This window comes from Mesorhizobium sp. M0030, from assembly GCF_040323695.1.
Taxonomy (GTDB): Bacteria; Pseudomonadota; Alphaproteobacteria; order Rhizobiales; family Rhizobiaceae; genus Mesorhizobium.
Genome location: NZ_JAMYVE010000001.1, coordinates 735,201 through 790,297, shown reverse-complemented (window position 1 = coordinate 790,297; position 55,097 = coordinate 735,201). Strand labels below are relative to the sequence as shown.

The window sequence follows — 55,097 nt, the reverse complement described above, 5'->3', positions numbered from 1 at the left end:
GCCGCACCAGCGCGTCGCCGGCGACCGCACCGCTGCCGGTCACCAGATTGACGACACCAGCCGGGAAGCCCGCCTCTTCGATCAATTCGACCAGCCGGATGGTGCTCAGCGAAGCATCCTCGGCCGGCTTGATGACCACGGTATTGCCGGCGGCGAGCGCCGGCCCCAGCTTCCACGACGCGATCATCGTCGGCGCATTCCAGGGCGTGATCGCGCCGACCACGCCGATCGGCTGGCGCAGCGTGTAGGAATGGCGTTGCCGGCCATCGAAGTCAGGCAGGTCGAAGGTGCTGCCGCCGATCTTGTCGGCCCAGCCGGCGAAATGACGGAAGGTGTCGGCGGCGAGTGGGATCTCGAACATGAACGGCTCGAAATAGGGACGCCCGATGTCGATGGCTTCCAGATAAGCGAGGTTCTCGCGGTTGGCCTCGACAAGGTCGGCCAGCCGCCACAGCAATCTGCCGCGATCGGCTCCCGACAGCCGAGACCACGCGCCGGTCTCGAACTGCGTGCGCGCCGCGACCACGGCGGCGGATACGTCAACCGACGTGGCCATGCTCAGGGCTCCGAGCGGCTGGCCGTTGCCGGGATTGATGATGGGGTGAACCGCGCCATCCGCCGCCGCCCGCCACCGTCCACCGATATGGAGTTCGGTACACGGCAACCGCCTCGCCGTTTCACTTAGTCCGCTCATGCGCTTCCTCCCGGCAACGGCGACGTCAATACATGGTCTCGTTGACCAAGACGCCGGTGGCGCCGACGATGACCTGGCTGATGAGACGTGTGTCAGCATCCCAGCCGACCAGCCGGCCGGCCGATTTCGGTGCCGCGTTGAGGTCGATCACCAGGGCGCCGTTGAAAGGCGTGGCGCGGTCGGACCAGGTGAACAGATAGAGTTTTTCGGCGATCTTGCGCACGGAAGTCGGTTCCACCGCGCCCATTCCGGCCTCCGGCCCGATGATGCCGTGCCAGACATAGAGTTCCGGTTCAATATAGATGTGCTCGAAGAAATGGGTCGGGCCGTAGGTCCAGTGGATGCGCTTGCCGACCAACTCCTTGGTCGGCTCGAAGCGCTCGCCGATCTCGCCGTCGATGCCGGCCTCGATGATGAGGCTGCGTTCGGCCACCGTTGAGGTGCCTGCCATCATCACCGAGTGAACGATCACCGCGCGTTTGCCGGCAAGATCGAAAACCACCATGTCGTTGGAGTTGCTCTGCGGATGATTGATCGTCGCAGCCAGCAACCCTTGCCGCACTTCGATCGCTTCGTAGCTCGCCTCGCCGACCGGATAGGCGACGTTGGCGGCCGGCTCTGACGTCCAGCGCACGGTCTTCTCGTCGAAGCTCATCGAGAGCGGCGGCCGGTCGGCGAAATGCAGAACCTGCGTCGTTCCGACGAGCGACTGCGTCGCGTCGAGCCGCAGTGCATCATGGCCCGGAAACAGCTTATCCGGTGTGACGGTGTCGAGGCGTTTGTAGTTCTCGGCGATCTGGCTCATGGCTTTTGACCTTTCGAAGGTGCGTTGGGGTGGGTTTCAGGGCTCTCCAGGACCTCCTGCGCGATGCGGAAGGATTCCACGCCGGCAGGAACGCCGGCGTAGATCGCGAGCTGGAACAGGGCGTCGCGGATCTCGTCTGGGGTGACGCCGTTACGCAGAGCGCCACGCAGGTGCAGCGCAAGCTCGGCGTTGCGGCCGAGCGTGCCGAGCATAACGATGTTGAGCAGGCTGCGGTCGCGCCGGCTGAGCGCCTCTCGCCCCCAGGATGCGCCCCAGCAATATTCGGTGACCAGTTCCTGGAACTCGCGGCCGAATTCGCCCGCTTTGTCGAAGGCGCGCTGCACATAGTCCGCGCCGACAACTTCCTTGCGGATCTTCAGCCCCTTGTCGAACAGCGCCGATTTGCTCATGCCGGCGTCCTTTCATCGACGACCGGGTTGCTGAGCGTGCCGAGGCCCTCGATCTCGACGGAGATGACATCTCCATGGGTGAGAAAACGCGGCGGCTTGCGGGTGAACCCCACGCCGGCCGGCGTTCCCATTGGGATGACGTCGCCGGGCTCCAGGTCGATGAATTCGGAAAGGTGTTCGATGATCGCAGGGATATCGAACAGCATTTCACTGGTATTGCCCGACTGCACCACCTCACCGTTGAGCGTCGTGGTGATCTGCAGCGCATGCGGGTCGGTGATCTCGTCGCGCAAGGCGAGATAGGGACCAAACGGTCCGCTATGGGCGAAGTTCTTGCCCGCCGTGTATTGCGAGATGCGGAACTGGTAGTCGCGCACGGTCACATCGTTGAAGATCGAATAGCCGGCGACGTGGTCGAGCGCGTCCTGTCGCGAAATATAGCGGCCGCTCTTGCCGATGATGACGGCGAGCTCGCCCTCCCAATCGAGTTGATGGGAGACACGCGGCACCACCACCTTGCCGCCGGGGGCAACGAGTGTCTTGGCGAAACGGGCGAAGATGATCGGGATTTCGGAGATGGGGCGCCCGGCCTCCTCGGCATGCTTGCCGTAGTTGCGGCCGACGCAGATGATCTTGGGCGGGAAGGGGATCGGCGGCAGCAGGCTGACGTAAGCCGCCTGAACCAGGATCGCGTTTCGGCGCGCATCCGTTTCGGCCAATCCCGACACGGTCTCGACGAGACGGCCCAGGGCCGTCAACGCCGCGTCGCCGGCCTCCAGAAAGCCGATGCTGTCCAGCGCCCAGCGCTCACCCGAAGGCACGTCCTGGGGAAAGGCGCTATTTGCCTGGGCGAGATCGATGATCAGGTCGCCATGGACCGCGCCGAGGTGTGGCCGGTCGCCTGATGTGTATGTGACGAGCTTTGTCATTGCGCTCCCTGTGGTTTGCCGGAATGACGAAAGTATTCCGAATATCGGACATTTAGGGTTCGATATTCGGTACCATAGGGAGCTTTGTGGAAGCGGTCAAGGTGCGGCGCAAGCTTGGCCGTGAACATGCCTCACCCCTGCTGACAGCAGGCCGACAGACCTCTGAGGCCTTGTTTTCCTCGGCTTTCAGGGCTTTTCCGCCTCTCCGGTCGTTCGGCGAGCAAGCCCCCTTGACGTCAGGCTGAAGCTAATCTAGTTTTCGAATAACGAACACAAATCGTCCGATTATCGGAACACATATAGGAGAGGAAGCACAATGACTTTGCGCGTTGGTCGGCTCGGACATGTGGGGATCGCTGTCCGGGATATGGAGCGGTCGGTGAGCTTCTATACGGAGGTTCTGGGAATGCAGCTGACCGAGCAGTTCAACTACGGAATGGATGAGGTCGGGCACGGCGTGGCGGTGTTGTCGGGATCTTTCGTCAGAAACGACTCCACGCATCACTGCCTTTCGATCTTCACGCTCAGGAATGCAGTCGAGCCACCCGCCCAGCATGCTTTCGGCCTGCACCACATTGCCTTTGAGATGAATAGCTCGGACGATCTGCTGGCGCTGTACCGCCGTTTCGAGGAACGCGGGATCGCCATCGTCAATGCGCGCAAGGGTGGCCCCGGCAATCAGCCGCGCTTCTACGGACGCGATCCCGATGGCAACCTGCTAGAATTCTACTGGAGCATCGACCAGATCGGCTGGGACGGGATTCCTCGTCCGTATCCGCCTATCGAGGAGATCGAACTGGAGAGCTTCGATTTCGAGGCTTTCGAGCGCGATCGCGAGCGTATGGCCGCAGCCGCCAGGGCCGCAAATAAAGCCTGAAAAAAGGACAGCGCGAGCCGGCCGAGAGGCGGCGCCGTGCATTGAGAATGGGGAAGACCGATGGTCACCAGTGCCGTTTCATCCGCCGCCGCCCATTGGCCGCAGATCGGAGACATCCTGCAGAACCATTCCGGCGGCAGGCCGGACCCGACATCCGATCTCGCCGGCAAATCCTTTGGGATTTCCCTCAATGATGGCGGTAGGCTCGACCTTGCTTTCAGCACGGCGGAATTCCTGTCCTGGAGCGCCGCGGGCGCTGGCGGGCATGAGCGGCAGCCCTATCAGGCCTTCCGTGTCCGCGATGGCATGTATTTCGTCGACTTCATCGATGCCAACGACGAGATGAGATCGATCAGCCTCTGGCTGGACCTGGCGCGCAATGCCGCCCTCCTGATCGAAGGCTCGGTATCCGATCGCACGGCCGAAGACATGAATCTTCTCACCCGCGTCGAGAAGACCGGCGCGCAGAGCGTGCCGACGCTGACCTATCGTTCAGGCGGAATAGGGCGGTCCCTTCCGGATTTCCCGCGCACCGAGAAGCTGTTCGGAAAGTTCTTTCGGTACGAGTACAGTGATACGCACGTCTACGACCACTACTACGTGAACCCAAAATACTATTTCTGGTACTGCTGGCATGGTCCGGATGCCGGTATCGGCGAATTCGACGAGGCCGATTACTTCGAGCTGGCCGACGATGTCTATCTGATCTGCTGGCGCGAGAAATTCCTGCCCTGCCTTGCCGTCACTATCGAGGACCTCAGCACGATGCGGTCCATCGGCAAGGTCTTCGGCGCCGATTCTCATACATGGCGGACCGGGAACAGCACCGTGGGCGCGACGATGAGCATCATCGCGGCCATCCCGCCCGGTGCTGCGGGGTCTCCTGCCTAGCACGCCGGCCTTGAGGCGCGCTGCAGGAGAGGCGGAGCGAGCAACGAGAAACGGCAAGGCCGTTTTCGCGTTATGAACCTTGGAAAGAATCGCCGGAGATGACTCAGTCCGACACGACAACAACAGGGCCGTCGCCGCCGCCGATCGTGCGCTTCAGCGGCGTCTCGAAACACTACGGCGCATTCCGGGCTCTGCATGACATCGACCTGGAGATCCAGCGCGGCGAGTTTTTGACCCTGCTTGGACCATCGGGTTCGGGTAAGACGACCTCGCTGATGCTGTTGGCGGGCTTCGACACCCCGACATCAGGCACAATCGCGATGGACGGCACGCGCATCGAAGGCTTGCCGGCGCACAGGCGCGACATTGGCGTGGTGTTCCAGAACTACGCGCTGTTCCCGCATCTCACAGTGGCCGAGAACCTGGCGTTTCCGCTCTCCGTGCGCCGCGTGCCGAAGGCGGAAATCGGCGAGCGGGTCGAGAAGGCGCTGAGCCTTGTCCATCTCGACGGCATGGGCGGGCGCAAGCCGTCGCAATTGTCGGGCGGACAGCAGCAGCGCGTCGCGCTCGCCCGCGCCATCATTTTCAAGCCCCGGCTTATCCTGCTGGACGAGCCGCTCGGCGCCCTGGACAAGAACCTTCGCGAGCATATGCAGGCGGAGCTGAAGCACCTGCACCGGCAACTCGGCATCACCATGGTGTTCGTCACCCACGATCAATCCGAGGCCCTCAACCTCTCGGACCGGGTCGCGGTCTTCAACAAGGGCCGGCTCGAACAGATCGACGCTCCGGAGCTGCTGTACGAACGGCCGTGCACGCCCTTCGTCGCTTCCTTCATTGGCGAGAACAACCTGCTCGACGGGCGGATCGAGGCGCTTGCCGCCGGCCAGGCCGCGATTCGGCTGGATCGAGGGACCGTCCTCACCATGAAAGTCGCGGGACAGTCGGCCATCGGCGATCGCGTCAAGGTCGGCATCCGGCCCGAGCATGTGAAGGTCGGCGGCGGCGAAGGCGCGTTCGCCGCGACGGTTGCCGAGATCTCCTACCTCGGCGACGCACGCCGCGTCGCCGTCGAATGCGACGGCATAGGGCGCATGGCGCTGAAACTTCCAACAGGGGCCGAAGCCGGCCAAATCGGCATCGGCGACGAAATCCGGGTCGTCATACCGGAGACGCTTTGCAGGGCACTGCCCGTTACAGGCGGCGAATGACGCTCGCGATGCATTTGAAAACCACCAACCAAGAAAGGGGACTGATCATGAAAACAAGAACCAAAATCCTTCATGCGGCACTTCTGGCATCATTCATTGCGCTGCCCGGCATCGCCGTAGCACGCGATCTTACCGTCGTGTCGGCGGGCGGCATCTTCCAGGATGCGCAACGCGAGGTGTATTTCGATCCCTTCCGCAAGGAGACCAGCATTCCGCTCGCGGAAGACAGCTGGGATGGCGGCATCGGCGTTCTGCGCACCAAGGTCGGCGCCGGCGAAGCCAACAACTGGGACGTGGTTGAGGTGGAAGCCGAGGAGGAAGCACTCGGCTGTGAGGAAGGTCTCTTCGAGACCATCGATCCAGCCACGGTTGGCGGCGTCGATCGCTACATCGCCGGAAGCGTCACCGAATGCGGCGTTCCCGCCAACGTCTTCAGTATCGTGCTCGCCTATGATGGCGCGGTGTTCAAGGATGGCCCGAAAACATGGGCTGACGTATGGGACACCAAGAAGTATCCAGGCAAGCGCGCCTTCCGCAACGGACCGAAGTTCACCCTCGAGGCCGCGCTGATGGCCGATAGCGTCGCACCGACCGATGTTTACAAGACGCTGCGCACCAAGGAAGGCGTGGACAAGGCTTTCAAGAAGCTCGACGAACTCAAGCCCAATATCGTCTGGTGGTCGTCGGGCAACCAGCCGATGCAGTTGCTGGGCTCGGGCGAGGTGGCGATGACCACCTCGTACAATGGCCGCATCCGGGGCGCCAACGCCGAGAACAAGCGCGACTTCAAGATCATGTGGAGTGGCAACGTCCTCAACATGGATTCCTGGGTCATCCTCAAGGGCTCGCCCAACAAGGACAACGCCGTCAAGCTGCTGGAGTATCTCGGCCGCACCGACCGCCAGGTCGAATGGCCAGCCAAGCTAGGCTACGGCGTCGGCTCCGTCGCGGCGCAGGCCGCCCTGCCGGCCGATGTGGCGACGACGCTGCCGACATCGCCGGAGCACATTGCCGCCGGCCTCACCGTCGACGCCAATTTCTGGGTGCAGAACATCGACGCCCTGAATGAACGGTTCACCGCCTGGGCGGCGAAGTAACGGCAAGCATGGCGGCGGACTCCCTGTCCGCCGCCGGCCCCGCGGAGGTAAAGATCATGGCCATCGAGAAAACAAGGCGGCGACGGGCGCTCGGTGCGAATGCCGTGGGCATTGCCCTGGTTGCCCCGCTGGCGCTGTTTCTCCTTGCCGCGTTCTTCATCCCGCTCGCCGGTATGCTGTTTCTGTCGGTTGACGACCGCGAACTTGCCGCGGTGATGCCCAGAACGGTCGCGGTATTGGCAGATTGGGACGGCGCCGACCTTCCGCAGGCGGCCGTGTTCGAGGCGGCGGGCAGGGATCTGGTCGATGCGCGCACCGCAAAGGTCGCCGGAACCGCCGCTCGCCGGCTCGGCTACGAGTCAGGCGAGTGGCGAACGATCGTCCAATCGACCGCGCGTGCCCTGCCGCGCGACAGCACTGCCGTTTCCGATTGGAAATCCGCATTGACTACAGCCGATGCCGCATGGGGCAAGCCAGATATCTGGCATGCGCTTGCGCGGGCCAAGGGGCCGCTCACCGGTCTCTACCTCAAATCTGCCCTGGGCCTGCAGGGCGGGCCGGACAGCGCAATCTATGTCAATGTGCTGGCGCGGACCTTCGGGATCGCCCTGTCGGCAACGGCGATCTGCATCGTCCTCGCGCTGCCTGCCGCCTACCTCTTGGCCAGTGTCGGTCAGGTGACGGCCAATTTCCTGATGCTGGCGCTGCTGTTGCCATTGTGGACGTCGGTTCTGGTGCGCTCGACGTCCTGGCTGGTCATCCTGCAGAAGAACGGCATCTTCAACCAGGTGCTGATGGGGCTCGGGATCATCGATGCCCCGCTCGAGCTCGTCTACAACCGCGTCGGCGTGCTGATCGCGCTGACCCATATCCTGCTGCCATACGCGGTGCTGCCGCTCTACGCCTCGATGAAGGCGCTGCCGCGCTCGCAGATGCAGGCGGCGCGATCTCTAGGCGCCGGTCCGCTCAACTCGTTCTTCCGGATCTACCTGCCGCAGATCCTCCCGGGCATATCAGCCGGCGGGCTGCTCGTCTTCATCCTGGCGTTGGGATACTACGTCACGCCGCTGCTGCTTGGCGGTCAGGGCGACCAGATGCTGCCCTTCTACATCGCCTACAACACGCTGCAGGCGCTCAACTGGGGGCTGGCGGCCGCACTCGCCAGCATTCTGCTGTTCGCGACGGTGGTCCTGTATTCGTTCTACGTGCGGCTTGTCGGCGTGCAGCGGGTGGGGATCTGACATGCTCGACAGTACGCGCATCTGGCTGTGGGGTGCCCGGCTCGCCGGCGTGCTGGTGCTGGGATTCCTGCTTTTGCCGATTTTCGCCATCGTGCCGCTCTCCTTCAATGGCGGCTCGATTCTGGCCTATCCGCTCCAGGGCCTGTCGCTGAAATGGTACGCAGCCGTCATCTCGACGCCACGCTGGGTCCATGCGGTGGGTAATTCCCTGATCGTGGCAGTGTCGACGGTCGCCATCGCAACGCCGCTCGGCACCCTTGCCGCGCTTGGTCTCGACCGGATCAACCTGCCTGGCAAATCCCTGCTGATGGCGCTGTTGATCTCGCCTATGATCGTGCCGGTCATCATCACCGCCGTGGGGGTCTATTTCTTCTTCGCGCCGCTCGGACTTGCCAACAGCCTGACCGGCCTGGTGCTGGCCCATTCCGTCATCGCTGTCCCGCTTGTGCTGGTTACCGTCAACGCTTCGGTGAGCCAGTTGGACAAAGGCTTGCTGCGGGCCGCGCAAAGTCTTGGGGCGCCGCCCATAACGACCTTCCGCCGGATCACCATTCCGCTCATCCTGCCCGGCATCGTCTCGGGTACCATCTTTGCCTTTGCCGCCTCCTTCGACGAGGTGGTGATTGCCCTCATGATCACCGGGCCTGGCCAGAAGACCCTGCCGCGAGAGCTGCTGAGCGGCACGCGCGAAAACCTCGATCCGACCGTGCTCGCGGTCGCCACCATATTGATCGCCATATCGGCGGGCCTGCTTCTGCTGCTGAACTTCGTTCAACACCGGTCGGCCAAGCATTGACCCTGAGTTAAACCTGGAAGGAAGATTGCATGAACATGAACCGAAGAACGGCCCTGGGCCTGGCGGCGAGCGCGAGTCTGCTGGCAACTGCCGGCAACGCACTGGCCGCCGGCGTCTATCCCGAGAGCCGCAGCCTGGATCAGCTCTACAAGGCAGCGCTTGCCGAGGGCGGACGCGTCATCGTCTATGCCGGAGGCGACACGCCCGGCCAGCAGGACGGCACCAAAAAGGCGTTTGAGCAGAAGTTCCCGGGTGTGACGCTCGACGTCATCGTGGACTATTCCAAGTTTCACGAAGCCCGCATCGACAACCAGATCGCCACCAAGACACTGGTCCCCGACATCGTTCAGATCCAGACGCTGCAGAACTTTCCGCGTTGGAAGAAGGAGGGCGTTCTCCAGCCCTACAAGCCGATAGGCTGGGACAAGGTCTTCCGCGCCTTCAAGGATGCGGACGGCGCCTATACAGGCGTCTTCGTCGACGCGTTCTCCAACCTCGTCAACTCGAAGCTGCTCCCGGATCAGGCGACATGGCCGCGAGAGGCGAAAGACTATCTGCGCCCTGAATTCAAGGGCAAGATCGTGCTGACCTATCCGACCGACGACGATGCCGTGCTGTTCTGGTTCAAGCAGGTCGTCGACAAATACGGCTGGGACTACGTGGCGCAACTCGCCAAGCAGGAGCCGATCTATGTGCGCGGCACGCAAGCGCCGACGGACATGGTGGAAGGCGGCCAGGCCACCGTCACCTTCTCGACCGATGGCGGGCTGGTGCCGTTCCCCGGCACGGTCTCCCGCTTCGTCCTGCCAAAGGAGGATCCTTTCGTCGCCTGGCCGCAGCAGGCCGCCATCCTCAAGGGGGCAAAACATCCCGAGGCCGCCAGGCTCTATCTGAGCTGGTTGCTCGACAAGGAGACGCAGAAGAACGTCTGGTACATGTGGTCGGTGCGCACCGACGTTGCGCCGCCGGACGGCTACAAGCCGATCTGGGAGTACAAGAACGGCGATCCGACGGCTTTCGGAAAATTTCTTGCCGACCGTGCCGCCGTCGAAAGCTTCCGGTCCCAGATAGCACTCTACCTCGGCGAGCCAAAAGGCGAACCCTCGCCAGGGCACCCCGGACTGCATCCCGACAAGGCGCTGCCGCACTAGAGGCCGTCAGGGTATCGGGTCGACGGGCCGGTGGCGGACCTTCGCCCCGGCCCCAAGTTTGCAACAGGTGAGCCATGAATATCGTCGTCATCTGCGGGAGCCTGCGTAAGGCCTCGTTCAATATGATGCTTGCGAGGAACCTCGCTGCACTGGCGCCAGGCGACGTGCGGCTCACGCTGCTCGATGGCCTGGAACACTTTCCGCCCTACTGCGCCGATATCGCGCAAACCCCTGAGATCGTCACGAGATGGGCTGACGCCATCGCAGCCGCTGATGGCGTCATCGTGGTGTCGCCCGAATACAACCACTCCGTCCCGGGCACGCTCAAGAATGCGCTCGACTGGCTTTCCCGAGATACTAACAACCCTTTCGCCAGGAAGCCCGTTGCCCTCCAATCGGCTTCAACGGGGATGCTCGGCGGCGCGCGCATGCAGTACCACCTCCGTCAGATCATGGTCTTCTTCGATGCGCGCTTGCTGAACAAACCTGAATTTTTCGTCAGCCACGCCGCCTCCAGGTTCGCCGCCGACGGAACCCTTCGCGACGAAAACACCGCTGAAGCAATAGCCGGGCATTTGGCCGCTTTTCGGCTGTTCGTGCGCGACCATCAATCTGAAAGACCGTGGGGCTCCAATGACGTTCACCAGGCCGGCGCCGGCTAACCGAACGTCTGCAAGGCTGGAGGACTGACACATCGAAACGTCTCCAGCAGATACGCTGCAGACGACGTTGGGAACAGGAGGACACGATCCATGCAACTCAAGGACAAGACGCTATTCAGGCAAGCAGCCCTGATCGGAGGATCGTGGGTTGAAGCCGATGCCGCAAATGCCATTGAGGTCAATGACCCTGCTTCAGGCGAGGTGATTGGCATCGTTCCCAAGCTTGGGGCCGCGGAGACGAAAGCCGCCATTGTGGCGGCCGAGAGGGCTCAGAAGGAATGGGCGGTGCGCACCGCGAAGGAGCGAGCCGGTGTCCTGCGTCGTTGGTTCGAACTGATGATGGAGAACCAGGGTGATCTTGGACGTATCCTCACACATGAGCAAGGCAAGCCGCTGGATGAGGCGAAGGGGGAGATCGCGTACGGCGCCAGTTTTGTGGAATGGTTCGCGGAAGAAGCACGCAGGATCTACGGCGATATTGTTCCCGGGCATCAGCGAGACAAGCGTATCCTGGTGATGAAGCAGCCGATCGGCGTGGTGGCGGCGATTACACCTTGGAATTTTCCCAACGCCATGGTCACACGAAAAGCCGGCCCTGCGCTGGCCGCCGGCTGCGCCATGGTGCTTAAACCTGCCTCGCAAACCCCGTTCTCCGCAATCGCTCTTGGCGTCCTTGCGGAGCGGGCCGGCCTTCCAGCCGGGCTGCTTAGCGTCATTACCGGTTCGGCTCGCGAAATTGGCGGGGAGATGACCAGCAACCCTATGGTACGGAAACTCACCTTCACCGGTTCTACCGAGATCGGCGCTGAGCTGTATCGCCAATGTGCTCCGACCATCAAGAAACTCGGGCTGGAACTCGGCGGGAACGCCCCATTCATCGTGTTCGACGACGCCGATCTCGATGCGGCGGTCGAAGGAGCGTTGATAGCAAAATTCCGCAACAACGGTCAGACCTGCATCTGCGCCAATCGCTTCTACGTGCAGGATGCTGTCTATGATGCTTTCGCCAACAAACTTGCCGCCGCTGTCGGCAAACTGAAGATCGGGAACGGGTTCGAGGAAGGGGTTGCGCTCGGGCCACTTATTGATGCACCCGCACTTGCCACGATCGAAGCGCATGTCTCGGACGCCGTTGCGAAAGGAGCACGCATCGTCCATGGCGGGCGGCGCCATGGGCTGGGCGGCACTTTCTATGAGCCTACCGTCCTTGCGGACGTCACCCCGCGAATGTCCGTCGCCAAGGAGGAAACCTTCGGTCCGCTTGCCCCGCTTTTCCGCTTTGCGGACGAGCCGGACGTAATCTCGCAAGCCAATGACACTGAATTCGGCCTCGCCTCTTACTTCTACGCCAAAGATCTGTCGCGAGTGTTTCGCGTCGCTGAGGCACTTGAATACGGAATGGTCGGCGTCAACACCGGGCTGATCTCCACAGCCGAGGCGCCCTTCGGCGGCATCAAGGCCTCCGGTCTGGGCAGGGAGGGGTCGCGCTACGGCATCGAGGAGTTCACTGAAATCAAATACGTGTGTCTCGGTGGCATCACCTAAGAAGGCGTGGCGAGTTCCTCGCGATTTATTGCTGCAGCGGCTTCCGACCCCCTGAAGCAACAGCAAACGCTCGGGGCCACGTTTCCGAAAGCGAAGCTTCATTCGCCGCGCTGCCCGAGACCAAGGGCGCGGGAAAAGGAGTAATAGAAACCTTTCGTTGACTGCAACAGGCTCGATCACTCGAGCACGGGTATCGCTGCAGTCGTGTCCAATGCCTGCTTCGGGCTGCGTGTGCGAGTTGAGCCGGATGGCTTTCGGAAAAAGCAACAACCAGCCGCATCTCTGTCGGGGAGTGCGCGTCTGCTTGGTCGAACTCAATCGTCTAAATGGCTGGCTGCCTGCTATTCGTTTTGCGACCTCCGAAGCGGACAGTCCGCTTGCGGCCCCGAAGCTGCCGGACCGCTTTGCGGCTCAATCTCAGTCGTAAGGTTGCATTTTGTTGCCGGGAAGCAGACATTTTCTGCAAGGCGCTTCGAAGGGTTGGATAGGCTAGGCTCACGCGTTCCTAGACCAGGCGAAGTTTATCTCGAGCGATCTGCCACGCCGATTCGACATGTCGCCGTGCCGCCGCTTCCGCTTCATCGGGCTTGCGCGCCCTTATCGCATCCATGATCTCATTCATCTCGGTGATCGCCGCTTCGCGCCGGTTGGTCGAGACGATTGTCATCGAACGAAGCTGGTTGATGCGGACATTCAGCCCGGAGACGATTTCCCAGGCGACACGCTTGTCGGCGGCCTCGAACAGTGCCTCGTAGAATTTGGTCGTCGCCCGCATCACCGCAGGCGGCGTCGCCGACGCCCACGCATCGAACAAATCCGCCAGCGCCCCTTCGAGCGTTGCCAACTGCTCGCCGGTGGCCGACAGGGCACAGGCTCGGGCCGCGATGCCTTCAAGCAGAGCCCGAAGCTCGTAGATCTCGTCGGTACGGCCGAGGTCCGGCCTGGCGACGGCCGGCCCGTGCCCAGGGATCATCTGCACGAGCCCCTCTGCCTCCAGCTGCCGCAGAACCTCACGCACGACGGAACGGCTGACGCCGAGCTGGTCGCAAAGCGGCCGTTCGACGAGCCTTTCGCCAGGCTGGAAATGGAAATCCATGATCGCTTCGCGCATGCGCTCCAGCGCCAGCGTCCTCAAGGTCTTGGCGCTGCGGTCGATGCGAAGTGTGTCGTCTGGCATGTATGCCTCCTGCGCCCCTACCAAAACAGATTCGACGCCTGGTTGACAAGGTACTTGGCGCTCCATATTATGGTATACCATAAGATGACGGCGGGATTGGACCTCCCGAGGCATCACCTACCCGAGGGATCCAATGCAGACCGCCATTCGTAAGATCGTGACATATACCGAGAACACGCTGATCGAAGGCGGCAAGGCCGCCCCCCGGCCGCTGCGCCTTATCGGCGTCGCCGCGGTGCTGACCAATCCCTGGGCCGGTCGCGGCTTCACCGACGATCTGTCGCCCCAAATCCGAGCCTGTGCGCCGGTGCTGGGGGAGATCCTGACCCGCGAGATCATTGCCGTCGCCGGTTCCGGCGAGGCTATCGAGGGCTATGGCAAGGCCGCCATCTGCGGTACGTCGGGCGAGATCGAGCATGCGTCGGCGCTGATCCACACACTCCATTTCGGCAATCATTATCGGCGTGCCGTCGGCGCCAAGACCTATCTTGCCTTCACCAATCTGCGCGGCGGGCCAAACACGCCGATCATGATCCCGCTAATGGATAAGAATGACGAGGGACGGCGCTCGCATTACCTGACCGTGCATTTCCAGATCGGCGATGCGCCAGCGCCGGACGAACTGGTGGTCGCGCTTGGCGCTTCGATCGGCGGTCGCCCGCATCACCGCATCGGCGACCGCTATCAGGACCTCAAGGAGCTTGGGAACGTGCATGGCTGATGCTTCCGCATGGGCTCGACAGGGCACGGCGCCCGACGGCACCGGCTTCATCCGGGCCGGTGTCGGTACCCCAGTGCTGTTCATCCATGGTGTCGGCATGAACGCTGCGATCTGGCAGCCGCAGCTCGAGCGCATGGCTGGCCGCTTCGACGCGATCGCCATCGACATGCTCGGCCATGGTCAGTCGCCGCTGCCACCGCAAGATCCGGAACTGGCCGATTATGCCGACCAAGCCATTCGCCTCCTCGACCATCTCGGCCTCGACAAGGTATCCGTCGTCGGCCACTCGATGGGTGCACTCGTTGCTCAGGAACTGGCGCTGCGCGCACCGGAGCGCGTCCGCCGCATCGTTTCACTGAATGCCGTGTTCCGGCGTCCACCTGAACTGGCCGAAGCCGTTCGCCAGCGCGCGGTGGCGCTCAACGGCCGCAGCGATACGGCCGGCACGGCACGGACCATCGCCCGCTGGTTCGGCGATCCGGTGCCGGTCGAGTTGGAAGCGGCAGCGCAGAAGACGGCATCCGCACTGAGCGCGGTCGACCCGGAAGGCTATGCCCGCACCTATCGCCTGTTCACTCGTGCCGACGGCGATCATGCTCATCGCCTGCCGACGCTGGCCGTGCCGGCCCTGTTCATGACCGGCTCCGAGGACAGGAACTCTTCACCGGCAATGTCAGCCGCGATGGCACGCCTGGCGCCGCATGGCCGCTGCACGGTACTGCCGGGTGAGAAGCACATGATGGCGGTCGCGGCACCGGACCTCACCACGCGCTGCATCGTTGACTTCCTCACCGAGGACGAAGCGACCGAACAAGACGGCCCTGCGGAAGCGAATACCGGGTTCGACAGCGGCGAATTCCGCCGTGCGCTTGGCTCCTTCCTCACCGGCGTCACCATCGTAACCACGATCGGCCCCGAAGGCGAGCCGCGCGGCTTCACCGCCAACTCCTTCACCTCGGTGTCGCTCGATCCGCCGCTGGTGCTGGTCTGCATCGCACACAAGGCGCTTGGCCATCCCGTCTTCGCGACATCGAAGAGCTTCGCCATCAACGTTCTCAACGAGGGTCAAAAGGCAGCGTCCGGCATCTTCGCCTCGAAAGTGGCCGACAAGTTCGCCGCCGTTGCCTGGCGGCCGGGACGGACCGGCAGCCCTGTGCTGGACGGCTCCGTCGCGTCCTTCGACTGTGACATGGAGCGACTGGTCGAGGCCGGCGATCATTCGATCCTCATTGGGCGCGTCCGCGATTTCGAGCACAATTCCTCGCAGCCGCTCGGCTATTGCCGCGGCGCCTATGTCGCACCCGGCCTCAGCCAGGACGCGCTCGCCGCAACCCAACCCGGCACCGATGTTGGCGCCATCCTCGAAAATGGCGGCCGGATCCTGTTCGTGGAAACCGCGGACGGTTTTGAACTGCCGCGTGGTCGGGGATTGGGCTCGGCCAGCGACGGCAAAAGCCTGCGAGGGCTGCTTGCGGCGAAAGCCATCGAGGCTCAGCTCGGCTTCCTTTTCGCCGTCTGGGACGATGCCGGACCTGTTTCACGCACGCATGTCTACTATCGCGGCACGTTCGACGTGCCCGCTTCCAGCGATCGCGGCATCCGGCTGATCGAGATCGACGCGATCGAAGGATTGAAGATCGCCGATCCGGCGATCCGCTCGATGCTCGCGCGCTATGTCAGGGAATGCTCGGTGGATGCATTCGGTGTCTATGTCGGTAACAATGTCGAAGGCGAGGTCCGGCCGCTCGCCAGCGCCGGCGCTTCCGCCGTCAGTACAGGTGACCAGCGATGAAATTCTCGCTCTTCGTGCACATGGAACGATCGGACCTGGCCAAGCCGCATTCCGAGCTTGTGACCGAGCTAGAAGAACTGGTCCTGCTGGCCGAGCAGGCAGGGTTCGAGACCGCCTGGATCGGCGAGCATCACGGCATGGAATTCACCATCTCGCCGAACCCCTTCATCAACATCGCCTATCTCGCCGCCAAGACCAGCCGCATCCGCCTCGGTACCGGAACCGTGATCGCGCCGTTCTGGCACCCGATCAAGCTTGCCGGCGAAGCCGCGATGGCAGACGTAATCAGCGGCGGCCGGCTCGACATCGGCATCGCGCGCGGCGCCTACAGCTATGAATATCAGCGCATCTTTCCAGGCCTCGACGCCTGGGGGGCCGGCCAGCGCATGCGCGAGATCATACCGGCGATCCGCGGCCTCTGGGACGGCGACTTCGAACTCTCCGGCGAGTTCTGGCAATTCCCGGCCACCACCTCCTCGCCCAAGCCGCTGCAGAAACCGTACCCGCCGATCTGGGTGGCGGCCCGCGACCCGAATTCTCATGATTTCGCCGTCGCCAATGGCTGCAAGGTCCAGGTGACGCCGCTGGCTTCCGGCGATCACGAGGTGACCAGTCTGATGCAGCGCTTCAACGGCGCCTGCACCGCGCATCCCGAGATCGAACGACCGGAAATCATGCTTTTGATGCACACCTTCGTCGCCGAAGACGCGACCGATGCCGATCGCCTCACCCAGGACCTGTCGACTTTCTACTGCCAGTTCGGCGCCTGGTTCCAGAACAAGAAGCCGGTGCATCAAGGCATATTGGAGCCGCTGACGGCGGATGAGATCGCGGCAATGCCGCAATACGCGCCGGACAAGATCAGGCAGAACCTGGTGATTGGCGAGGCTGATGAGGTCATCGCCCGTCTGAAGGCTTATGAGGCGCTCGGCTACGACCAGTATTCGATCTGGATCGACAGCGGCCTTTCGCACCAGCGCAAGATGAAATCGCTGCAATTGTTCATCGACCGGGTGATGCCGGCCTTCCTCTGATCGCGAGCCCATGACCGACGCTGTCTTCAGGAACTTCATCGACGGCCGCTTCGACGAGCCGTCCGCCACGTTCGACAGCGTCGACCCATCGGCCGGGACGGCCTGGGCCAGGATGCCGGCGGCGAGCGAAGCCGATGTCGACCGTGCCGTCGAGGCGGCGCACCGCGCGCTGCGCTCAGACCTGTGGCGAAGGATGACTGCGACAGCGCGTGGAAAACTGCTGGTCAAGCTCGGCGACCTCGTCGCCGCGAATGCCGGGCGCCTTGCAGAACTCGAGACGCGCGACACCGGCAAGATCATCCGCGAAACCCGCGCCCAGATCGCCTATGTCGGCGATTACTACCGCTATTATGGCGGGCTTGCCGACAAGCACGAAGGCGCGCATGTGCCTGTTGACAAGGCGGATCTCGACGTCATCATACGCCGCGAACCGATCGGCGTCGTTGCCGCGGTGGTGCCGTGGAATTCGCAGCTCTTCCTCTCGGCCGTCAAGCTCGGCCCGGCGCTCGCCGCCGGCTGCACCATCGTGCTCAAGGCCTCCGAAGATGGGCCGGCGCCGCTGCTTGCCTTTGCCGAATTGGTTCATGAGGCCGGCTTTCCAGCCGGTGTCGTCAACATCCTCACCGGCTTTGGCCATGATTGCGGCCGGCGCCTGACCAGCCATCCGCTGGTTTCGCGCGTCGCCTTCACCGGTGGTCCGTCGACGGCGCGCGCCGTCGTCAGGAACACGGCGGAAAACCTTGCCTACACCACGCTCGAACTCGGTGGCAAAAGCCCGGTCGTCGTCTTTGCCGACGCCGACCTCGACAGTGCCGCCAATGCGGTGGTCGCCGGCATTTTCGCGGCGACCGGCCAGAGCTGCGTGGCCGGCTCGCGGCTGCTGGTTGAACGTTCGGTGAAGGATGAATTCCTCGCTCGCCTGAAGCGCAAGGCCGAGGCGATTCGCATCGGCGATCCGCAGGATCCGGCGACCGAAATGGGTCCGCTCGCCACGCTGCGGCAGCGCGACTGGATCGAGAAGGTTGTCGCGGAAAGCCTCACCGCGGGCGGCATGCTGGTCACCGGTGGAACACGGCCAGTCGGCAGCGGCTTCTACTACGCACCGACCATCATCGATGCCAACGGCAGCGACCTGCCCTGCGTGCGGGAGGAACTGTTCGGACCGGTGCTCAGCGTGCTTGCCTTCGACAGCGAAGCGCAGGCGCTGGCACTCGCCAATGACACGCCGTTCGGCCTGGCTTCCGGCGTGTTCACCAGCAATCTCGGCAAGGCGCATCGCATGGCGCGCGACATCCATGCCGGCGTTGTCTGGGTCAACACCTATCGCGCCGTATCGCCGCTCGTTCCCTTCGGCGGCTACGGCCTGTCGGGCCTCGGCCGCGAAGGCGGTCTCGACGCCATCAGAGACTACACGCGCTCGAAATCCGTATGGATCAACACCTCGGACGAGCCGATCCCCGATCCCTTCGTCATGCGCTGAGTTGCGCAGGACGCAGGTGCACTGAGAAAAACAAGAACAGACCAACAGAGGAGAATGAGAATGAAATTGATTTTGACCGGCCTGCTGGCCGGACTGCTCGCGGCGACAGCCGCCAAGGCCGATGAGATGGCGTTCACCAGCTGGGGCGGCACCACGCAGGAGGCGCAGACCAAGTCCTGGGCCGCCCCCTTCGAGGCCAGCTCCGGCATTAAGGTTTTGCAGGATGGACCGACCGACTACGGCAAGCTCAAGGCCATGGTCGACGCCGGCAACGTCACCTGGGATGTCGTCGACGTGGAGATGGATTTCGCCATCAAGGCCGCCAAGGACGGACTGCTCGAGCCGATCGACTATGCGGTCGTGCCCAAGACCGATCTCGACCCGCGCTTCAGCAATGAGCATGCCGTCGGCAGCTTCTACTATTCCTTCGTGCTCGCCTGGAACAAGGGCGCCGTCCCGGGCGAACCGGCCGGCTGGGCCGACATGTTCGACACCAAGAAGTTTCCCGGCAAGCGGACCTTCTACAAATGGTCGGCGCCGGGCGTGATCGAGATCGCTCTGCTGGCCGACGGCGTCCCGGCGGACAAGCTCTATCCGCTCGACCTCGACCGTGCCTTCAAGAAGCTCGACACCATCAAGTCCGACATCGTCTGGTGGGGCGGCGGCGCCGAGTCGCAGCAGTTGATCGCCTCCGGCGAGGCCGCCTTCGGGCAATTGTGGAACGGGCGCGTCTTCGCCCTTCAGCAGGACGGCACCGATGTCGGCGTCTCCTGGAACCAGAACCTCACCGCCGCCGACGTGCTCGTCGTGCCGAAGGGTACCAAGAACAAGGCCAGCGCGATGAAGTTCCTTGCCGCCGCCACCAGCCCGACCGGCCAAGCGAAATTCGCCGAAGCAAGCGGCTATGCGCCCATCAACACCAAGGCCAAGGCGGAGATGCCGGCCGATGCCGTCAAGGCCCTGCCAGATGCCCATGTCGAGGGCCAGATCAACCTGGACATGAACTACTGGGCCGAGCATCGCGACGAGATCGCGACGCGCTGGTATGCCTGGCAGACCAAGTAACGCCGTTGCAGACCGACGGGGCGCGGCTTGCGCGCCCCGTTTCGAGACAGGACCGCTCGATGCAAGGAAATTCTTCTAGACGCGGCTCGATCGTCGGCCTGCCGGCCGGCAGTGGCAGCGCCTTGCCGGCCCTGCTCCTGGTCGGGCTGTTCTTTATCGTGCCGGTGGTCGCCCTGCTGCTGCGCAGCGTCACCGATCCCGAACCGGGCTTACAGAACTACGCGGCGCTGTTCGGCAGCGGCACCTATGTGCGGGTGTTCCTCAACACCTTCCTGGTTGCATCGGTCGTCACCGCCGTCACCATCCTGGTGGCGTTCCCCGTCGCCTGGATGCTGGCGATCATGCCGCCTGCCCTGGGCTCGATCGTCTTCGGCATCATCATCCTGTCTATGTGGACGAACCTTCTTACCCGCACCTATGCGTGGATGGTGCTGCTGCAGCGCACCGGTGTGATCAACCGGGCACTGATGGGCCTGGGCATCATTCACGAGCCGCTGCCGCTCATCAACAATCTGGCCGGCGTCACCATCGGCATGGTCTACATCATGCTGCCCTTCATGATCCTGCCGCTGGTCGGCACACTGAGGTCGATAGACCCGATGACGCTGCGCGCGGCAGCCCTTTGCGGCGCAAGCGCGTTCGAGGCCTTCCGCCGCATCCTCTTGCCGCTGTCGCTTCCCGGCGTCGCTGCTGGCGGCCTGATGGTCTTCGTCATGTCGCTTGGCTACTTCGTCACCCCGGCCCTGCTCGGCGGCACATCGAACATGATGCTGGCCGAGATGATCGCCCAGACGGTGCAGTCGCTGCTCAACTGGGGGCTCGGCAGTGCGGCCGCCTTTGTCCTGCTTGCCGTCACCATGGCGCTCTACGCGATCCAGCTTCGCCTGGTTGGAGCCAGGCGCGCCGGGGGAGGGACCTGACATGCTGCTCGACTATGAACGGCTCGGATGGCTGCGCATGGTGCTTGGCGGCTTCACGGCGGCCGTCGCGGCTTTCCTGCTGCTGCCGGTGGTCTTCATCGTGCTCCTGTCATTCGGCTCGTCGCGCTGGCTGGCCTTTCCGCCACCCGGCTGGACGCTGAAATGGTATCAGCAATTACTGGGCGACCCGACCTGGATCGATGCCGCGCTGACCAGTGCCCGAATTGCCGCCATGGCCGCTATCCTCGCCGTCATCATCGGCCTGTTCGCCTCCTTCAGCCTGGTCAGGGGTGAGTTTCGCGGACGCCAGGTCCTGCGCGGCTTGCTGTTGACGCCGATGGTGCTGCCGGTGGTCGTTTTCGCCATCGCCATCTACGCCTTCTTCCTGCGCATCGGCGTTGCCGGCACCACGGTCGGCTTCGTCATCGCCCACACCATCCTGGCGCTGCCTTTCGCCATCATTCCGATCACGGCCGCGCTCGAGGGTTTTGACAAATCCATCGAGGACGCGGCCATCGTCTGCGGCGCCAGCCCGCTGCAGGCGAGGCTTAGGATCACCTTGCCGTCGATCAGGATCGGCATCTTCTCGGCGGCGATCTTCTCTTTCCTGGCCTCATGGGACGAGGTCGTGGTGGCGATCTTCATGGCGAGCCCGAGCTTGCAAACTTTGCCGGTGAAAATCTGGGGCAGCCTGCGCGCCGACCTCAGCCCGGTCGTCGCCGCCGCCTCCAGCCTGCTTGTCGGCTTGACCTTGTGCCTGATGATCGTGACCGCACTCCTTCGCAGAAAATTGTCCAGATGATCCCTCCCTTCCTGTCCATACGCGCAGTAAGAAAGACGTTCGGTGCCTTCGTCGCCGTCCACGACGTCACCATCGATGTGCCCAAGGGCGAGTTCCTGACGTTCCTCGGCCCGTCGGGCTCCGGCAAGTCGACCACGCTGTACGCCATCGCCGGTTTCCAGGATCCGAGCTCGGGCGATGTGCTCCTGGAGGACAGGTCACTGCTTTCGGTGCCGTCGCACAAGCGCAACATCGGCATGGTGTTCCAGCGCTACACCCTTTTTCCGCATCTGAGCGTCGCCGAGAACGTCGCCTTTCCGCTGCGCGTGCGCCGCCGGCCCGACGGCGAGGTCAAGCGCAAGGTTGCCGACATGCTGGCGCTGGTGCGCCTCGAAAACTTCGCCGACCGCCATCCGGGCGCGCTGTCTGGCGGCCAGCAGCAGCGCGTGGCGCTTGCACGCGCGCTGGCCTACGACCCACCGATCCTCTTGATGGACGAACCGCTGTCGGCACTCGACAAGAAGTTGCGCCAGGAGATCCAGGCCGAGATCCGCCGCATCCACCGCGAGACAGGCGTCACGATCCTCTATGTCACGCATGACCAGGAGGAGGCGCTGCATCTTTCGGATCGCATCGCTCTGTTCAGGGAAGGCCGTATCGAACAGATCGGCACCGGTGAGGATCTTTACCTCCGGCCGGCGAGCGAGTTTGTCGCCGGCTTCATCGGCAACTCGAATTTCCTGCCGGCCGAGCATCTGCTAACCGCAGGTGGCGCGTCGACGGTCCGCCTGGCCGACGGCTCGATCGTGACCGGCGTAAAGACGACAACATCCTTTGGTCAAGGCCAAAAGGTGCGCCTGATGGTACGCCCCGAAGCCTTCCGCCTGACGCCCGGGCCAGCGAGCGCAGCACTCGGCGTCGAGATCGTCGATACCGCCTTCTTCGGCGACCGCCGGCGCATCGTGGCGCGCACGGCGGCCGGAGAAGATATCGACGTCAGGCCAACCTCCGATGCAGAGGAAGCGGACAGCGCCATCGCACCGGGTCAACGCATTTTCTTCGATCCTGCGTCGGCATTCCTGTTCCCTGGTTAGGGCTTGGATTGCGCCCTGTCAGGTCGATTCCATTGCGGCATGAAAGTCGGCTTGTGAAAATTCGTGCTTAGAAGCTGACAGTCCCTTTCGGCCCCAGAGCTGACGACGAGATGAGAGTATGCCTGGCGGCGCGATCAGTCTCTAAATTCGCGATCTCTTGCCCATCGTTGCATCTCTCGTACTGTAAGCCTTCGGGTGAAGTGGCATCGGGCCGTTGGTTGGGGCCCGCGTTGACAAGTCGGTCCGTGTTGCCAACTGCCGAAACGCTGACCTACGTAGAAATTGCTGCACAGTACTCTCAAATTCGCAAGCCGCAGCGCAGAACGAAACGCCACTGGTTGCGCCTACCTTATCTCCCTGCCGCTCGGATGATTGCGCCCTAGTTCAATCACTATCTTCGATCGCAAGCCCGAGCATGTGAAAGGGGCGCCTTCAGTGCCCCTTTCCGTTTCGGAAATCGTCGGAAGCTTGCGCTCGGCTCAGAGTAGCCAGTATCAGTTTTTTAATTCACCGGTTAGCCTCTCTGGGGAGCCGTTATTCGGTTTTGCGGCGAAATTTCTCCATTCATATATTCAGTCAAATTTACATCTATATTTGACGTTGTCGTGTGTTCATGCTATGTTCTATTGTGACTAAATAAACAGATGGAGATTGAGATGGAGAAATTTGCCGTTATTCTTGACGGTAGCGTTGAAGGCAGACCGCGTGCGTGCACGTTCGCGGGGGATGCGATTGGCGCAGCTCTTACGGTCGCACATGCGCAGCGTGTCGCCGTAGTAGTCCCGTCGACCGACGAGCTTGCCGTCCTGGCAAAAGAGATACCGGCCGGTCGAGTGTCACCGGCCGGCAAGGTCGTCTGTGCGTTTGTAAAACACGATGTCTACGAAAAGTTCGCGGCTTTGATCGGCACCGAGCACGAGCTGCGACCAGCCGATGCCGGCAGCGTCGCCGACCAGCCTCCCGTCACGGCACCGGCGCAACAGCTGGATCTTTGGTCTAGTATTGTCGTCGGCTCGACTGTGCTTGCCACGGTCGGCCGCGAGGACGGCTGGTGGGAGGCCGTTGTCCTTGCTGCCGATCCCTCCAGCGACCGCTTGACGTTGTCGTGGCGTGATTGGCCGAACCTGCCGTCGTTTAGTACATCGCGGCGCCGCGTAGCGCTTGCTGCACCGAGCGCTTGAACCTCGGTTGCCTTCGGCGGGAACGTCGCCCGCCGAAGGCACATTAATTCCGCCAAAAGGTGATTGTGCAATCTTAAGTTGCGTTTAACTCGTAAATGTGTTATCATGGTTGTGTCAACTGGTTGAGCTTTGTCGAAGATAGCCGGCCGTTTCAACCGCCACCAAACACACAAGGAATTCAACATGCGAGGTCAGCCAGCAAAGTTGCTGCGGCCGTCGGAACTGCGCGCGCTTCTGACTTGGAGCAAGCGAAGCCGACTGCCGCTGAGAAATCGTGTAATCGTACTTTTGAGTTTTCGTGCTGGCCTTCGAGCCTGCGAAATCGCTGCCCTCGATTGGTCGATGGTATCGACAGCGAATGGCAAAATCGCGCTATTGATCGAGTTGCCTGGGTGGGCGGCGAAGAAAGGAAGCGGTCGACGCATTCCGATGCATCCTGAGATCAGCCAGGCGCTCAAGCAACTCGTTCGCGGTGCCGACCTGACCGGGCCAGTCATCGTATCCGAACGCAGAGACCGAATGAGTGCTAAAACCATCGTCAATTGGTTTGCTCGTGTCTATGGCGATCTAAGCCTCGACGGCTGCTCATCACATTCGGGCCGCCGGACATTTATCACCCATGCTGCTCGAATGATCCATAAGGCCGGCGGCTCGTTGCGCGACGTTCAGCAGCTGGCCGGCCACAAGTCGCTGAATACCACCCAATCCTACATCGACGGCGACGCTACCGCCCAACGCAAGCTGATGCGTCTCCTCTAACCCCCACTGACCATCCAATCACCTTCGCCTCGGCAGCAATCGCTGCCGTGCCGCCTTCGCTCGTGCTCAAGAAAGGAAAAGCTCATGACCGAGAAAGACAAGGGAATGTTGCCGGCTGATATCGAAATGATCCGGGGAATGCTCGATGAAAACCTAGTCAAAATCCGTCAACTCAACGACGACCTTAGGATCCGACGTCTCGGCGGAACAATTGTCATTACCGCTGGCATCGCCGGCCTTGGCGCATCGGCCGTAACGAGGATCATTGTCGCAATCGCCGCCTTCGATGCTTTCACGCCTGAGAACGATCCCAACGGTGAGCATGACTGTGCCGTCATGACCGTCGATGGCGTCAAAATCATTTGGAAAATCGACTATTACGACCTGAAACGGCAGTTTCTTTCACCCGATGCCGCCGACCGAAACGTCACCTCTCGCGTCATGACCGTCATGCGCGCCGATGAATATTGAGAGCGCATGACGATGGTGAAAACAATTGACGACGCCCGAGCGATGATGGCAGCGCTGGTCTCCCTGCCGGCCCAGTCAAAACATCATGGCATTGATCCATTGGCGCTCGACCAATCCTCAGATGCGTCAGAGGCAATTGCCAATTCCGATACGTCATGGCTGTACCGATCACTGATTGACGGTTTTAGCTACCAGGGGATCCGTGACTCACACGCCCGCGCTTATATCGAAAAGCACGGCAACGCCGAATGGTACGGCGTCACCGATGCGCTCAGCAGGGAGGGACGTTCCAGCGAGCAGGAGCTCTGCCCGAAGCTGGTCGACTTTGATAGCTATCGCGGTTGCCGTTATCGCAAGGTCGCTCAGACCTGCGCAAATCCCGACAGCCTGGCCACGTGCCCTGTGCCCAAGCTGGCATTGAGGAAGGGTGTTCTTAACGAGCAAGCTTTCTCGCTTTATCTGTTCATCCGCGACGAATGCAGTGGCGATCTAGTTGCCTTCATCGACCGATTGCTCGATGTGACCAACACCGGCGAAGACCCGGTCTCCGCCGGGCGCGAAGAGCTTCTGGCGGCTTTCACGCAAGTCGTTGGCGTCTCACGCAAGCTTGCCGGCATGATGCTCTCACAAATCCTCCTCAACGCTGGTCCCGATCGCGAACGATGGCACGCCGTCGGCGCATCAGTCGTCGTCGTCGACTCGCTGGTGCATAACTTTCTGCACCGGACTGGCATTTTGTCAGCCTATGAAGGCGATCACCTCTATGGTGAACGATGTTACGGCCCGGCGAGCTGCGAGACGATCCTGCGCGACCTGGCAGCCCGGCTATCTACTCCCGCCGGTTCAAGCTCACCTCGATCGCTTCAGCACGCTGTCTGGCGATTTTGTGCTGCCGACCAGCTGGCCGTCTGCAATGGTAACAACATACGCGACACCCTTCCCTGTCAGCTCGAGTGGTGCGGGTTGAAGACCCATTGCAGTCGACTGTCCCTCCGGCCCGCGAAACCCACGACGGAGGAGGTGTGATGGCTCATCTCACTCCTCTTCCCTTTCGACAGGGCGAGCTCGATGGCCTCTGTGGAGTTTATGCTGTCGTAAACGCGATCCGGTTGGTGCTTGGCGTTCAAGCAACTCTTTTACGCCAACGCGATTGGCAAGATCTTTTTGTGGCACTGGTGGAGGCCGTTGATCGGTCAGTAGGGGCGGCCCACGCCGCGTCGAACGGTATTGATACACAGCCTCTAAGGTATTTGTTAAAGGCCGCAATTCTGCATCTGGCGACTGAACACGATCTGACCATCCGAGCCAAATCTATGCTCGGCCGAGACGAACAACCATGTTTTGAAGAGCTCTTGCGTCGGCTCGGCGATTGGGTTGGACAACCAGGTCAGGCCGTAGTGTTGTCAGTCTTCGGCTCGCTCAACCATTGGACGGTGGTCCGCCGTATCAGCCGCAGCTCCCTCGTCCTCTTTGACAGTAGCGGCTATGCGCGGATCTCGCTCGATACGTGCCGCATGGCCCACGAGCGACCGAGGCCCAAAGGACGACAGCACATTATCCCGCACGACGCCATTTTTTGCGTGGGCCGCCATGAATTAAAACGACGCGCAGCACTCAGTGGCTAGGACATCATTTCTTTGTCTTCGGTCGTTTCAAAAGGTCCGAAGCGCCCACGTTTAACGCATTGGCCAGTCGCTCAACTACATCGATTGAAGCGCTGTAGACGTTCCGCTCCAACGAGCTCACATAGGTTCTGTCGAGTTCCGCCCTATGAGCAAGCTCCTCCTGCGAAAGCCCTTGCTCGTGTCTCAGTGCCTTCAAGTTGAAGGCCAGCACCTCTCGTATTGTCATGAACGAGAGAGCAGCGCCTTGTCGAGTATTTCACCACGGAGTATACTCTACATTCCCGCTCTACAGCACCGACCGTCTGCGGCAATTCCAAGTCTCGGCGCGCTCCATCACGGCAAAGCTGCGCAACCTCCTTGATTTCACGGAGAACTAACATGTCGCTTTGGTTTTACGAGCGGGACGGAAAATCCATCGGGCCGGTAGACGAGTCCGAGTTGGCAAGCATCATCGCTGCTGGCGAAGTGGATCCGGAAACTCGCGTCTGGACGGCGGAGTTTGGTACGGAATGGAAAGTCGCCAATCAAACGCGCCTTTTCAGGGATGATCTGTCGGCGCCACCTCTGCCGCAGCTTGTAGAACCTCCGCAGCTAGCTCCGATGATCGGGCGCCAGACTGCTAAGTTTGTGCATCCGGAGCCTTCGGAAATTTACGCATATCTGCTTGCTGGCTCCCCTCTGCTCATCACGGTGCTCGTACTAGCGGCTTGGTTCGCAACCCGCAATCTCGCTGATGGGGCCTTGGCAGCCGTCTATGTCGGAGCGACTCTGGCCACTCTCGTCCTTGCCCTTCGCGACCGTGGTGAACTGGTCAAGACCGGGTTGGCTAAGTCTGACACAATGATGGTTGGCTTCGTTCTCCTGACGCCTCTCATCTACTTCCTCAGGCGCGCAGCGGTGACAAACAGGTCGGCGCAAAAATACATCTGGATCTGGCTTATCTCGCTAGGCGTCTCCTTCATGGCTTCGCCAGAAACCATCCCTCCTCAGCTTGCCTTTCTAACAAGTGCGCAGCCCCCGTCTGCGTCTGCGGCAAGGGTTGGTAACCAGCCATCCAAACCCAAAGCCGAGATCGATAGACAGGTCTTGGACGACCTCGGTTCCAGCATCGTTGATTGCTGGGCTTTTCCGGCGGATGCGAAACGACAGGCATCCGTCCGCATGCGCTTGCTGCCGACGGGAGAGCTTGATGGAAAGCCATCTGAAATTACCGCGGGATCGGCGTCAACAAGGGCGGACGAGGCTTTGCCTGCCTCAGCCGTACGTGCGGTATTAAATTGCGCGCCGTATGCCAATTTCGTCGCAAAGTCGCCAGAGCTTGCGGGCAATGATTTGATTGTCACGCTCGATCCGGTGAGCATTTCATCTCGCGTGCAAGTGGCAGAAGCCGAAAAAAGCGAAGCCATAGGCGCCGTATCACAAGCCGACGCAAGTTCGTCGAACGCGGACGGAGGGTCGGCTGCTCAAAAGTTGCCGCCGTATAACGATATGCGGGAGCTCTTTGCAGAACACCTATTGCTCCTATCCAACCCATTGAATGCTGGAGAAGCCGAAGCGAAGCTGCGGCAGCGAGGGGTCGCTCAAATGACGGCCTTTGTTGCTGATTACACGGAGGAGCCATCATCTTGGCTCATCCAACTCGCTGCCGAGGTTGGACCTGCTCTTACGCCAGGAAAAGGATTCTTCTGTCGTGTGTCCAAAGATGACGCAGAGAGCATCGCGCGGCTGCGGCTGGTCTCGGCTATTCGACCGGGAATTGTCATCTCTGGTGAGCTGGGAGAATATAACTTGGATCTCCCGAATCGCGTGATGTCTATCGTGCTCGACCCGTGCCAGATTGTTGATATCCCTCCCCAGTAAACCAGGTGGGCGCTGTACCTCTAATAAACAGCGCCAATGAACGCATCACTTCCGTGACTATGTAAGTTTTGATCGAAATGGCCAGCTGCATGGTAGTTGGTAGCAAAAGTCGCGAGACGGAGCCGATCGATTGACGGCATTTGTGTAGATTGACCACGAGCACTCATTCCAAGTTCGAGCCATGCAACATCGGGAGGCGGTCAGCCGGAAGAAGCTCGATTGCCACGTCTGGAACGACCCTAATGAGATCCGTGGGCGGTTGAATGCCGCCGCGTCTTCAGCGTTGTTGAAGGGCCTTGCCGTGGCCGTACCGGCTGGAGCCAAGACTACATCTAAATAAGGCAGCTCCGATATCGGCGGACTGTACACTGCGTAAATTGGCGCGGGGCTCACGCGCTCCTCCCAGGGGACGTTGAATGCGAGCGGGAAAGCCACTGACCTCACTTTCGTTCCCACTGCGCTGGACCGGCGCTGTTTCACTGGATGAACGAGGCCGGCTTTCCGGTTGCGTCCGATTTGCGCCTCATCTCGGCCGTCCAGGTTCCCTTAGCCACCGCCTGAAAGCGGACGTCACCGACAGCGAAGTTGAGTTCGAGGTTGCGCCAGGAGCGGACGGTCCTTTTCAGCTATTCGACGCCTGCAAACCAACAGACCAACCGCATCGCTTGTGTCGCGCTTTGACACGTATCACCGGTAGGTGCTGCGGCGATAATCCGCCCTTGGACTTGTCATTCCCAGGAGAATTATTTTCCAAGTACGGTTCGATATCCGAAGCCTGCCAATGAGGTTCCACATCGATAATCTCCGTCGACCGGTCAAATGGGAGCGTTGCAGTGCCGCTCTCAAAGCTTGTGCCGGTTAATATTGTCAACAATGTAGTCTGTTGAGTCGCGATTTATCGATATTAGGTAATTCTTTTTATAAAGATCATCGGCGAATTGATCGTTGTCGACGCTGCCCGACATCAGAAAATTTATCACATCTATATCACGCAAGGCGCGCGGAATAGACGTTGGGGGACTGACCTTTTCCCAAGCTGAAAGATATAGACTAGGGGGCGCAGGGCTGGATAAATCTATGCCATTGATCAATTCCATTAAACCATCAACGCCGATCGGCAGAATGCTGCCGAATTGGGATAGTTTGCGCTCTAAAGAGCGAGACACAGTCTCACCGACGATGAAAAAAATCCGCTCTTTCATCCCTTCGAACGAGTTAAGGACCCTGGCAACATCTAAATCATAGAGGGAATACCCGGCGAACACTATGCAAGGAGATGTGATAATATCATTTCGAAAGCGTTCTCCCCACGCAGATCGAGAGAAGTCGTCGGAGAAATACTGCGCGTCCGTCAGTTTTATTTCTTCTCGGAAATCTTTGAAATCGGCCGATTCGATATAGCCGTTGATATGGACGATCGGTAGAGTCCGGTAGTCGACATCTGAAGGACGTTTATTTGGGTTGTATATCCCAAATGACTTGTTTTTTGCAGAAAGAGAGAGTTCAATAACATTGTCGTAGTTGGTGGTATAAATTTCTTTCCATGGATAATTGCTTATGGATATCTGAGCCGGGGTCTTGAGAAGCTGGAATAGGCCATATTCTCCGTGCTCATCTTGATACAAATCAGACAGTGCGGATAGATCATCCGTGTCTTCGGCCAACGTGTCCTTAAAGAATTTTACCAAACGTCGACCGGTTGGGACGTTCTGTTGGGATCCATCGAGGTTATGGCTGGTTGCGCCCGCCGAAAAGCCTGCGCCAGCGAACAAGAGACACTGTCTTGCGCTGTATGTGCGCATTAAAATGGTTAGTCGATCAATCGCTTCCATCCCGGTCTCCACCCAAGTTTGTTAGCTATCTACTTTGAATCTGGTTGCACGTCATCAGTCTATGAATGCAAAAGAGAGAGTTAGGCCACTTATTGGCATTGGGGTCACCATTTTGGCAACGCGCGCCTTCGACGCGAACCCTCGGTCAGCCTGCCGAACAGCTTTTTCGACACGCTCCAATTGCGGCTTCGCCAGCCTTGAGCCTGCGGAACTCCGCAAGATCTTTCAATCCATTGGAACAGATGCAGTCGGCTGCCGTTTGCTTTCTTTCGCCCGTCTGAAAGGAAGTCCAAATGCCTACCCCTGCCGAGCTCGAAGCCAAGTTCTGGAAGTCGTTGAAATCCGACATGACGATGATGATCGGCCTCGATGGATCGAAGGCTATCCCGCGTCCAATGACCGCTCAGATCGAGGATCAAAACGGACCAATCTGGTTTTTCACAGCCACAGACACTGAACTGGTTGAGGCCTGAAAGCTGGCAGCGGCGCCACGGCCACCTTCACATCAAAGGGCCACGATCTGTTCGCCACCGTGCAAGGGAAGCTTTCGTTGGACAACAACCGCGCGGTCATCGATCGGCTTTGGAATCGTTTCGTCGCTGCCTGGTTCGAAGGCGGGAAAGATGATCCGAAGCTGGCACTGCTCAGGTTCGACCCACAGGAGCCGAGATCTGGCTCGACGGCTCAAGCCTCACGGCAGGCATCAAAATGCTGCTCGGGTTCGATCCGAAAGAGGAATACAAGGACAAAGTCGCCAAAGTGTCCCTCTGAGGAGAGGCAGCTTTTCAGCACCGCGGAGCGGGGGGCCGTTGAGCGATGGGCACCAAGTCCTCGTTAATCGATACCGAAGCGGCCAGTCGTGCCCTGGCAACCTCGGAAGCCAGCAAGGCCGCCATAAGGGCTGAGGACGGGGACCGTGGACGCGATGCGGCCTGGCCGTCACAAATCCCTGCACTCGGCTGGAAGGATATCTTCTGGCGGCTCTGGGAAGAGTTCAACAAGGACCGGGTCTTGCTGGTTGCCGCCGGCGCCACCTTCTATCTGCTGCTGGCGCTGTTTCCGGCGCTGGCGGCATTTATCTCAATCTACGGCTTTGTCGCTGATCCAGTCACAGTCGCGGACCATGTCGCCTATCTCGGCGGATTGCTGCCATCGGGAGGATTGGATCTGATACGCGGGCAGCTGCAGGCCCTGGCCAGTCAGAAACCGGGGGCTCTCGGAACGGGTTTCTTCATCGGCCTTGGGATCGCTCTGTGGAGCGCCAACAGCGGCATGAAGGCGCTCTTCGATGCGATGAACATCGCCTATGAGGAAAGCGAGAAGCGAAGCTTCATCACGCTCAACCTGATGTCGATACTGTTTACGATGGGAGCCCTGGTGATCGGCATTGCGCTGTTGCTGACAGTCGGCGTTGTTCCGGCATTGTTGCGCTTTTTGTACCTCGACGCCTGGACAGAGACCCTTGTTGCCGTATCTCGGTGGCCGATCCTGGTGGGAATAATGCTGACAGGCATTTCCCTGCTCTACCGCTTCGGGCCAAGTCGCGAGCGCGCAAAGTGGCGATGGCTGAGCTGGGGAGCCCTGATTGCGACCGCCGTCTGGATCGGCGCATCGTGGCTGTTCTCGTTCTACCTGCAACATTTTGCCAACTACAACGCCACCTACGGATCGCTGGGCGCGGTCGTTGGCTTGATGATGTGGACATGGATTTCCGTCATCATTCTCATCGCCGGCGCCGCAATCAATGCCGAGATGGAACACCAGACGGCAATCGACTCGACCACGGGTCCCGCTCTGCCGATGGGAGAGCGCGGCGCGGTGGTTGCCGACACTCTGGGCAAGACATCTGACTAAGCGACTGGATTGCTAGCAGCCGACTCGGTGCGCCAGAGCAGGTCGAGTTCGATGCGGCCCGTCAGGAACTACCGGCCTACTCGATCGGCCTCGCACCAGCCAGATACCGCTCATTGTCGAACGGCTCGGCGTGGGTGCTGTCCGGGCTCCACATGTGGCGGTGGGTCTCGGTAAGATTGCCGAGATAGACATGCAGGGCGCCTGAGCGGGCGCTGCCGGTGTTGGCGACCGCGTGCACAGTATTAGAGGCCATGTGCACCACCGCGGGCGCCGCGATGTCGTGGCGTTCCGGCGCATCGATCTCGCTGCCGTCGACGGGATAGATGAAGTTGGTCTCGCTACCCTTGTAGATGCCGATCAGCGCATCCATCAGATGGTTGTGCGGCGGGTACTGCAGGCCGGGCGACAGCGTGATGTGGTAGATGGTCAAGTCAGGGCTGGCATGCAGCAGCACCTCATCGTCGTCTTCCTCATGCGCGAGCACGCCTGATGCATGGAAGCGGTCGGTGTGTTCGCGCAGCACCGCCTTGACCCGTTCGAAGGCATGAGCACCTTTGGCTGCGTTGACGATATCGGCGGTTACGGCGTAGAGAGGCGAGTTGGCGGCAAGAGACATTTGTCGTCATCTCCATTGGGAAGCTCAACCAATACAACTGAGATGCTCAGGCTAGCGAATGCCGACAGACCCGTCAACCGGATGGTCGAAACGGGCAAGCAGACTACGCGGGCAGACTACGCGGGCAGACCACGCGGGCAGACCACGCGGGCAGACCAAACGGGCAGGCAGATATGGCTCTTCCGAAATCAGTGACACCGTCCGCCGTCAAGGCGCCGTCGACCGCCGACATATTGCGCAGCGAGGAAGCTTATGAGCAGCTGAAGAGCGACATCGTCGCCTGCGTCCTGCAACCCGGCGAAAGCCTGACCGAAAAGCAGATCGGCGACCGCTACCAGATCAGAAAGGCGACGATCCGCTCGGCTTTGGCCCGCCTGACGCAGGAAGGGCTGATCAAGAGCGAGCCGCGCCGCGGCTATGTCATCGCACCGCTTAGCCTGCGCGACGTCAACGAGATCTTCGACGTCCGCAGCCTAATCGAACCGGAAGTGTTCCGGGTGGCCGCGGCAAACCTCACCGAACGCGGGCTCGACGACATCAGGCTGGCGGCGCAGAAGGTGCTGAAGCCGGAGACGCTGCGCAGCCATGTCGCCTTTCTGGCGGCCGACCGCGCCTTTCGCCTGGCCCTGGCCGAACTCTCCGGCAATCTGCGCCTAGTTCGCCTGCTCGACCAAACGCTCGACCAGTCGGAGCGTGTCCTCCATCTCGGCTTCAAATCGCGCGACTTCACGCAAGCGATCATCGGCCAGCAGAAGGAGTTGGTGCTTGCCTGCGAGCTGGCCGAGGTCTCGGCCATCGCAAAGCTTGCCCGCTCGCAGTGCCTGTCGCTCAAGAAGCAGGTGCTCGAGACCTTGCTCGCCGGCTCCAAGCTGCAGGACGCCAATTTGCAAAGCTTCGCCTGAGGCGCGAAGCCCGCGCTCTCTGGCCGATGCTTACCCGTCGATGAAGCGGATGTCCGCATCGGCAAGGCAATAGGGCGCGTAGCGGAAATCGCGGATATGGCTGACCTTTCCATCCTGCCAGTCGACCAGCATGAAGCCGCGCACGGCGTCATCTCCCGCTTGCGGGTTGCGGATCAGGATGGCCGGCCTGCCGTCGACGAAGCCGAGCGACAGCGCCCAGTCCTGGACACGGTCGTAATTGCCGAAATAGTTGCAAACCTGCGCCTTACCGCGCATGCGGGTGCGGTTGACGACTTCAAGCTGGATATCCTCGGCGATCAACGCGCGCACGGCGTCGAAGTCGCGCGCGTTGAACAGGTCGACATAGCGGCGCAGGCGCCGCTCGTCGTCGGCGTCGAGCTTTGGGGCAGGCGCCTGCTCGTCCTGTGACGCCAGCAGGCGCAGCTGCGACCGCCCGCGATGCAGCGCTGCCTTGGTCGCAGCCAGGGTCGCGCCGGACACTTCGCAGGTTTCGTGCAGGCTGAGGCCAAGCACGTCGACAAGGATCACGGCGCTGCGCTGCACTGTTGCCAGCTGCATGAAGCTTCGCAGGCTGGCGGCGGTGGCGAGCCTCGCATCGGCGCTGGCGGAGGGGTCTTCGATCGTCGTCATGTCGGTCTCGCTCATGCGCGCCTGCTCCCGCTGGCGCCGGCGCAGATGATCTTGCGCGGCATTGTGGGCTATGCGGAACAGCCATTGCTCCGGATGCTCGACGGCGGCGTCGCCGTCGATGGCCTGCAGTGCCTTGATCAGTGTCTCCTGGACGATGTCCTCGCCATCGATCACCGAGCCGGCCATGCGGGCGCAGTAGCGGTGCAGCTTCGGTCGCAAGGAGCCGAGCATCGCCTCCAGGGCAACGCGGTCGAGTTTTGCTGTGTTCATCCTGTCCGTTCCCAAAATGCCGGTCTTTGCATTCAAGCCGGCACGACCTCGCCGGCCAGCATACGATAATTGCCGACGATCTTTGCCGGCGATCTGGCAAGCGGCGTCGAGCGGCGCCCGGCATGATCGGCGCTGAAGGCCTTGAAGGCTGCGAGCCCGGTCAGGCCGTCGCCATCCTGGCTGACAAGATGGATGAACTCGCCATTCTCCAGTTCCAGGACGAGGTAGCGCACGGATTGCGGCTTCGTGTCGTCGAGTGCCTCGAACACCTGTGCAACCAGCATACGGTTCTCGGCGATGCTTTCGTCCTTCACGCCGTAGCGGATGAGATTGTAGCCCATTGTCGTCTCCTATTTTCAACTCTGCACGGAGAAGACGTTTCGCGACCTCGAAAAGATTCGTCGCCCGGCGAATCTTTTCGATCGTCCGGATCGTCTTTCCCGTGGACGGTTGCGCGGCAGCCATCGAGGACCAGGAGAGATCCCCGAGCCGCAGGAAGCGCCTTGGCAGCGGGGCCGCACGGTCGCCGAATTCCGCGACAGCGAGGGCAACCGCATGGTTGTCACCGGCAAATGATCGGACCCGGCGCAAAGCCGAACTTTGACATGAGAACAACAGGAGAGATGGACATGACCCCCCAAACGTCGACGCTGAAAGTACCGGGCGCCAGCCTCTATTATGAGATGCGCGGTTCCGGCCCCGTACTGTTGATAATCCCCGGCGGACCGCAGGACGCCGGCGTCTTCGCCGATGTCGCGGGCCACCTCGCCGACCGCTACACGGTGGTCGCCTATGATCCGCGCGGCAATTCGCGCAGCACCTTTGACGGAGAGCCGCAAGAGCAGGACCTCGATGTCCATGGCGACGATGCCGCGAGATTGATCGAGGCGCTTGGCGCCGGACCGGCCTATGTGTTCGGCACCAGCGGCGGCGCCCAGATCGGGCTCAACCTCGCCGCCCGCCATCCCGGCCGGGTTCGTGCGCTGGTGGCGCATGAGCCGCCCAGCATGATGCTGCTCGACGACCCGTCGCCGTCACTGGCCGGCATGCGCGACCTGCACGACACCTATCGCAGCCAGGGCGTCGAGGCGGCGATGCAGAAATTCTTCAGTGAGAACGGCCTGTCGGAAGGGCCGGACCAGGGTGAAGCCGGACCGCACGAGCCGCAAGACGGACCGCCTTCGTTCGAACCGTCGCCCGAAGAGGCCGAGACCTTTGCCAGGGTCAGCGGCAATTTCGAATACTGGCTGGCGCATGGCGTCATGCCGCTGTCGCTCTACCGTCCTGATATCGAGGCGTTGCGCGGCCGCCCGGTCGTGGTCGGCATCGGCGAAGAGTCCATCGGCCAGCCGATCGACGGCATGGGCAAAGCGCTGGCCGACAGGCTCGGCAGCAAGCGCGCCGCCTTCCCCGGCGACCATATGGGCTTTGCGCCCTATCCCGACCGCTTCGCCGAGACCTTACACCTGACGCTCAGAGGCGCGTGAGATCGTCAGTCCAATAGGAAAGGGGCTTCCGCATGCACAATGCGGACGCCCTTCTCCCATGAAATTACCGGCTAAGATTGCTGTATCAGACGGCCTCCCAGCCTTCCTTGCCACCGGCGCGGAAGATGGCGTCGATGACATTCTGGTTGAGCACGGACTCCTCCAGCGTGAAGACACGCTCCTTGCCGCCCTGTGCCGCCCTGGCAAACGTCTCTACCTCGCGCCGGTATTGCTGGGTGCCGGGAAAGCGGAACACCTGCGCCTCCGTATGGTTCTGGTTGTGCAGTTCGATGCGGTGATGGTCGTAGAGCCCGGCATTGAACGGCGAGAACACCTCGATGAAACCCTTCTCGCCGTGGAACACCATCACCTGCCGCGCCGCCATCTGCGTCGACAGATAGAAGGACAGTTCGAAATCGCCGAAATCGGCGCGGATCGAGGAATAGATGTCGGTGCCGAATTTCTTGTCGCGCTCGATCGTCGCCTGCACGCGCAGTGGCTCCTTGCCGCTTGAAAACCGCGTCGACACCGTCGGATAGACGCCGATATCAGGCAGCGCGCCGCCGCCGAGATCGAGCTGGTTGCGCATGTTGGTGGGATCGACATTGTAATAGGAGAAGGCGCCCTGCACATGGCGCAGCCGGCCGATGGCGCCATCGGCGATGAGATCGCGCACCTTGATCCATTGCGGGTGGTAGATGACCATGAAGGCCTCGCAGACCAGCACCTTCTTGCTGTCGCGCAGCTTGATCAGCGGTGCGATATTCTTGGCGTCGAGCGCCAGCGGCTTTTCCACCAGCACATGCTTGCCCGCTTCGATGGCCTTGGCCGTCCACTCGACATGCTGCGAGGTCGGCAGCGGGATGTAGACGCCGTCGACGTCTTTCGAAGCGAGCAGCTCCTCATACGAACCAAAGGCATGCCTGGCGCCGAACCGCTCGCCCAGGGCCTCGGCCTTCGACAGGTCGCGGCTGGCGATCGCGGACAAAACGCCATTCTCGGCCTCGACGATTGCCGGCAACAATTGCTCGCGGCCGATCTTGGCCGTCGACAAAACACCCCATCGGAACATCAGGCTTCTCCTATCGATTTACAGGCGAGGAGGTTTGCCCGAAATTGCGGGAAAAGCCAATGCGGATCGCTGGTCCTGCTAGCCTCGCTTGCCCGTCAGCGTCATGTCGAAATTGACGATATTCGAATAGATCGGCGTGCCGACATCCATGCCGTACCGGGAGCGCAGCACCTTGCCGGTGACGTGGAATTTAATGACGCCGCCCTTCAGCCCGCCGAGCTCGGCAGTGAACTTTTCCGCAAACGTCTTGCCGCGCGCCGTCAGCCGGCCGCTGACCAGCGCCGTGGTGTCGCTGGTTCGGGTTACGCTGGTCGAGCGGAACTGGATTTCGGGGCTGTTGGCCACGTCGAACACCGCATCGGAGCGCAGGAAGGCGTCGATGCGGCCCTGGCCGGTGCCGACGCTTTCGGGATAGATGGTGAAGTTGACCGCGGAACGGCCGAGATCGCTGTTGTCGATGCGGATAGAGCCCTTGAAGCGGCCAAAGGCGCCGTCGAGGCCGCCGCCACCGACCTTGCCGATGGAGAAGCGAATGCTGGAGCTGGCCGGGTTGACCGTGTAGCTGCCGGCGGCGTCGCCGAGGTCCACAGCGGCGGAGACAGGCATGGCAAGGCAAGCGGCAACAGCCGCCAATCCGAAGATGCGCGCATACATGGGTTTTGTCCTTCTGGGGCAAGCGAAGTGTTGCGCCCTCACCCCAATGAACGAATGCGCGGCGCGCCCTATTCCATGTCCTGATCTGACGAAGGCGTGATCATGCGCGTGAGCACGCTGTCGCGCAGCCAGAAATGATGCCGCAGCGCCGCCAGTGCATGCAGCGCGACCAAGGCAATGCCGGCATAGGCGAGATACCAGTGTGCTACCGCCCAGAAGTTTTCCGCCGCATCGGACACGCCGAGCGGCAGGTTCGGCATCACGAAAAGGTTGAACGGCATGCTGGGGATCTCCAGCATCGACACCGAAACCAGTGCCCAGCCGGACAGCGGCACCGCGAGCTGGAAGCCATAAAGTGCCAGATGCGCCAGCGGCGCCGTCCGACGCTCCAGCCCTCCGACCGAGGCCGGCAAGGCCGGGGCCGCATTGCCGAGCCGCCAGGTAATGCGCAGGATGAGGAGGCCGAGCAGCAGGAAGCCGAAGGATTTGTGCAGCTGGATCAGCTCGAAGGCGGCGCGCTGGCTGGTCAACCGCACCATGATGAAGCCGAGCATGAACTGGCCAATGAAGATGATGCCGATCAGCCAGTGGAGGACGATCGTTGCCCAGCCGTAGCGGATTGAGTTGTTGGTGATGAATGCCGGCATGGTTGGTGAACGAATGGCAGCTGGGCTTTCTTCCACCCTCCCCCTTGTGGGGAGGGTCGGCGCGAAGCGACGGGGTGGGGGTGTCGCCCTACGAAGACCCCCACCCCGATCCGCTACGCGGATCGGCCCTCCCCACAAGGGGGAGGTGGCTAAGCACCGACCTTGAAGAAATCCACAAACGCCCGCAGCGCCGGGCGCATCTGGCGGCGGCTGGGGTAGTAGACGAAGAAACCGTCGAAGGGCGGACACCAGTCTTCCAGCACGCGGATCAAGCGACCGTCGGCGAGCGGCGCGCGCACATAATCGTCGAAGACGAAGGCGAGCCCAGCGCCGTCGACCGCCGCCTGGGCGATCAGATGGTCTTCGTCGAGGATCAGCGGCCCTTGCGCCGCGATCTCGATCTCTTCGCCATCCTTCTCGAATTCCCAGCGGTAAAGAATGCCGCTGGAAAAACGGAAGCGGATGCAGCGGTGGTCGGCAAGATCGCGCGGATGGCGGGGTCTTGGCATGGTTGCGAAATAGGATGGCGCGCCGACCACGGCGCCGCGAAGGTCCGATCCGATGCGCACCGCGATCATGTCGCGCTGCAGGCTCTCACCGAGCCGCACGCCGGCATCGAAGCCGCCTTCGACGACGTCGGTGAAGCGATCCTCGATGACGATTTCCAGCACGATGTCGGGATAGGCCGCGGCAAAGCCGCCGAGCCTGGGCGTCAATGCCAGGTGGGCCGCGGTGCGCGGCACGGTCAGCCGCAGGTTCCCGGCCGGCCGGTCGCGCGCCTCGATCGCCGTTTCCAGCGCCAGATCGATCTCGGACAGCGCCGGCCGCAGCCGTTCGAGCAGCTGCGCGCCCTCCTCCGTTGGCGCTACGCTGCGGGTGCTGCGCGCCAAAAGCCGCACGCCGAGCCGCGCCTCCAGGCTGGACACGGCATGGCTCACTGCCGAAGGCGCGATGGCCAGTTCGCGCGCCGCGCCACGAAAACTGCCGCATTGGGCGACTGTTGCCAGTACAGCCAGTTGAGAAAGATGCGCTCGGTTCATTGCTCTATTTTATAGAACAGCCCGTGCGAATGACAGCCAATTATCGAACGTAAAGCCAGGCGCTATCTCTCTTTCATCGCAACAAGGAGACGCGCCATGAAAACCCGCAAACTTGGTACTGAACTCGAAGTCTTCCCCGTCGGCCTCGGCTGCATGGGCATGAGCTTCGCCTATGGCGGTCAGGCAGAGGTTGACGCAATCGCCACGCTGCGCCGCGCTGTCGAGATCGGCGTGACGTTTTTCGACACCGCCGAAGTCTATGGTCCCTTTGAGAACGAGATCCTTCTCGGTAAGGCGTTGAAGCCGGTGCGCGACAGGGTGACGATCGCCACCAAATTCGGCTTCAAGATTTCCGAGGAAGGCTCAGGCCTCGAACGCATGGTCGGCGTCGACAGCCGCCCGGAGCACGTCAAGGCGGTGGCGGAAGCCTCGCTGAAGCGGCTCGATACCGATGTCATCGACCTCTACTACCAGCACCGCGTCGATCCCGACGTGCCGATAGAGGACACGGTCGGTGCCATGGCCGAGCTGGTGCGCGATGGCAAGGTGCGGGCGCTGGGCCTGTCGGAGGTCAGTGCCGCCACCATCCGCCGGGCGCACGCCGTGCATCCGATCGCTGCCGTGCAGAGTGAGTACTCGCTTTGGAGCCGCGACCCCGAAGACGAAGTGTTCGATGTCTGCCGCGAACTCGGCATCGGCTTCGTCCCCTACAGCCCGCTCGGTCGCGGCCTGCTCACCGGCACCATCGCCAAGCCCGAGGCCCTCAGCGACGACGATTGGCGCCGCACCTTGCCGCGTTTCCAGGCCGACGCCATGGCGGCAAACGCCAAGGTCATTGCGACGCTGGAAAAGCTGGCGGTGGAAAAAGGCGTCACCTCGGCGCAGCTGGCGCTGGCTTGGGTGCTGCACCAGGGCGACTTCATCGTGCCGATCCCCGGCGCAAGAAAGATACGCCATCTCGAGCAGAACACGGCGGCGGTCGGGATCGAGCTGAGCGCGGCTGAGGTCGCGGCGATTGGAGATGCGCTGTCGCCGGACAAGGTGGTTGGCAAGCGCTATACGGAGGAACTGTTGGCGCTGGTGAATGGGTGAACAAGCGGGGGAGCTTGGCGCCCTGAGAAGTCAGCGCGCGGCACCCCCCTCTGTCCTGCCGGACATCTCCCCCGCAAGGGGGGAGATCGGCTGTCGTCGCTGTTTTCGCCAATCACCAACGTTGCAGAAAGTGCGCCAACGATGAAGCTGCCAATCTCCCTCCTTGCGGGGGAGATGGCCGGCAGGCCAGAGGGGGGTGCCTCGCGCCGCCATTTCGTATTACCAGGGCACCACCGTAATCTCCGGCCAGCACGCCTTCGCCCTCGCCCCCTTGGCCTCATGCGTGCGCCTGTTATCCATCAGCCGGTTGGGCGTGATGCGAAACGCGAAGAGGTCATCCAGCCCGAACGGCGCCACGACCTCAAGCTGCCCGTCGGCATCGTATCGCACCCCGACCGCATGCGTCTTCGAAGCAAAATAGCTCACCGACTCGCTGGAACTCGTATAGCGCGGGCAGGGCTGGCCGAATTTCTGCGGATACCACAGATGCACCCGTGCCTGGTTGCGCACCTCGGCCGGCAGAGCCAGCCCCTCGAAATGCTGCGCGGCCCGGCGGATGACCGCGTCCTCGGCCTCGTAGGACAGGTCGCTGTCATCGAAGTAGAAGAGATCGACATCCTTGATGCCGTAGCCCGGCGCCTTGCCGGTCAGGTGGTTCCAGATGCTGTTGTAGAGCGCGCCGGACACCACCAGCCAGTCCGGCAACGCCAGCGTGCGGGCCCGCTCCAGCGCGTCGCTGACGAGCGCATCCGCCAACACCATGGCGAGAAACGCTTCGCGCTGGGCTTCGAACGGCAGACCGGAATAGCGCAGATGGTCCATCGCCCTTTGGAGAGCGATTCGCAACTGCCGGCAATCCTCAGAAGCAATTCCAGGAAAAGTGTGTAGCGGTTTTACTGGGAAAGCGCGCCGCGCTTTCCCTAAGACGCGCTTTCCCTGAGAATTGCGTGAAGTCGAAATACGTAGGGCGGCGTTAGCCGCTCTACGTTCTCAGCATGCCGCCCGTTTGCTTGCCGACATTGTCGACGATGCGCTTGGCCAGCGCCTCGAAATCCTCGTCGGTGAGCGTCTTTTCAACCGGCTGGATAGATACTTCGATGGCAATCGACTTCTTGGCGGTCCCGAGAGATGCCCCCTCGAACACATCGAACACCGAAACGCCGGTGACCAGCTTCTTGTCGGCGGCGAGCGCCGCGCGCACCAGCGCGCCGGCCTCCACCGTCTTGTCGACGACGAAAGCAAAGTCGCGCTTCACCGCCTGGAAGGCGGACAGCTCCAGCTTTGGCTTGGTTTTCGTCGGCTTGGCCTTCGGCTCGGGCACGGCGTCGATATAGACCTCGAAACCGCAGATCGGTCCGGAAACGTCCAACCCCTCCAGCGTCTTCGGGTGGAACTCGCCGAAGGTGCCGAGCACTGTCTTCGGGCCGAGCTTGATCGTGCCGGAGCGGCCGGGATGATACCAGGCCGGACCGCCTGGCTCGATCTGCAGCCTGTCGACCGGCGCGCCGCAGGCTTCCAGCGCTGCAATCGCGTCGGCTTTGGCGTCGAACACGCCGACCGGACCGGAATTGCCGGCCCAACTGCGGCCGGAACCGTCGAGCTTGGCGGTGCCGCGGCGCACACCGGCGGCAACGCGCCGCTGCTGGTCGGGGCCGTCGCCCTCATAGGTACCGGAGACCTCGAACAGCGCGACATCGCCGATGCCCTTGTCGGCATTGCGCTGCGCGGCGACGATCAGGCCGGGCAACAGCGAGGGCCGCATATCGGACATGTCGGCTGCAATCGGATTAGCGAGCTTCAGCGCCGTCTGGCCGCCGCCGAACAGTTCGGCGTGTTTGGCCGGGATGAACGACCAGGTGAGAACCTCCAGCATGCCCCGCACGGCGAGCGAGCGCTTGGCAATGCGGGTGCGCACCTGCAGCGTCGTCAGGATCTTGGAATTGACCGCGTCATGAGCGCCGAGCGGCTGCGGCGCGATGTTGTCGACGCCGTGAATGCGCATGACTTCCTCGACCAGGTCGGCTTTGCCATCGACATCGGGCCGCCAGGACGGCACCGCCACATCGACGATGTCGTCCGAGCCCTGCGGCTCGAAGCCGAGGCGCGAAAGGATGTCGAGGCTTTCCGCCTTCGGCACTTCGGTGCCGGTCAGCCGCTTTACTTCCGAGATAGGGAAGGAAACGATCTTAGGCTTGTAGCCGGCATAGCCAATGACCTCGGTTTCCGTCGGCTCGCCGCCGCAGAACTCCAGCACAAGCTTTGTCGCCAGCTCGACGCCGGGCACCATGAATTCTGGGTCGACGCCACGCTCGAAACGGTAACGGGCATCGGTGATGATGCCGAGCGTACGGCCAGTGCGGGCCGTGGTGATCGGATCCCAAAGAGCGGATTCGATCAGCACGTCCGTGGTGCTCTCGTCGCAGCCGGAATGCTCGCCGCCCATGACACCGGCGATCGATTCGACGCCATTATCATCGGCGATCACGCACATCTGCGGCGTCAGCGTGTATTCGCGCCCGTCGAGCGCCAGCACCTTCTCGCCGTCGCGTGCGCGGCGCACGACGAGATTGCCGGCGACCTTCTTGGCATCGAACACATGCAGCGGCCGGCCACGGTCGAAGGTGACGTAGTTGGTGATGTCGACCAGCGCGCTGATCGGGCGCAAGCCGATGGCGATCAGCCTTTGCTGCAGCCATTTCGGCGACGGCCCGTTCTTCACGCCTTTCACCAGGCGCAGCGCGAAACCGGGGCAGAGCTCCGGCGCCTCGATGGTCACCTTGACCGGCGTTTCACCTTTGCCAGGGACCGCTTCGACCGGCGCGGTCTTGAGCCGGCCAAGCCCGCTTGCCGCCAGGTCCCGGGCGACGCCGTAAATGCTGGTCGCATCCGGCCGGTTCGGCGTCAGATTGATCTCGATCACCGGATCGTCGAGATGCGCGTAAGCCGCGAAGCTGGTGCCGACAGGCGCATCGGCCGGCAGGTCGATAATGCCATTGTGCTCATCCGACAGCTCCAGCTCGCGCTCGGAACACATCATGCCATGGCTCTCGACGCCGCGGATCTTGCCGACGGTCAGCGTCACGTCGATACCGGGCACATAGGCGCCGGGCGCGGCGAAGGCGCCGATCAGGCCGGCGCGGGCATTCGGCGCACCGCACACCACCTGGACAGGGGCTGCGCCATTGCCGGTGTCGACGGTCAGCACCCGCAGCCGGTCGGCGTCGGGATGCTGCACCGCCGTCAGCACCTTGGCGATGACGAACGGCTTCAGGCCGGCCTTGTCGTCGACATGCTCGACTTCGAGGCCGATCGAGGTCAGCCTCTCGACGATCTCGTCGAGCGTGGCGTCGGTGTCGAGATGATCCTTGAGCCAGGAAAGGGTGAGTTTCATCACTATGTTCCGTTTTGTCTGTACCCGACCGGACCTTGTCCATCGGGTCTGGGCACGCTTGTCTTCAAATGGCGCGGCAAGTCGTCGGGCATATGCACGAAGGGCAGCTGCTCGCGCACATAGGCATGGTGCGTCGGCCGGAAATAGGCCGGCATGTCCATGGCGCCCAGCATGAAATAGATGTGGTCTTCCAGCCGCTCGTCGACATAGGCGATAGGCGAGCCGCAAATGCCGCAGAATGAGCGCGTCACCGGCCCGTTCTCGTACATCTTCAGCGCCTTGCCGGTGAAAGCCACCTGCTCGGTCAGGAAGCCGACAAAGGCCGACACCGGCGCGCCGCTGGCGCGCCGGCAATCGCCGCAATGGCAATAGCTGATATGGTGCGGTTCGACTGATGCCTCGAACCGTACCGCGCCGCAGCGGCAGCCACCCGTGTGCGGCGCCGTCATGCGGAAAGACCTCCGAACAGCGTCGGCATGTCGAGCGGCCTGAAACCGTAATGCGACAGCCAGCGGACATCGGCGTCGAAGAAGGCGCGCAGGTCCGGCATGCCGTATTTCAGCATGGCGATGCGGTCGATGCCCATGCCCCAGGCAAAGCCCTGATATTCGTCGGGATCGAGCCCGCCGGCGCGCAGCACATTGGGGTGGACCATGCCGCAGCCGAGGATCTCCATCCAGTCGGAGCCTTCGCCGAATCGCACTTCGCCGGGCCGCGAGCGGTCGCACTGGATGTCGACCTCGAGGCTGGGCTCGGTGAACGGGAAGAAGGACGGCCGGAAGCGCATCTTGACCTGCGGCACCTCGAAGAAAGCCTTGCAGAATTCTTCCAGCACCCACTTCATGTTGGCGACATTGGCCGATTTGTCGATCACCAGCCCCTCGACCTGATGGAACATCGGCGAGTGGGTAGCGTCGGAATCCTGGCGGTAGGTCTTGCCGGGAATGACGATGCGGATCGGCGGCTTCTGCTTCTCCATGGTGCGGATCTGGACCGGCGAGGTGTGGGTGCGCAACAGCTTGCGCTCGCCCTTTTCGTCCGGCTGGAAAAAGAAGGTATCGTGCATCTCGCGCGCCGGATGCCCTTCGGGGAAATTCAGCGCGGTGAAATTGTAATAGTCGCTCTCGACATCGGGACCTTCTGCGATGGCAAAGCCGAGATCGCCGAAGATCGCCGCGATCTCGTCGATGACCTGGCTGATCGGATGGATGCGGCCGCGCTCGGCCGGCGATTGCCGCACCGGCAGCGTCACGTCGACCGTCTCGGCGGCGAGGCGCGCAGTGACAGCAACATCCTTCAGCTCGGCCTTGCGTGTCGTCAGCGCTTCGGTGACGCGGTTCTTCAGGCCGTTGATCGCGGGGCCCTTGACCTGGCGCTCCTCGGCGCTCATCGCGCCCAGTGTCTTCAGCAATTCCGAGATCGACCCCTTCTTGCCGAGAGCCGCGACGCGCACGGCTTCGATAGCAGCCTCATCGGCGGCCGACGCGACGTCGGCAAGCAGGGAGTTTTCGAGAGTATCCAAGCCGGTAGCTATGTCGTTCACGGTCAAACTCGCTGTGTTGGGAGTCAACTTTGAGGTGAAAGTCACTTTCAAGTTGAAAGTTCAGCCATAAGAAAAACCCGCGCCAGCCGTGCCAGCGCGGGTTCCCCAATCAGAATTGCGAATGCTGGGAAGCGCTGGGCTCGGAGCCCGATCCCGAAAAGTTGCAGACTTTTCGGAAAGATCGCGCTCCTCGCTAAATTTCCCTGAGCATGATGTTGTCCAAAAAGTCAGCAACTTTTTGGCATCATGCTCTAGGCGACAGCGCTTTCAAAAGCATTCGGGGTGGTGTTCTTCAGATATTCGAGCGCGACCTTGGCCTTGGCCACGAGTGCGGCGAACGCCTGCGGTTCATGGATGGCCATGTCGGACAGGATCTTGCGATCGATCTCGATACCGGACTTGTTGAGGCCGTCGATGAAGCGGCCATAGGTCAGGCCATGCTCGTGCGTCGCGGCGTTGATGCGCTGGATCCACAGCGCGCGGAACGAGCGCTTGCGGTTCTTGCGGTCGCGATACGCATACTGCATCGACTTTTCGACCGCCTGCTTGGCGATGCGAATGGTGTTCTTGCGGCGGCCGTAGAAGCCTTTCGCGGCTTTCAGGACCTTCTTGTGCTTGGCGTGCGAGGTGACGCCTCTTTTTACGCGTGCCATGTCATGATCTCCTTAAACGCTGTTCCTGAAACCGAATGCTCAGAGGCCGTTCGGCAGAAAATTCTTGATGACCTTCTTGCCATCCGGTTCAGCCAGAACCATCGTGCCGCGGGCATTTCGAATGAACTTGTTGGAACGCTTGATCATGCCGTGACGCTTGCCGGCCGCAGCCGACAGGACTTTACCCGTACCTGTGATCTTGAACCGCTTCTTGGCGGCCGATTTGGTCTTCATCTTGGGCATTTTGCTACTCCGTATTGGTGGCGCACAATCGCGCTTCTTGTTCGCTTCGGGCGGACCAAAAGCCCGAAAAGCAAATGAAACCGCCACGGCATGCCCTGCCGGGCGGTTTTCTTGGAACGGCGGTCCTATACGTCAAAGCGGGCTGGCGCGCAACACCCGAGCGGCTGCGACGCTCTGTCTTAATTCACGGTGCAAGCCTGGGCTCCGATAGGTGGGTCGAGATTCAGGTCAGGCCGAGCCGAAAACGGCTGATGCCGAGAACCGGAGCGGAGCGTACTTAAGTACGTGAACACCGGAAGCGCAGGGATCGGCCGTTTGCAGGTCGGCCTCACCTGAATATCAGCCTACCTAGGGGAGCCTGAACAGCACCGGGAGTATACCCGATTGCTGGGCGCCATCGATGGTCTCGAACACCGGCAACGCCACCAGAAACACCAGCCCGTCGAGCAAGGTGGTCAGCAAGAGGCGCGGCTTGAAGCTGCCGGTGTCGCCTTCCTGGTAGAGCGACAGCTTGGGGAAGAAACGCGGCACCCGCGCCAGATAGGCTGTGTAGGGCGCGCCGAGAACCTCCTTGAGATACCGTTCCTCGCGCAGGATGACGATGTGGAAGGCGCCGGCGCACAAAAGCGCAAACAGGACGATGCCGGAGAACGAGCCGATCTGCGCCCCGACGCCGGCGGCGGCAACGGTCGAGAACACGTAGAGCGGATTGCGGGTGATCGAATAGGGTCCGCCGGTGACCACTTCGGAGGATTTGCGCCCGCCGATATAGAGTGTCGACCACAAGCGGCCTACGACGCCAAGGAAGATCAGCAGCACGCCGACCATCTCGATCGTTTCATGCACCGGGGTATCGGGCGGGAAGGTCGACTGGCCGAACAGCAGTGCCGCAAACAGCACCACCACCAGCACCGCAAGGACCATGCGGCGCATGTGCTGGTAGCCGCCCAGCTCCTTGATGGGCGCAGGGTTGATTTCATTGGCCATGTCGGGAATCCGATCGTCGAGAAGCTTTGCCGGCGATCGCGGCGTCTGGACAGGAGAATCGGCGTCCCGCCGATCGCCGGGACGCCATGAGACAGGATTCAGGCGGATTTAGAGCGCAACGCCCGAACTGATCTAGCGCGGCGCCAGCACCATCATCATCTGGCGGCCTTCCAGCTTCGGCTCGGCTTCGACCTTGGCGATGGTAGCCGTCTCCTCGCGCACCTTGTTCAGGAGCTGCATGCCGAGTTCCATATGCGCCATCTCGCGGCCGCGGAAGCGCAGCGTCAGCTTGACCTTGTCGCCTTCCTCGAAAAAGCGCCGCACGGCCTTCATCTTGGTTTCGTAGTCATGGCTGTCGATGTTCGGGCGCATCTTGATCTCCTTGATCTCGATGACCTTCTGGTTCTTGCGCGCCTCGGCCGCCTTCTTCTGGTTGGCGTATTTCAATTTGCCGAGATCGAGAATTTTGACGACAGGCGGCACCGCATTGGGCGAGATCTCGACCAGATCGAGCCCTGCCTCTTCGGCGAGCAGCAATGCGTCGTTGATGGAAATATCGCCGCGGTTCTGGCCATCGGCGTCGATCAGCTGGACCCGGGGAACCCGGATATCACGGTTGGAGCGCGGGCCATCTTTGGTGGGCGCCGCTGCTTTGAAAGGTCTGCGAATGGTCGTGGTCTCCTTGGCCGTTTCGTTCAGGGTTTCAATCTAGAATGTTCAGGACGCGCCAATGTGGTGAGCGCGCGGGCGGAGTCAATAGCACAGCGCTGACAGAAAATCACCCTGATCGCAGGCCTGCACCAAACAAAGGATGTCGCGAGCACTTTCCGCCTCGCCTGTGCCTGTGTCAAAAGACCGGCGAGTAAAATCAGGCTCCCACAATCAGGCCCCCAGAACCAGGATTGATCCACAGCCATGACCACCCCAACCCTACTGGATGTCGACGGCATTGATATCGCGGTTCGCCATTCCTCGGGCGCAACGCCCGGCGTCGTCTGGCTCGGCGGCTACAAATCCGACATGCTGGGCACGAAGGCGCAAACGCTGTCGGATTGGGCGGCCAGGGAAGGCCGCGCATATCTGCGCCACGACTATTCCGGCCATGGCGAATCCGGCGGCGCCTTTGCCGACGGCACCATCTCGAAATGGCTTGGCGAGAGCCTCGCCGCCTTCCGGCGTTTCACCGAGGGCAAGCAAATCCTGGTCGGCTCGTCGATGGGCGCCTGGATCGCGCTGCGCATGGTGCAGGAAATGCGCAAGGCGGGCGACAGCAATGTGGTTGGCCTGGTGCTGCTCGCGCCGGCGCCGGATTTCACCGCCGAGCTGGTCGAGCCGGCTCTGACGGAGGAACAGAGGCGCGACCTCCGGGAGAAAGGCTTTTTCGAAGAACCTTCGGACTATTCCGCCGAGCCTTACATCTACACAAGCGCGCTGATCGAGGACGGCAGGGCGAACCGGGTCATGACCGGGCCGATCGATACCCATTGCCCCGTCCACATCCTGCAGGGTCTGGCCGACGCCGACGTGCCGGCAAGCCATGCGCTGAAGCTGGTCTCGCTGCTGCCAGCCGACGACGTCACCTTGTCGCTCATTCCCGACGGCGACCACCGCCTGTCGCGGCCGCAGGATCTCGACATGCTGCTGAGGGCGGTGGGCGACATGGTTCAGCGGGCGGGGTAGGCGAGAATGCGCATTTCCATCCCGATATCCGCCTTTGTCGCGGCAATCGTCGGCTTCGGCGGCACGCTGGCCGTCGTCATTGCCGCCGCCAAGGCGGTTGGCGCCACCCAGGCCGAGACCGCGAGCTGGGTGACGGCAGTGTGCGTGGCGATGGCGATCGAATGCCTGTGGCTGTCCTGGCGCACGAAAATGCCCATCATCACCGCCTGGTCGACACCGGGCCTGGCGCTGATGGCGGCATCGAGCGGGTTTACCATGGCCGATGCGGTCGGCGCCTTCATCGTCACCAGCTTGATGTTGATCGCCACCGGCCTGTTCAAGCCGCTGACCCAGCTGATATCAAGGATACCGGCGTCAGTCGCGTCCGGCATGCTGGCGGGCATCGTCGTCACCTTCGCGCTCAATGCCGTCAAGACCATTCCGGTCGATCCCTGGCTGATCCTGCCGCTGATCGCGGCCTTCTTCGTCATTCGCCTGTTCAACCCGGCGCTGTCGGTGCTGGCGGTGCTGATCGGCGGCGGCATCGCCGCCTTCCTGACAGGCCGCGTCGGCGGACTGCCGGCGCCGGAACTGTCGACGCTGACGCTGATTGCCCCGCATTTCAGCGCCGCAGCTGTCATCGGCCTGGCGCTGCCGCTCTACCTCGTCACCATGGCGTCGCAGAACCTGTCGGGTCTCGCCGTCTTGCGCGCCGCCGGCTATCACCCCGAACCCGGCCCGCTGATCGGCGTCACCGGCCTGTTCTCGCTGCTGTCGGCGCCGTTTGGCGGCTCGACCACCAATCTGGCCGCGATCTCTGCGGCGATCTGCACCGGGCCGGACGTCCATCCCGACCCGGCCGAGCGCTGGAAGACCGGACCCTTCTATGCACTTGCCTATCTGATCTTCGCGGTTTTCGGCGCCTCGCTGGTGGCGATCTTCGCAGTGCTGCCGCAAAGCCTGATCGTGCTGGTGGCCGGCCTGGCGTTGATGGGGTCGCTGGCCAACGCGCTGGCGATCGCGCTCAAGGACGAGGACCAGCGCATGGCGGCTACTGTCACCTTCGTTGTCACCGCGTCGGGGCTGACTTTGTTCGGCGTTGGCGCCGCCTTCTGGGGCTTGGTCGCCGGCCTGGTCGTGCTTTTCCTCGAAGCGGTCAAAAAGCGATAATCATTTCAGGACCTTGTCCGGTTTTGGCGGACGTTGTCTTGAATCGCCGTTTTTCTCATCCCATTTCGAATCCACGCAGCCGCTCTTGGCTGTCTCCAACCGAAGGAATGGGAGAAAATGAACACATCCGCATTGATCCGCCCGGCCTGGACGCCGGCGACCATCGCGCTGATGGTGATCGGCTTCATGGTGTTCTGGCCGCTTGGCTTCGCCATGCTCGCCTACATCATCTGGGGCGACCGGCTTGACGGCTTCAAGCGCGACGTCAACCGCGCCACGGACGGCATCTTCGCCGGCTGCCGCCGCGGTTCCGACAAGGCCGCGCGCTGGGGCCACGGTTCGGCTCGCACCGGCAATGTCGCTTTCGACGACTGGCGCGAGAAGGAACTCGAACGCCTTGCCGAAGAGCGTCGCAAGCTCGACGAGATGCTGAGCGAGTTCGATGAGTACGCCCGCGAATTGCGCCGCGCCAAGGACCAGGACGAGTTCGACCGCTTCATGGCCAACCGCAACAAGTCGACGGCGCCTGCGAAAACAGGCTCGGCCGAAACGGCCAAGCCCGCGACCCCCAAGCGCAAGGGCCCGAACCTGCTTGACGACTGAGGCTGCGCGCATGACCCCGAAAATCGGAACCGATTTTCGGAAAGGTTCATGCGCCAAATTAGAGTGCTACAGCGTCCTGTGCGCGTCAGAGACGCGCGGCGCTGTAAGACAGGCCTTGGCATGATGGACGGCGTCGCGCGAGCGGCGCCGTTTCTTTTTTGTTCTGGTCGTTTTCCTCGAATCGCGTATCGTTCAGCCATGTCCTTCGGCTTTTTCCGCAACCTGACCAAACCAAAACCCTCGCCTGTCGAAGAGCGAGAGCACGTCGTTGCCGGCCGCACACTGCCGCTCAGGATCGTCGAGAGCGCCCGCGCACGGCGGCTGACGCTGCGCATCGATTCGGGCGGCCAGGGGCTGCGCATCACCGTGCCGCCGGGCCTGCGCCGCGGCGAGGTGGAGAAATTCCTGCACCGCCACCAGGACTGGCTGGAGCAGCGTCTGGCCAAGGTGCCGACACGGCCGCAAGTGCGCCCCGGCATCAAGATCCCGATACGCGGCGTCGCGCATCGCATCGTCCACGAACTGTCGAAACGCGGCACCGTCACCGTGTCGCGCGACGAGCGCGGTCCGCTGCTGATCGTCCATGGCGAGCGGATACATTTGCCGCGCCGCATCGCCGATTTCCTCAAGCGTGAGGCCAAGAAGGACATCGAGAAGCTGGTGGTCAAGCATACCGAGGCCATCGGCAAGCGCGCCAAGGCGATCCGCTTCAAGGACACGTCGAGCCGCTGGGGTTCCTGCACTTCCGACGGCAATCTGTCCTTCTCCTGGCGCATCATGATGGCGCCGACGCCGGTGATAAACTACCTGGTCGCGCATGAGGTGGCGCATCTCAAGGAGATGAACCACGGCCCGAAATTCTGGAAATTGTGCGAGCAGCTCTGTCCCGATACCGACCGCTGCAAGGACTGGCTGAAGCGCAATGGCGGCGCGCTGCAGGCGATCGTGTTCGATTAGCCTGCGCTGGCGCCGCGCTCAATCATCATTGGCCGCATTAAGCTCTTCAGGCCGCAGCCCTTCGTCGCCATGGCGCGGCCATGGCAGGAAATTCTGCTCGAACGCATCGCTGCCGAAATAATCCAGGACCCGGTGCGCTTCTGCCCCGTCGAAGGCGGCCTTTTGCATCAGATGCGCGATGACGTCGCGCGCTTGCGCGATCTTCTGCCTGAGTTCGGCTATGCTCTGGTCGGCCATTGGTCTGCTCCGCCTTGCTTCTCCCATCAATAGGTAGCGCCTTTGGCGTTGCCGGCAAACAGCATGCTTTTTCTCGACTCTTGGCCGGTTTCGTGCCAATCCCCGCGCCATGGCGCTCGATATCAAGATCTGTGGATTGAAGACCGATGATGCAATGGCCGCGGCATTGGCCGGCGGCGCCAGCCATGTCGGCTTCATCTTCTTTGCCAGGAGCCCGCGCTATGTCGAGCCTGCGGCAGCCGGCCGCCTGCGCCAGGCGGCAATCGGCAAGGCCCTGGCGGTTGCCGTGACGGTCGATGCCGATGACGCCTTCCTGGACGAGATCGTCGAAAAGATGCGACCCGACATGCTGCAACTGCACGGCACGGAGACGCCCGAGCGGGTGGCCGAGGTGAAAGCCCGCTACGGCCTGCCTGTCATGAAGGTGTTCTCCGTCAGTGAGGTAGCCGATCTCGAGCGGCTAAAGCCGTTCATCGGCGTTGCCGATCGCTTCATGTTCGATGCCAAGCCACCAAAGGGCTCGCAACTTCCGGGCGGCAATGGCGTCGCCTTTGACTGGCGCATCCTGGCCGGCCTTGACGCCGGGCTCGATTACATGCTTTCCGGTGGGCTCAACGCCGCCAATATCGGCGACGCCCTGATATCAGCCAATCCGCCCGCGATAGACATTTCGTCGGGGGTGGAAAGCGGCCCGGGCGTCAAGGATCCGGCGCTGATCGAGCAGTTCTTCCGGGCCGTCAGGGCCGCGCGCGACGACCGCGCTGCCTGAGGCACTTCTTTCGAACCCGAGCATGTTCCGGAGAAGTGGGGACCGGTTTTCCGATAAGACATGCTCAGAACCAAGACCAGGAGATCGGCGATGAACAAGCCGGCGACACCCAATTCCTTCCGCACGGGACCCGACGAACAGGGCATGTTCGGCATCTTCGGGGGCCGCTTCGTGGCCGAGACGCTGATGCCGCTGATCCTCGACCTGGAGCGGCACTGGAACGAGGTCAAGAACGATCCGGACTTCAAGGCTGAGTTGACCAACCTCTCGACCCACTATGCCGGGCGGCCGTCAAAGCTGTATTTCGCCGAAGGCCTGACCAAACATCTTCGTGAGGTTTCCTCGGCGAAGGGCCTCGGGGGCGGCGCCAAGGTCTATTTCAAGCGCGAGGACCTGAACCACACCGGTTCGCACAAGATCAACAATTGCCTCGGTCAGATTCTGCTCGCCAAGCGCATGGGCAAGAAGCGCATCATCGCCGAGACGGGCGCCGGCCAGCACGGCGTTGCCGCGGCCACGGTCGCGGCGCGCTTCGGCTTTCCCTGCGTCGTTTATATGGGCGCCACCGATGTCGCCCGCCAAAGCCCCAACGTCTTCCGCATGAAGCTGCTCGGCGCCGAAGTGCGGCCGGTGACCGCCGGTCACGGCACGCTGAAGGACGCCATGAACGAAGCGTTGCGCGACTGGGTCACCAATGTCGAGGACACTTATTATCTGATCGGCACCGCCGCAGGTCCGCATCCCTATCCGGAGCTGGTGCGCGACTTCCAGTCGGTGATCGGCATCGAGGCGCGCGCCCAGATCCTCGAACAGGAAGGCCGGCTGCCCGACACCATCATCGCGGCTGTCGGCGGCGGCTCCAACGCCATCGGCCTGTTCCATCCTTTCCTCGACGACAGGCAAGTCCGCATCATCGGCATCGAAGCCGGCGGCCGCGGCCTCGACGGCATCGAGCATTGCGCCTCGATGAATGCTGGCGCGCCAGGCGTCCTGCACGGCAACCGCACCTATCTCCTGCAGAACGCCGATGGCCAGATCATGGACGGCCATTCGATCTCGGCCGGCCTCGACTATCCGGGCGTCGGCCCCGAACATTCCTGGCTGCGCGATTCCGGCCGCGTCGAATATGTGCCGATCCTCGACGACGAGGCGCTGGAAGCCTTCAAGCTGACGACGCGCGTCGAAGGCATCATCCCGGCGCTGGAATCCGCGCACGCCATCGCGCATGCGGTGAAGATCGTGCCTGATATGGACAAGGACCAGATCGTCATCGTCAATCTGTCGGGACGCGGCGACAAGGATGTGCACACAGTGGCCTCGATGCTGGGCATGGAGATCTGATCATGGTGACCCGCATCGACCGCCGCATGGCAAAACTGAAAGCCGAGGGCCGCCCGGCGCTCGTCACCTATTTCATGAGCGGCGACCCGGACTACGACACCGCTTTGTCGATCATGAAGGCGCTGCCGAAGGCCGGCGCCGACATCATCGAAATGGGCATGCCGTTTTCCGATCCGATGGCCGACGGCCCGGCGATCCAGGCCGCGGGCCTGCGCGCGCTGAAAGGTGGCCAGACCCTGGTCAAGACGCTGAAGACGGCGGCTGATTTCCGCGCCACCGACAATGAAACGCCGATCGTGCTGATGGGCTACTACAACCCGATCTACATCTACGGTGTCGATCGCTTCCTCAAGGACGCCATCGCCAGCGGCATTGACGGGCTGATCGTCGTCGACCTGCCACCGGAGATGGACGAAGAACTCTGCATCCCTGCGCTGAAGGCCGGCATCAACTTCATCCGCTTGGCAACGCCGACCACCGACGACAAGCGCCTGCCCAAGGTGCTGCAGAATACGTCGGGCTTCGTCTATTACGTGTCGATGACCGGCATCACCGGCTCGGCTTTGGCCGACACCGGCAAGGTTGCCGCCGCGGTCAAGCGCATCAAGGGCCACACCAACTTGCCAGTCTGCGTCGGCTTCGGCGTCAAGACCGCCGAGCAGGCGCGCATTATCGGCGCCAATGCCGATGGCGTCGTCGTCGGCACCGCGATCGTCAACGCGGTCGCCAATGTGTTGGGACCGAAGGGCGAGAAGACCGCCGACCCGGCCGAGGCCGTCGCCACCCTGGTCAGCGGACTGTCTCAGGGCGTGCGTTCGGCCCGCCTTGCTGCTGCCGAATAGTTTCCCTACTTAGGCCTTGTGCAAGTCGTTATCCCAAAACCGGTTCCCACTTTTGGGCGACATGCACGAGCCAACTCTTCGTCAGGACAGGAGCCGAAGCGATGAACTGGATCACCAATTACGTTCGCCCGAGGATCAATTCGATGCTCGGCCGGCGCACCGACATGCCCGAGAATCTCTGGATCAAGGATCCCGAGACCGGCGAGATGGTGTTTCACAAGGACCTGGAATCCAACCAGTTCGTCATCCCGTCATCGGGCCATCACATGAAGATTTCGGCCAAGGAACGGCTGAAATTCTTCCTCGACGACGGCAA

At 62.0% G+C, this 55,097-nt stretch carries 60 protein-coding genes (2 of these 60 cut by a window edge); 37 read left to right on the top strand and 23 right to left on the bottom strand.

What is annotated here, in order from left to right:
- The 4 genes in view from NKJ80_RS03745 to NKJ80_RS03730 are tightly spaced (at most 25 nt apart) and all read right to left on the bottom strand, a layout consistent with a single transcriptional unit that may run on beyond the window.
- On the bottom strand, window positions 1–694 hold the start of the coding sequence (locus NKJ80_RS03745; protein ID WP_352497077.1) for an aldehyde dehydrogenase family protein. The gene continues 779 nt to the left of window position 1, outside the view; only the first 694 of its 1,473 coding nucleotides appear in the window; the start codon lies at window positions 692–694; its stop codon lies off the left edge, out of view.
- A gap of 25 nt (window positions 695–719) precedes the next feature.
- Complete coding sequence (locus NKJ80_RS03740) at window positions 720–1,499, bottom strand: MoaF C-terminal domain-containing protein (RefSeq protein WP_352443401.1); 780 nt, start codon at window positions 1,497–1,499, stop codon at window positions 720–722.
- A complete protein-coding gene (locus NKJ80_RS03735) occupies window positions 1,496–1,909 on the bottom strand; it encodes a carboxymuconolactone decarboxylase family protein (RefSeq protein ID WP_352497076.1) in 414 nt (137 codons plus the stop codon). Before NKJ80_RS03735 ends, NKJ80_RS03740 begins: the two co-directional genes overlap by 4 nt.
- Entirely contained in the window at window positions 1,906–2,838 is a 933-nt protein-coding gene (locus NKJ80_RS03730; RefSeq protein ID WP_352497075.1) for a fumarylacetoacetate hydrolase family protein, read from the bottom strand. The genes NKJ80_RS03735 and NKJ80_RS03730 overlap by 4 nt, the downstream gene beginning before the upstream one ends.
- Window positions 2,839–3,154: 316 nt before the next feature.
- On the opposite strand from NKJ80_RS03730, the gene NKJ80_RS03725 reads away from it, so the two are divergent.
- From NKJ80_RS03725 to gabD, 9 genes are all read left to right on the top strand, one after another.
- Window positions 3,155–3,715, top strand: coding sequence for a VOC family protein (locus NKJ80_RS03725; protein WP_352443404.1), 561 nt, complete (start codon window positions 3,155–3,157; stop codon window positions 3,713–3,715).
- A 60-nt stretch (window positions 3,716–3,775) separates the two neighbouring features.
- Complete coding sequence (locus NKJ80_RS03720; RefSeq protein WP_023833411.1) at window positions 3,776–4,606, top strand: MoaF C-terminal domain-containing protein; 831 nt, start codon at window positions 3,776–3,778, stop codon at window positions 4,604–4,606.
- A 98-nt stretch (window positions 4,607–4,704) separates the two neighbouring features.
- Window positions 4,705–5,817, top strand: coding sequence for an ABC transporter ATP-binding protein (locus tag NKJ80_RS03715; protein ID WP_352443406.1), 1,113 nt, complete (start codon window positions 4,705–4,707; stop codon window positions 5,815–5,817).
- A gap of 47 nt (window positions 5,818–5,864) precedes the next feature.
- On the top strand, window positions 5,865–6,914 hold the full coding sequence (locus NKJ80_RS03710) for an ABC transporter substrate-binding protein (RefSeq protein ID WP_352497074.1): 1,050 nt from the start codon (window positions 5,865–5,867) through the stop codon (window positions 6,912–6,914).
- A gap of 56 nt (window positions 6,915–6,970) precedes the next feature.
- A complete protein-coding gene (locus NKJ80_RS03705; RefSeq protein ID WP_352497073.1) occupies window positions 6,971–8,155 on the top strand; it encodes an ABC transporter permease in 1,185 nt (394 codons plus the stop codon).
- A gap of 1 nt (window position 8,156) precedes the next feature.
- Window positions 8,157–8,951 carry an ABC transporter permease gene (locus NKJ80_RS03700; RefSeq protein WP_352443408.1) on the top strand — a complete coding sequence of 265 codons (795 nt, stop codon included), beginning with the start codon at window positions 8,157–8,159 and terminating at the stop codon, window positions 8,949–8,951.
- A 35-nt stretch (window positions 8,952–8,986) separates the two neighbouring features.
- Window positions 8,987–10,102: an ABC transporter substrate-binding protein gene (locus NKJ80_RS03695; protein WP_352497072.1), complete on the top strand. Its 1,116-nt coding sequence runs from the start codon at window positions 8,987–8,989 to the stop codon at window positions 10,100–10,102.
- A gap of 74 nt (window positions 10,103–10,176) precedes the next feature.
- The gene (locus tag NKJ80_RS03690; protein ID WP_352497071.1) at window positions 10,177–10,764 is read left to right on the top strand and encodes an NADPH-dependent FMN reductase; all 588 of its coding nucleotides are present in this window, start codon (window positions 10,177–10,179) and stop codon (window positions 10,762–10,764) included.
- A 90-nt stretch (window positions 10,765–10,854) separates the two neighbouring features.
- A complete protein-coding gene (gene gabD / locus NKJ80_RS03685) occupies window positions 10,855–12,309 on the top strand; it encodes an NADP-dependent succinate-semialdehyde dehydrogenase (RefSeq protein WP_352497070.1) in 1,455 nt (484 codons plus the stop codon).
- 505 nt (window positions 12,310–12,814) lie between these two features.
- Here the strand turns inward: gabD and NKJ80_RS03680 are convergent.
- Complete coding sequence (locus NKJ80_RS03680) at window positions 12,815–13,486, bottom strand: GntR family transcriptional regulator (protein WP_352497069.1); 672 nt, start codon at window positions 13,484–13,486, stop codon at window positions 12,815–12,817.
- A 133-nt stretch (window positions 13,487–13,619) separates the two neighbouring features.
- Between NKJ80_RS03680 and NKJ80_RS03675 the strand changes: the two genes are divergently transcribed.
- From NKJ80_RS03675 to NKJ80_RS03615, 13 genes are all read left to right on the top strand, one after another.
- Window positions 13,620–14,207 carry an amino acid synthesis family protein gene (locus NKJ80_RS03675; protein WP_352497068.1) on the top strand — a complete coding sequence of 196 codons (588 nt, stop codon included), beginning with the start codon at window positions 13,620–13,622 and terminating at the stop codon, window positions 14,205–14,207.
- Window positions 14,200–15,999 carry an alpha/beta fold hydrolase gene (locus tag NKJ80_RS03670; RefSeq protein WP_352497067.1) on the top strand — a complete coding sequence of 600 codons (1,800 nt, stop codon included), beginning with the start codon at window positions 14,200–14,202 and terminating at the stop codon, window positions 15,997–15,999. Before NKJ80_RS03675 ends, NKJ80_RS03670 begins: the two co-directional genes overlap by 8 nt.
- Window positions 15,996–17,033: an LLM class flavin-dependent oxidoreductase gene (locus tag NKJ80_RS03665; RefSeq protein WP_023697483.1), complete on the top strand. Its 1,038-nt coding sequence runs from the start codon at window positions 15,996–15,998 to the stop codon at window positions 17,031–17,033. The genes NKJ80_RS03670 and NKJ80_RS03665 overlap by 4 nt, the downstream gene beginning before the upstream one ends.
- A gap of 10 nt (window positions 17,034–17,043) precedes the next feature.
- Window positions 17,044–18,513, top strand: coding sequence for an aldehyde dehydrogenase (locus NKJ80_RS03660; RefSeq protein WP_352497066.1), 1,470 nt, complete (start codon window positions 17,044–17,046; stop codon window positions 18,511–18,513).
- Between the two features lie 60 nt (window positions 18,514–18,573).
- Window positions 18,574–19,578 carry an ABC transporter substrate-binding protein gene (locus tag NKJ80_RS03655; RefSeq protein WP_023697485.1) on the top strand — a complete coding sequence of 335 codons (1,005 nt, stop codon included), beginning with the start codon at window positions 18,574–18,576 and terminating at the stop codon, window positions 19,576–19,578.
- 59 nt (window positions 19,579–19,637) lie between these two features.
- A complete protein-coding gene (locus NKJ80_RS03650) occupies window positions 19,638–20,498 on the top strand; it encodes an ABC transporter permease (protein ID WP_352497065.1) in 861 nt (286 codons plus the stop codon).
- Window position 20,499: 1 nt separating this feature from the next.
- Entirely contained in the window at window positions 20,500–21,300 is an 801-nt protein-coding gene (locus tag NKJ80_RS03645) for an ABC transporter permease (RefSeq protein ID WP_352497064.1), read from the top strand.
- On the top strand, window positions 21,297–22,373 hold the full coding sequence (locus NKJ80_RS03640) for an ABC transporter ATP-binding protein (protein ID WP_023825142.1): 1,077 nt from the start codon (window positions 21,297–21,299) through the stop codon (window positions 22,371–22,373). The genes NKJ80_RS03645 and NKJ80_RS03640 overlap by 4 nt, the downstream gene beginning before the upstream one ends.
- Before the next feature lie 656 nt (window positions 22,374–23,029).
- On the top strand, window positions 23,030–23,554 hold the full coding sequence (locus tag NKJ80_RS03635; RefSeq protein WP_352497063.1) for a hypothetical protein: 525 nt from the start codon (window positions 23,030–23,032) through the stop codon (window positions 23,552–23,554).
- A 129-nt stretch (window positions 23,555–23,683) separates the two neighbouring features.
- Window positions 23,684–24,313, top strand: coding sequence for a tyrosine-type recombinase/integrase (locus NKJ80_RS03630; protein ID WP_352497062.1), 630 nt, complete (start codon window positions 23,684–23,686; stop codon window positions 24,311–24,313).
- Window positions 24,314–24,397: 84 nt separating this feature from the next.
- Window positions 24,398–24,784, top strand: a complete 387-nt coding sequence (locus tag NKJ80_RS03625) for a DUF3768 domain-containing protein (protein ID WP_352497061.1) — start codon at window positions 24,398–24,400, stop codon at window positions 24,782–24,784.
- Window positions 24,785–24,790: 6 nt separating this feature from the next.
- Entirely contained in the window at window positions 24,791–25,810 is a 1,020-nt protein-coding gene (locus NKJ80_RS03620; protein ID WP_352497060.1) for a hypothetical protein, read from the top strand.
- Window positions 25,810–26,409: a hypothetical protein gene (locus NKJ80_RS03615; protein ID WP_352497059.1), complete on the top strand. Its 600-nt coding sequence runs from the start codon at window positions 25,810–25,812 to the stop codon at window positions 26,407–26,409. The genes NKJ80_RS03620 and NKJ80_RS03615 overlap by 1 nt, the downstream gene beginning before the upstream one ends.
- A gap of 4 nt (window positions 26,410–26,413) precedes the next feature.
- Here NKJ80_RS03615 and NKJ80_RS03610 read toward each other — a convergent pair whose 3' ends face one another.
- A complete protein-coding gene (locus tag NKJ80_RS03610) occupies window positions 26,414–26,635 on the bottom strand; it encodes a helix-turn-helix domain-containing protein (RefSeq protein ID WP_352497058.1) in 222 nt (73 codons plus the stop codon).
- Between the two features lie 152 nt (window positions 26,636–26,787).
- On the opposite strand from NKJ80_RS03610, the gene tolA reads away from it, so the two are divergent.
- Window positions 26,788–28,269 carry a cell envelope integrity protein TolA gene (tolA, locus tag NKJ80_RS03605; protein WP_352497057.1) on the top strand — a complete coding sequence of 494 codons (1,482 nt, stop codon included), beginning with the start codon at window positions 26,788–26,790 and terminating at the stop codon, window positions 28,267–28,269.
- Window positions 28,270–29,111: 842 nt separating this feature from the next.
- Here tolA and NKJ80_RS03600 read toward each other — a convergent pair.
- Window positions 29,112–30,101: an SIR2 family protein gene (locus NKJ80_RS03600; protein ID WP_352497056.1), complete on the bottom strand. Its 990-nt coding sequence runs from the start codon at window positions 30,099–30,101 to the stop codon at window positions 29,112–29,114.
- A gap of 293 nt (window positions 30,102–30,394) precedes the next feature.
- On the opposite strand from NKJ80_RS03600, the gene NKJ80_RS03595 reads away from it, so the two are divergent.
- The 3 genes from NKJ80_RS03595 to NKJ80_RS03585 are packed head-to-tail and all read left to right on the top strand — an operon-like array spanning window position 30,395 to window position 31,955.
- Window positions 30,395–30,574 (top strand): pyridoxamine 5'-phosphate oxidase family protein, encoded by a 180-nt coding sequence (locus NKJ80_RS03595; protein ID WP_352497055.1) that lies wholly within the window; start codon window positions 30,395–30,397, stop codon window positions 30,572–30,574.
- Between the two features lie 59 nt (window positions 30,575–30,633).
- Window positions 30,634–30,939, top strand: a complete 306-nt coding sequence (locus NKJ80_RS03590) for a pyridoxamine 5'-phosphate oxidase family protein (protein WP_352497054.1) — start codon at window positions 30,634–30,636, stop codon at window positions 30,937–30,939.
- Window positions 30,918–31,955: a YihY/virulence factor BrkB family protein gene (locus NKJ80_RS03585; protein ID WP_352497053.1), complete on the top strand. Its 1,038-nt coding sequence runs from the start codon at window positions 30,918–30,920 to the stop codon at window positions 31,953–31,955. The genes NKJ80_RS03590 and NKJ80_RS03585 overlap by 22 nt, the downstream gene beginning before the upstream one ends.
- A 76-nt stretch (window positions 31,956–32,031) precedes the next feature.
- Here the strand turns inward: NKJ80_RS03585 and NKJ80_RS03580 are convergent, their stop codons facing one another.
- A complete protein-coding gene (locus NKJ80_RS03580) occupies window positions 32,032–32,571 on the bottom strand; it encodes an autotransporter (RefSeq protein ID WP_352497052.1) in 540 nt (179 codons plus the stop codon).
- A 173-nt stretch (window positions 32,572–32,744) separates the two neighbouring features.
- Here NKJ80_RS03580 and NKJ80_RS03575 point away from each other — a divergent pair, with 173 nt between their 5' ends.
- Window positions 32,745–33,473: a GntR family transcriptional regulator gene (locus tag NKJ80_RS03575; RefSeq protein WP_352497051.1), complete on the top strand. Its 729-nt coding sequence runs from the start codon at window positions 32,745–32,747 to the stop codon at window positions 33,471–33,473.
- Window positions 33,474–33,503: 30 nt separating this feature from the next.
- Here the strand turns inward: NKJ80_RS03575 and NKJ80_RS03570 are convergent, their stop codons facing one another.
- Together NKJ80_RS03570 and NKJ80_RS03565 are read right to left on the bottom strand one after the other, a co-directional pair.
- Complete coding sequence (locus NKJ80_RS03570; protein ID WP_352497050.1) at window positions 33,504–34,394, bottom strand: sigma-70 family RNA polymerase sigma factor; 891 nt, start codon at window positions 34,392–34,394, stop codon at window positions 33,504–33,506.
- A gap of 32 nt (window positions 34,395–34,426) precedes the next feature.
- On the bottom strand, window positions 34,427–34,735 hold the full coding sequence (locus NKJ80_RS03565) for a hypothetical protein (protein WP_023681378.1): 309 nt from the start codon (window positions 34,733–34,735) through the stop codon (window positions 34,427–34,429).
- Between the two features lie 288 nt (window positions 34,736–35,023).
- On the opposite strand from NKJ80_RS03565, the gene NKJ80_RS03560 reads away from it, so the two are divergent.
- Window positions 35,024–35,881: an alpha/beta hydrolase gene (locus NKJ80_RS03560; RefSeq protein ID WP_352497049.1), complete on the top strand. Its 858-nt coding sequence runs from the start codon at window positions 35,024–35,026 to the stop codon at window positions 35,879–35,881.
- Between the two features lie 85 nt (window positions 35,882–35,966).
- On the opposite strand, the gene NKJ80_RS03555 is transcribed toward NKJ80_RS03560, so the two are convergent.
- The 4 genes from NKJ80_RS03555 to NKJ80_RS03540 form a co-directional block, all read right to left on the bottom strand.
- Complete coding sequence (locus tag NKJ80_RS03555) at window positions 35,967–36,953, bottom strand: Gfo/Idh/MocA family protein (RefSeq protein WP_352497048.1); 987 nt, start codon at window positions 36,951–36,953, stop codon at window positions 35,967–35,969.
- 78 nt (window positions 36,954–37,031) lie between these two features.
- Window positions 37,032–37,607 carry a YceI family protein gene (locus tag NKJ80_RS03550; RefSeq protein WP_352497047.1) on the bottom strand — a complete coding sequence of 192 codons (576 nt, stop codon included), beginning with the start codon at window positions 37,605–37,607 and terminating at the stop codon, window positions 37,032–37,034.
- A gap of 68 nt (window positions 37,608–37,675) precedes the next feature.
- A complete protein-coding gene (locus tag NKJ80_RS03545) occupies window positions 37,676–38,254 on the bottom strand; it encodes a cytochrome b (RefSeq protein ID WP_352497046.1) in 579 nt (192 codons plus the stop codon).
- A 149-nt stretch (window positions 38,255–38,403) separates the two neighbouring features.
- The gene (locus tag NKJ80_RS03540; RefSeq protein ID WP_352497045.1) at window positions 38,404–39,294 is read right to left on the bottom strand and encodes a LysR family transcriptional regulator; all 891 of its coding nucleotides are present in this window, start codon (window positions 39,292–39,294) and stop codon (window positions 38,404–38,406) included.
- Window positions 39,295–39,390: 96 nt separating this feature from the next.
- Here NKJ80_RS03540 and NKJ80_RS03535 point away from each other — a divergent pair, with 96 nt between their 5' ends.
- Window positions 39,391–40,386: an aldo/keto reductase gene (locus tag NKJ80_RS03535; RefSeq protein WP_023744907.1), complete on the top strand. Its 996-nt coding sequence runs from the start codon at window positions 39,391–39,393 to the stop codon at window positions 40,384–40,386.
- Between the two features lie 219 nt (window positions 40,387–40,605).
- On the opposite strand, the gene NKJ80_RS03530 is transcribed toward NKJ80_RS03535, so the two are convergent.
- From NKJ80_RS03530 to infC, 8 genes are all read right to left on the bottom strand, one after another.
- Window positions 40,606–41,208: a nucleotidyltransferase family protein gene (locus tag NKJ80_RS03530; protein ID WP_352497099.1), complete on the bottom strand. Its 603-nt coding sequence runs from the start codon at window positions 41,206–41,208 to the stop codon at window positions 40,606–40,608.
- Between the two features lie 160 nt (window positions 41,209–41,368).
- Entirely contained in the window at window positions 41,369–43,777 is a 2,409-nt protein-coding gene (pheT, locus tag NKJ80_RS03525) for a phenylalanine--tRNA ligase subunit beta (protein ID WP_352497044.1), read from the bottom strand.
- A gap of 2 nt (window positions 43,778–43,779) precedes the next feature.
- Window positions 43,780–44,226 carry a GFA family protein gene (locus NKJ80_RS03520; RefSeq protein ID WP_023741295.1) on the bottom strand — a complete coding sequence of 149 codons (447 nt, stop codon included), beginning with the start codon at window positions 44,224–44,226 and terminating at the stop codon, window positions 43,780–43,782.
- Window positions 44,223–45,320, bottom strand: a complete 1,098-nt coding sequence (pheS, locus tag NKJ80_RS03515) for a phenylalanine--tRNA ligase subunit alpha (protein ID WP_023696008.1) — start codon at window positions 45,318–45,320, stop codon at window positions 44,223–44,225. The genes NKJ80_RS03520 and pheS overlap by 4 nt, the downstream gene beginning before the upstream one ends.
- A 251-nt stretch (window positions 45,321–45,571) precedes the next feature.
- On the bottom strand, window positions 45,572–45,973 hold the full coding sequence (gene rplT / locus NKJ80_RS03510) for a 50S ribosomal protein L20 (protein ID WP_023672281.1): 402 nt from the start codon (window positions 45,971–45,973) through the stop codon (window positions 45,572–45,574).
- Window positions 45,974–46,012: 39 nt separating this feature from the next.
- Entirely contained in the window at window positions 46,013–46,216 is a 204-nt protein-coding gene (gene rpmI / locus NKJ80_RS03505; protein WP_006201248.1) for a 50S ribosomal protein L35, read from the bottom strand.
- Between the two features lie 348 nt (window positions 46,217–46,564).
- A complete protein-coding gene (locus tag NKJ80_RS03500) occupies window positions 46,565–47,203 on the bottom strand; it encodes a methyltransferase family protein (protein ID WP_023755491.1) in 639 nt (212 codons plus the stop codon).
- Between the two features lie 132 nt (window positions 47,204–47,335).
- The gene (gene infC / locus NKJ80_RS03495) at window positions 47,336–47,872 is read right to left on the bottom strand and encodes a translation initiation factor IF-3 (protein WP_023744911.1); all 537 of its coding nucleotides are present in this window, start codon (window positions 47,870–47,872) and stop codon (window positions 47,336–47,338) included.
- A gap of 246 nt (window positions 47,873–48,118) precedes the next feature.
- On the opposite strand from infC, the gene NKJ80_RS03490 reads away from it, so the two are divergent.
- The 4 genes from NKJ80_RS03490 to NKJ80_RS03475 all read left to right on the top strand — a co-directional run bounded on the left by NKJ80_RS03490 (window position 48,119) and on the right by NKJ80_RS03475 (window position 51,592).
- On the top strand, window positions 48,119–48,883 hold the full coding sequence (locus NKJ80_RS03490; protein WP_352497043.1) for an alpha/beta hydrolase: 765 nt from the start codon (window positions 48,119–48,121) through the stop codon (window positions 48,881–48,883).
- A gap of 6 nt (window positions 48,884–48,889) precedes the next feature.
- A complete protein-coding gene (locus tag NKJ80_RS03485) occupies window positions 48,890–50,032 on the top strand; it encodes a benzoate/H(+) symporter BenE family transporter (protein WP_352497042.1) in 1,143 nt (380 codons plus the stop codon).
- 117 nt (window positions 50,033–50,149) lie between these two features.
- Window positions 50,150–50,635, top strand: coding sequence for a DUF2852 domain-containing protein (locus tag NKJ80_RS03480; RefSeq protein ID WP_023672286.1), 486 nt, complete (start codon window positions 50,150–50,152; stop codon window positions 50,633–50,635).
- A gap of 198 nt (window positions 50,636–50,833) precedes the next feature.
- Window positions 50,834–51,592 carry a M48 family metallopeptidase gene (locus NKJ80_RS03475; RefSeq protein ID WP_352497041.1) on the top strand — a complete coding sequence of 253 codons (759 nt, stop codon included), beginning with the start codon at window positions 50,834–50,836 and terminating at the stop codon, window positions 51,590–51,592.
- Window positions 51,593–51,610: 18 nt separating this feature from the next.
- Here NKJ80_RS03475 and NKJ80_RS03470 read toward each other — a convergent pair whose 3' ends face one another.
- Window positions 51,611–51,829, bottom strand: a complete 219-nt coding sequence (locus NKJ80_RS03470) for a hypothetical protein (protein ID WP_023672288.1) — start codon at window positions 51,827–51,829, stop codon at window positions 51,611–51,613.
- Between the two features lie 109 nt (window positions 51,830–51,938).
- Here NKJ80_RS03470 and NKJ80_RS03465 point away from each other — a divergent pair, with 109 nt between their 5' ends.
- From NKJ80_RS03465 to accD, 4 genes are all read left to right on the top strand, one after another.
- On the top strand, window positions 51,939–52,598 hold the full coding sequence (locus NKJ80_RS03465) for a phosphoribosylanthranilate isomerase (RefSeq protein ID WP_023672289.1): 660 nt from the start codon (window positions 51,939–51,941) through the stop codon (window positions 52,596–52,598).
- Between the two features lie 90 nt (window positions 52,599–52,688).
- Entirely contained in the window at window positions 52,689–53,939 is a 1,251-nt protein-coding gene (gene trpB / locus NKJ80_RS03460; RefSeq protein WP_023687439.1) for a tryptophan synthase subunit beta, read from the top strand.
- Window positions 53,940–53,941: 2 nt separating this feature from the next.
- Window positions 53,942–54,781 (top strand): tryptophan synthase subunit alpha, encoded by an 840-nt coding sequence (trpA, locus tag NKJ80_RS03455; RefSeq protein WP_023693067.1) that lies wholly within the window; start codon window positions 53,942–53,944, stop codon window positions 54,779–54,781.
- A 101-nt stretch (window positions 54,782–54,882) separates the two neighbouring features.
- Window positions 54,883–55,097, top strand: partial view of an acetyl-CoA carboxylase, carboxyltransferase subunit beta gene (gene accD / locus NKJ80_RS03450; protein ID WP_023687437.1) — the beginning only. 712 nt of this gene lie beyond the right edge of the window; 215 of the gene's 927 nt are visible here — the first part of the coding sequence; it begins with the start codon at window positions 54,883–54,885; the stop codon falls past the right edge of the window.

Coding starts and splice junctions, on each gene's coding strand:
- NKJ80_RS03670 (WP_352497067.1), top strand. CDS start 14,200: ATGGCTGATGCTTCCGCATGGGCTCGACAGGGCACGGCGCCCGACGGC.
- NKJ80_RS03545 (WP_352497046.1), bottom strand. CDS start 38,254: ATGCCGGCATTCATCACCAACAACTCAATCCGCTACGGCTGGGCAACG.
- gabD (WP_352497070.1), top strand. CDS start 10,855: ATGCAACTCAAGGACAAGACGCTATTCAGGCAAGCAGCCCTGATCGGA.
- NKJ80_RS03655 (WP_023697485.1), top strand. CDS start 18,574: ATGAAATTGATTTTGACCGGCCTGCTGGCCGGACTGCTCGCGGCGACA.
- NKJ80_RS03715 (WP_352443406.1), top strand. CDS start 4,705: ATGACTCAGTCCGACACGACAACAACAGGGCCGTCGCCGCCGCCGATC.
- NKJ80_RS03580 (WP_352497052.1), bottom strand. CDS start 32,571: ATGTCTCTTGCCGCCAACTCGCCTCTCTACGCCGTAACCGCCGATATC.
- NKJ80_RS03615 (WP_352497059.1), top strand. CDS start 25,810: ATGGCTCATCTCACTCCTCTTCCCTTTCGACAGGGCGAGCTCGATGGC.
- trpA (WP_023693067.1), top strand. CDS start 53,942: ATGGTGACCCGCATCGACCGCCGCATGGCAAAACTGAAAGCCGAGGGC.
- NKJ80_RS03675 (WP_352497068.1), top strand. CDS start 13,620: ATGCAGACCGCCATTCGTAAGATCGTGACATATACCGAGAACACGCTG.
- NKJ80_RS03555 (WP_352497048.1), bottom strand. CDS start 36,953: ATGTTCCGATGGGGTGTTTTGTCGACGGCCAAGATCGGCCGCGAGCAA.
- rplT (WP_023672281.1), bottom strand. CDS start 45,973: ATGGCACGCGTAAAAAGAGGCGTCACCTCGCACGCCAAGCACAAGAAG.
- NKJ80_RS03490 (WP_352497043.1), top strand. CDS start 48,119: ATGACCACCCCAACCCTACTGGATGTCGACGGCATTGATATCGCGGTT.
- NKJ80_RS03465 (WP_023672289.1), top strand. CDS start 51,939: ATGGCGCTCGATATCAAGATCTGTGGATTGAAGACCGATGATGCAATG.
- NKJ80_RS03600 (WP_352497056.1), bottom strand. CDS start 30,101: ATGGAAGCGATTGATCGACTAACCATTTTAATGCGCACATACAGCGCA.
- NKJ80_RS03540 (WP_352497045.1), bottom strand. CDS start 39,294: ATGAACCGAGCGCATCTTTCTCAACTGGCTGTACTGGCAACAGTCGCC.
- NKJ80_RS03480 (WP_023672286.1), top strand. CDS start 50,150: ATGAACACATCCGCATTGATCCGCCCGGCCTGGACGCCGGCGACCATC.
- rpmI (WP_006201248.1), bottom strand. CDS start 46,216: ATGCCCAAGATGAAGACCAAATCGGCCGCCAAGAAGCGGTTCAAGATC.
- NKJ80_RS03470 (WP_023672288.1), bottom strand. CDS start 51,829: ATGGCCGACCAGAGCATAGCCGAACTCAGGCAGAAGATCGCGCAAGCG.
- NKJ80_RS03680 (WP_352497069.1), bottom strand. CDS start 13,486: ATGCCAGACGACACACTTCGCATCGACCGCAGCGCCAAGACCTTGAGG.
- NKJ80_RS03705 (WP_352497073.1), top strand. CDS start 6,971: ATGGCCATCGAGAAAACAAGGCGGCGACGGGCGCTCGGTGCGAATGCC.
- NKJ80_RS03710 (WP_352497074.1), top strand. CDS start 5,865: ATGAAAACAAGAACCAAAATCCTTCATGCGGCACTTCTGGCATCATTC.
- trpB (WP_023687439.1), top strand. CDS start 52,689: ATGAACAAGCCGGCGACACCCAATTCCTTCCGCACGGGACCCGACGAA.
- NKJ80_RS03640 (WP_023825142.1), top strand. CDS start 21,297: ATGATCCCTCCCTTCCTGTCCATACGCGCAGTAAGAAAGACGTTCGGT.
- NKJ80_RS03650 (WP_352497065.1), top strand. CDS start 19,638: ATGCAAGGAAATTCTTCTAGACGCGGCTCGATCGTCGGCCTGCCGGCC.
- NKJ80_RS03570 (WP_352497050.1), bottom strand. CDS start 34,394: ATGAACACAGCAAAACTCGACCGCGTTGCCCTGGAGGCGATGCTCGGC.
- NKJ80_RS03610 (WP_352497058.1), bottom strand. CDS start 26,635: ATGACAATACGAGAGGTGCTGGCCTTCAACTTGAAGGCACTGAGACAC.
- NKJ80_RS03550 (WP_352497047.1), bottom strand. CDS start 37,607: ATGTATGCGCGCATCTTCGGATTGGCGGCTGTTGCCGCTTGCCTTGCC.
- NKJ80_RS03645 (WP_352497064.1), top strand. CDS start 20,500: ATGCTGCTCGACTATGAACGGCTCGGATGGCTGCGCATGGTGCTTGGC.
- NKJ80_RS03730 (WP_352497075.1), bottom strand. CDS start 2,838: ATGACAAAGCTCGTCACATACACATCAGGCGACCGGCCACACCTCGGC.
- NKJ80_RS03575 (WP_352497051.1), top strand. CDS start 32,745: ATGGCTCTTCCGAAATCAGTGACACCGTCCGCCGTCAAGGCGCCGTCG.
- pheT (WP_352497044.1), bottom strand. CDS start 43,777: ATGAAACTCACCCTTTCCTGGCTCAAGGATCATCTCGACACCGACGCC.
- NKJ80_RS03625 (WP_352497061.1), top strand. CDS start 24,398: ATGACCGAGAAAGACAAGGGAATGTTGCCGGCTGATATCGAAATGATC.
- NKJ80_RS03620 (WP_352497060.1), top strand. CDS start 24,791: ATGACGATGGTGAAAACAATTGACGACGCCCGAGCGATGATGGCAGCG.
- NKJ80_RS03720 (WP_023833411.1), top strand. CDS start 3,776: ATGGTCACCAGTGCCGTTTCATCCGCCGCCGCCCATTGGCCGCAGATC.
- NKJ80_RS03725 (WP_352443404.1), top strand. CDS start 3,155: ATGACTTTGCGCGTTGGTCGGCTCGGACATGTGGGGATCGCTGTCCGG.
- NKJ80_RS03700 (WP_352443408.1), top strand. CDS start 8,157: ATGCTCGACAGTACGCGCATCTGGCTGTGGGGTGCCCGGCTCGCCGGC.
- NKJ80_RS03585 (WP_352497053.1), top strand. CDS start 30,918: ATGGGCACCAAGTCCTCGTTAATCGATACCGAAGCGGCCAGTCGTGCC.
- NKJ80_RS03660 (WP_352497066.1), top strand. CDS start 17,044: ATGACCGACGCTGTCTTCAGGAACTTCATCGACGGCCGCTTCGACGAG.
- NKJ80_RS03520 (WP_023741295.1), bottom strand. CDS start 44,226: ATGACGGCGCCGCACACGGGTGGCTGCCGCTGCGGCGCGGTACGGTTC.
- NKJ80_RS03635 (WP_352497063.1), top strand. CDS start 23,030: ATGGAGAAATTTGCCGTTATTCTTGACGGTAGCGTTGAAGGCAGACCG.
- NKJ80_RS03665 (WP_023697483.1), top strand. CDS start 15,996: ATGAAATTCTCGCTCTTCGTGCACATGGAACGATCGGACCTGGCCAAG.
- NKJ80_RS03560 (WP_352497049.1), top strand. CDS start 35,024: ATGACCCCCCAAACGTCGACGCTGAAAGTACCGGGCGCCAGCCTCTAT.
- NKJ80_RS03735 (WP_352497076.1), bottom strand. CDS start 1,909: ATGAGCAAATCGGCGCTGTTCGACAAGGGGCTGAAGATCCGCAAGGAA.
- NKJ80_RS03485 (WP_352497042.1), top strand. CDS start 48,890: ATGCGCATTTCCATCCCGATATCCGCCTTTGTCGCGGCAATCGTCGGC.
- NKJ80_RS03595 (WP_352497055.1), top strand. CDS start 30,395: ATGCCTACCCCTGCCGAGCTCGAAGCCAAGTTCTGGAAGTCGTTGAAA.
- NKJ80_RS03535 (WP_023744907.1), top strand. CDS start 39,391: ATGAAAACCCGCAAACTTGGTACTGAACTCGAAGTCTTCCCCGTCGGC.
- NKJ80_RS03740 (WP_352443401.1), bottom strand. CDS start 1,499: ATGAGCCAGATCGCCGAGAACTACAAACGCCTCGACACCGTCACACCG.
- NKJ80_RS03695 (WP_352497072.1), top strand. CDS start 8,987: ATGAACCGAAGAACGGCCCTGGGCCTGGCGGCGAGCGCGAGTCTGCTG.
- tolA (WP_352497057.1), top strand. CDS start 26,788: ATGTCGCTTTGGTTTTACGAGCGGGACGGAAAATCCATCGGGCCGGTA.
- NKJ80_RS03565 (WP_023681378.1), bottom strand. CDS start 34,735: ATGGGCTACAATCTCATCCGCTACGGCGTGAAGGACGAAAGCATCGCC.
- NKJ80_RS03475 (WP_352497041.1), top strand. CDS start 50,834: ATGTCCTTCGGCTTTTTCCGCAACCTGACCAAACCAAAACCCTCGCCT.
- NKJ80_RS03530 (WP_352497099.1), bottom strand. CDS start 41,208: ATGGACCATCTGCGCTATTCCGGTCTGCCGTTCGAAGCCCAGCGCGAA.
- NKJ80_RS03690 (WP_352497071.1), top strand. CDS start 10,177: ATGAATATCGTCGTCATCTGCGGGAGCCTGCGTAAGGCCTCGTTCAAT.
- NKJ80_RS03500 (WP_023755491.1), bottom strand. CDS start 47,203: ATGGCCAATGAAATCAACCCTGCGCCCATCAAGGAGCTGGGCGGCTAC.